Origin of the sequence: Pseudoalteromonas fuliginea (assembly GCF_000690055.1) — a bacterium.
GTDB classification, from domain to species: Bacteria; Pseudomonadota; Gammaproteobacteria; order Enterobacterales; family Alteromonadaceae; genus Pseudoalteromonas; species Pseudoalteromonas fuliginea.
Genome location: NZ_JJNZ01000066.1, coordinates 1 through 50,400, shown reverse-complemented (window position 1 = coordinate 50,400; position 50,400 = coordinate 1). Strand labels below are relative to the sequence as shown.

Sequence of the window (50,400 nt, the reverse complement as noted above, 5' to 3'; positions counted from 1 at the left end):
TTTATGCAGGTTGGTATTATAGGGTTATTAGATAATTTATATTGTTCAAATACTTATACCAACTCTTTTAATTAAGTGATCTATTTTTAGATAACAGAATCGTGTCGATAACAAGACAAAAAATCGTTATTTAATTGTCCTATATCAGAAATTTTTAACGCCGTTAGCGTCAGATTTAATCCCTCAAACTGATTAAGCATGATTGCGGATTGGTTGGTTAGTATTATTCAGATTGATATTAAAACCCACATAACAAAAATGGACCACTTGGGTCCATCTCTACTTTACGAGTACTTAAAATTTAAGAGTTACTCGTCGTCATCTAAATCAGCTTGTTGACGCTGTGCTGGCTTTGCTAAAATCTCTACGTAGAAAGACTTTAAATCTTGCTTTTCGATGTCGCTGATATGATTGCTAATCTCTGCAACGTGCACTACTTGAGCATCTTCAGCTGTATTGCCAAACTTACAGTCAAATGCCCAGTAATCAGCATCTTCAGGTAGCGTTTTATTACGTTCTCTTTTCAAATATTTTTTCACTTCGTGCTTTGCAGCATCGACCATACGAGGGTATTTGATTTTCTCGTGATTCAGCGTGAATGTTTTCTTCATTACGTTCCTAATTACCTTGGTTTAATGATAACGGCATTTCATGTCATACCATTTGACATCATTATAGCAATTGCATTAAATTTTTGGATGGTTTTTTTAAACTAAATCAATTTTTAGGCAATTAACATTATAAATAGCTACAAAGCCTCTCTTTTTAGCCATCATTATTATAAAAATGACCATTTAAAGCTTGTTTTACTGGGCCTGACATAACCTGATTTGAAATCGTAGATAGATAAATTATTTTGTAGGTCAATATTATGCTGTAGCTAAGTGAAGCGGTTGATGTAATGATTCATCATTAAGACCATCATAGAATGAAGCTACGTCCATTTGCGGATGCGATAGCTGAGTCTCTTTGTTCTTAATACGTCTGCGCACAGCTAGCTCACAATTATCAAGCACATTGAGTGGAATATGAGCTAAATCATTTCTTATTGAAAGTGGTTCAGGGTTTAAGCAGTGTCGTAACTTAATATCGCTCATACCTGCATGCTCTCCCACATTTGATAATAAAGCGGCGTTGTGTTGCCCAATCAACATATTAAACTCATCCGGTGCTAAAGGCTGCTTCGGACCCGAACCAAATTGCTTACGAAGTGTCTCTTCTTCAACAATAGGGTTTTCAATATCTGTTTTTGGAAAATGGAACTGACTAAAATCAAGCGCATCGTGGGATAACATTGCCAATAAAAGAGAAAACTCTCCTCGACGTTGTTCGTGTACACTTTTATTCAACCGTGTACTTAGTTGACTCTCTGTGATTAACAAATCGTCGATTTGCATAGACTTTAGCCGATTATTGTAGGTAATAGATATTTATCGGCTTTATTTCATTTTTCTTTAGCTTTTTTCTTTACTTAAATATAAGTTTTGCTATTATCAGCGCCGTTGCATTGGAGGGGTTCCCGAGCGGCCAAAGGGATCAGACTGTAAATCTGACGGCTCAGCCTTCGCTGGTTCGAATCCAGCTCCCTCCACCACTTTTCTTCTAAAATACCTTATATTTTAAACTTCAATATTTTTTAAAATTCCCACTGTAAACTTTGTCCATTATTCTTTAACCAATCTGATGCTATCTTATGATCCGGATAAAACTTAGCTACACGTTGCCAAAATACACGACTGTGGTCTAAGTGACGTAAATGCGCCAACTCGTGGACTATGACGTAGTCTATAATTGATTTTTTGGCTCCAATCAAGAGTAAGTTAAACGTAAGCTCACGTTTACTATTACAACTCCCCCATTTACATTTATAGATACGTATTCGTAAATCATTCGGTAAAGGTTCCTCCATTAGTTTACAAAAGTGAGCAAGACGCATATCAATATATAATCCTAATTTTTCAGTTAAATACGCCTCAAGTAATGTTTTATACTTCAATTTTTTATGGCTCACTCGAGAAGAACACAATACGCTTAATGTATTCTCATGCTCTATAACTTGAGAATGCAAAGCGTGTTCAAACGTTATGTCTATAAGATTTGAGAAAATTAGAATTTTATGTGTTTCGAGTGGATATTGCTTTGAGTCTGCAATATTAATCTGTTTATCAAGTTGGCTATTTACCCAATCTCGTTTCTCAACCAACCATAAATCCAACTGTTTTTTAGGAACATAATGAGGCGCATAAACGGTTATTGACCGTTGGTGCACTTTAATAGCAACAGTCTTACGTCGGGCACTTCGCTTTAATTGATACTCAAACAACAGTTCTACCACATTTAACCAACACGAAATTTCTAATATTTTATACCAATAGGCTTAAGTATGGGATCTAATTAATAATAAAAAACTGGTCTATAACTAAGTGAAAACTTTATATCTAACTGCTTCAAACGATAATAGAAGACCAAGCCCTGCTGACCTTACAATATTAAAGTTCATTTTATCTAAGAGCGATTTAATCGCTGCGTGAGGTGTGTCACCTAGTGGGGTCGGTAACTTTTCATGCGTTACCTTACTGACTTACATCCATGTGAAAACAAGTAAAAACCTAGCAAAGCTTCTGCGTCCTGATCACGATTTTCACCTATATTTGTGCAGCGACAAAACGTAAATTACCTTTAGGTTGAATCCTAAAAACAGCGCATGTCTGGCACTTATGTTAACTGTACAAGCACAAATAATTGCTAAAAAATACAGTTTCACTTGAAACAAAAAAGCAGCGAATAAACCCCAATTAAATATTATTCAAAGTGATAGCAGTATGATAAAAACTTACACATAAATTCATATAATGGGAATTATAGGATTAACTACATTAGCTTTTTTTAGATGAATGCGAACCTAAGTTAACCGATGGATAGTAAAGTTTTATATACGAGTAATCATGAGATGTGATCTCATGGCTATTACCACTGTCATCTTTAAAATACATTGAAAACGTTACACCATGATCAGCAAGAACCGCTTTTATATTTAAACTTTCAAGATGACTAAGCCACTGTATAAATTGCTCCCCTGTTGCCAAAAATGCAATTCCTTTACTGCGCCCCTCACCTTCAAAAAGTGCTAAACGAGTCTTTGAACTAGCATCCTCGAGCGTTAAAGGTCCTCGTCCATCCTCATTCCAAAAAGCAAGTTCGGGTACTATACTAAAACCTAAAACGCGCTCATACCATTTAACTGCATTCGATAAATTTTCAACATTCAAATGGCAATGATCAATACCTGACAATTTAGGCATATTTTTATTATCCACGTTACTCACCAATTTCTGACTTTAATTGCTCTAAAAACTCATGCATGTAAACTGTACGCCTATTCGCTTCTGCTTTAGCTGATGGAGTATTCATGCTTTGAGCAATATGTAATAGTTTTATAAAAAAATGATCAAGTGTATATTTTTTATCATCAGCTTCTCGTTCAATACAAAAAGGGTCTTCTGGGTTATACAATAACCGAGAAATTGAGCCGCCAACTTTCATACATCGACTCACTCCAATCGCACCTAGTGCATCCATTCTGTCAGCATCTTGTACTATTTGCGCCTCAACTGTTTTAATTTCTATATTTGCGCTAAAGCTATGAGCCGCAATAGCATGATGAATATCATCAAAAAGTGACTCGTCATAATCAATCGATTTTAAAAATTCCAGTGCCTTATCTGCTGCCATAGTAGAGGCTTTTGCACGATCAGGGTGGTTTTTAGCCACCGCCACACAGTCATGCATCCACGCTGCAGGTAATACAACTGACATATTAGCCTGCTCTGCATTACATAGTTTTATTGCAACGCGCACCACTCGCTCTATATGCGTAATATCGTGAGCCACATCGGCATGCACTAAAGAGGTTATAAATTCTCTGCATTGTGAATTAAGTATTTGTAAATCGGGGCTTAAAACGGCGTCAGGCACTTTCAGGTTCCAAAAGCTAATTAATAAGTGAATTATTAGTACTTTACCGTGCTTTATAGCACTCTTGCAAAACATTCATTGTATGTTGCCCGCTGCTTGACTAAAATATAGCGCTTATTTATTACTACTGAGAAGCCTTATGTCATCTGCCGTTTACCTACAAGCTGGTCGCGATAAATCATTAAAAAGAAAACACCCTTGGTTATTTTCAAAAGCCATCAAAAAAATTAAAGGTAAACCTGGATTAGGCGACACAGTAACGATTCACGATAGCGAAGGTAAGTTTTTAGCAACTGCTGCTTATAGCCCTCATTCACAAATTCGTGCACGTGTTTGGAGCTTTGACGAAAAAGAAATCATCGATCAAAACTTTTTTGAACGCCGTTTACGTCGCTCATTAGAAGCACGGAGCCAAGTAATAGAAGAAGGCGGATTAACAGGCTTTAGATTATGTGCAGCTGAGTCTGATTACTTACCAGGCGTTACAATCGATAAATTTGATAATGTACTAGTTTGTCAGTTACTAAGTGCGGGTGCCGAGCGTCATAAAGGCGAGATTGTTGGCGCGTTAATGGCTATTTTTCCAGGTTCTAGCATATACGAGCGCTCAGACGTAGAAGTTCGTACAAAAGAAGGTTTGGAGCCAATTAAAGGTGTTCTTTGGGGTAATGAGCCAACACAACCTGTACTTATTGAAGAAAACGGCTTAAAAATTGAAGTCGATATAATTGAAGGTCATAAAACCGGATTTTACTTAGATCAACGCGATAGCCGTGCTGCACTTGAGCGTTTTTCAAAAGACAAAACGGTACTTAACTGTTTTAGTTACACAGGTACATTTTCGTTGTACGCTTTGCGTGGCGGGTGTGAGCATGTCACTAACGTTGATGTATCGCAACCAGCGTTAGATACTGCTAAACGTAATGTTGAGCATAATAACTTAGACTTAAATAAAGTTGATTTTGTGAAGCAAGATGTCTTTAAGTTACTGCGTCAATACCGCGACGAAGGCAGACAGTTTGATACCATCGTAATGGATCCACCAAAGTTTGCTGATAATAAAGCGCAGCTAACGGGCGCGTGTCGTGGTTATAAAGACATCAACATGATTGCCATGCAAATACTAAAACCAGGTGGAACATTACTGACATTCTCTTGCTCTGGCTTAATGGAGCAAAACCTATTTCAAAAAGTTGTTGCTGATGCGGCTCTTGATGCGGGCAAAGATCTACTTATAATGGAACGATTAAATCAAGCAGCCGATCACCCAATTGCGGGTAGCTACCCTGAAGGCTTTTACTTAAAAGGCTTAATTTGTAAGGTTTTTTAATATCTAATCATTCATTTAATTAGTTAAACTGAATGATTTCAAGGCCTGCTGTTATTGTGCCATCATCTTCTTTGCTGGCACGTATTACCTTAGCCGTTGCTTTTAACGGTGCAATGCTAGGGTGAGTAGACGCTATATCAACTGTTAAAATAGTATCTGGCTCAAGTAAATCATCCAAATGCAATGATAACCCTGTCGCGCTCAAATCAACACACTCTGCCGTATAATTCAAGCCAGCTACTGGCTCCACTGTTGTTAAATTTGCAGTCGCATTTACCTGCATACGTCTAAAGTTTCGTTTGTCATCTGTGAACATAAATCCCTCTACACTATTGTATTAATTTGCTCTAACAATACACTCATTGAAAATGGTTTTACTACATAAGCGTCGCATCCTGCGTCAAATCCGGCTTTTTTCTCCAACTCCGACTCAAGGCCAGATACCATAACAATAGGTATATTTTTTGTCTCCGGGGTATGTTTTAGCATACGACATGTATCGTAACCATCAAGTCCTGGCATGCACACATCAAGTAAAATTATATCAGGTGGATTAGCAACCGCTGATGCTAAACAACTTTTACCTGAATCAGCATAGCTCACATCAAATTTAGCAGTGAGTGCTGCTTTAAGAATTTCATAATTAAAATACTCGTCGTCGACGACTAGCAGCCGTCGTGTTTTAGGTTCGATCAATGAGGACATGGGTATGCCGTTTCCTTCTCAAAGCAAAAATAAGTCCTCCCATTAAGGTACTAAGCTTAATGGAAAATGCAAGTTTTATTCTATTTCTTTTATTGCATTTAAAATGCGTTTTGATGAAATAGGATAAGGAGTTCCTAATGTTTGGGCAAACAAAGAGACTCTTAGTTCTTGCTGCATCCAAAAAATAGCGGTTACTTCTTGGGGAATTGGCAACCCTTTAGGTGTTTTATTAGTTAATTTCTTATATTCAATTGCCACTTTATCAAGTTCAAGTACGCATAACCTATCTCTGTTTGGATCAACTGGTAATTTTTCTAAGCGTTTTTGAATAGCTTTTAGGTAACGGATTAAATCCGTTATTTTATCTGCGCCATGCGCGCTCACAAAACCCTTAAATATAAGTGACTCAAGCTGTGATTTTATATCGCCGTGCGCCGTTATCATGGTTAAATCAACGCGCCCTTTCATTTTTTTATGCAGCGCGTGAGCAATACTTAATACTTGCTCAACCTGCGTTGCAATCGACACAACAGCATCACCGAGCTCACCGCGTATTTGCTCTTTTACTGTTTCAAATGCTTTTTCGTCACGTATATCACCGTGTTTAACTAATAAGCTATCGACACCTGCGGCTATACAGTCATCAATTAAATCAGCTATTTTACCAAATGGATTAAAGTACAAACCCAGCTTTGCTTTATTCGGTAAGTTTTGTTGTAAATACTTAATTGGCGATGGCACATTTAATAACACTAAACGGCGCAAACCTTGTTGATGTGCTTGCTGCGCTTTTGCTTCGTTATCAAACAGCTCCACTGCAGCGGCTGATTTTTTATCCACCAGCGCAGGGTATGCTTTTATCTCATATTGGCCTTGTTTTTTAACATATGAAGATGGCAGCTCACCAAAATCCCATTGTGTTAGGTCTGATTTTTCAATGCCTTTATCGGCTACTTTAGAGAGTGTTTCGGTTACTTCACCTTGCAGCTCTGCTTTAAGTTTGGCTAAATCAAGTCCACGAGCAAGTAACTTATCGTGTTCATCACGTACTTCAAACTGCAATCTTAAATGCGGTGCAAGCGCGGTTAAATCCCATGCCTCTGGATCAACTTTTACTCCTGTCATTCTCAATAAACGCGTCGTTAATGCATCAATTAAGCTCCCTTGCATTGGCTCAATAGCTGCCAGCACTGCATCAGCATAGTTTGGTGCTGGCACAAAATTACGACGAAGCGATTTAGGCAATGACTTTATAAGCCCACTTATTAGCTCATGCCTAAATGCTGGTATGTGCCAGTCAAAACCACTTTCTTGCACTTGATTCAACAGCGCGACCGGTATTTGTACCGCAACGCCATCAACGGCTTGGCCTGGATCAAAATGATAAGCAAGCGGCAATATAATATTGTCTTGCTGCCATGTATCAGGGTAGTCAAACTCGGTTATATTACTTGCACCATGCTGCATTAACTCTTCACGAGTCATGTGTAGGTAATGCTTATTTTGTTGTTTTTGTGTTTTATACCATTTTAAAAATGCAGCGCGGTTATTAATTTCTTTGGGTATTTTTTTATCGTAAAATTCAAATAACGTTTGCTCATCAACTAAAATATCACGACGACGTGACTTATTTTCCAGAACTTGAATATCTTCTATTAGCTCACTGTTAAATGCTAAAAAGCGCTCGTTTAAGCCCAGTTCTTGCTCAACTAATGCAGTGCGTACAAAAAGCTCTCGACTCACTTTAGGATCAATGTTGCTATAAACACAGCGGCGTTTGTTTACAACGAGTAGGCCGTACAAAGTTTGCTGCTCAAACGCAATTACCGCACCTGGCTTTTTCTCCCAATGAGGTTCTGTGTAACTACGTTTTACTAGGTGTTGTGCTAATGGCTCTACCCAGTTAATGTCTATTTTTGCATTTGTGCGGGCATATAATTTACTGGTTTCTACCAGCTCTGCTGACATGATCCATTTAGGGCTCTTTTTAAATAAACCTGAACCCGGAAAAATATGAAACTGACTATTACGTGCGCCTTTGTATATTTGTTTTTCATCTTTAAAGCCAATGTGGCTTAGCATCCCGCTTAATAACGCCTTGTGCACAAGTTCGCCATCAGCCGCTTGGCTGGTTGCTTTCATGCCCATTTCGTTACACACAGTACTTATTTGATAAACAATATCTTGCCATTCACGCAGACGCATATAGGCCAAAAAGTCTTTTTGACACAGCTTTCTAAATTGGCCGTTAGTCAGCTCGCTTTGCTGCTCTTCTAGGTAATTCCATAAGTTTAAAAAAGCAATAAAATCTGAATCTGGGTCGTCAAAACGACCGTGCTTTTCATTGGCAGCAGCACGTTTTTCTTGTGGGCGTTCACGTGGGTCTTGAATGGACAATGCTGCCACAATAATAATCACTTCACGCAATGCGCCAAGTTTATGGGCCGTAAGTACCATTTTAGCTAAACGAGGGTCAACCGGTAATCGGCTAAGCTCTCTACCTGAAGCGGTTAAACTCGTTTTGTTATCACGTTTGTCTGGTTTTACTGCTTGTAGTTCTTCTAATAACGATAGACCATCACTTATATTACGGCTATCTGGCGCTTGCACGAACGGAAATTGCGCCATATCACCAAGCCCGAGTGCCAACATTTGCAAAATAACTGAAGCAAGATTAGTACGCAGTATTTCAGGGTCGGTAAACTCTGGGCGCGATAAAAAATCATCCTCAGAGTACAAGCGAATACAAATACCCGCTTCAACACGTCCACAACGACCCATACGCTGATTAGCACTTGCTTGTGATATAGGCTCTATTGGCAAGCGCTGTACTTTTGTACGATAGCTGTAGCGACTTATACGCGCAGTACCTGGGTCTATGACATAACGAATACCCGGCACGGTGAGTGACGTTTCGGCTACGTTAGTCGATAAAATAATATGGCGACGAGAATGTGGCGCAAATATACGGTTTTGCTCTGCGTTAGATAAGCGCGAATAAAGTGGCAATACATCGGTGTGTTTTAAATTACGCTTGCTAAGTGCATCAGCGGTATCGCGTATTTCACGCTCACCATTTAAAAATATGAGAATATCGCCAGGGCCTTCAGCGCACAGCTCATCAACGGCATCAAAAATACCTTGTAGCTGATCGCCCTCCGCTTCCATATCATCTTTATTAATATCAGTAATAGGGTTGTAGCGCACATCAACAGGGAAAGTACGACCCGATACTTCTATAATGGGCGCATCATCAAAGTGCTTTGAAAAGCGCTCAGGATCAATAGTCGCTGAGGTAATTATTATTTTTAAATCAGGGCGTTTTGGAAGTAGGTTTTTTAAGTAACCTAGAATAAAGTCGATGTTTAAACTACGCTCATGCGCTTCATCGATAATAATCGTGTCGTATTGATTTAAAAAGCGGTCTTGCTGAATTTCTGCCAGTAAAATACCGTCAGTCATCAGTTTTACATACGTATTATTAGAAACCTGATCGCTAAAACGTATTTTAAAGCCAACTTGCTGACCAAGCTCACACTTCATTTCTTCAGCAATACGATTAGCCACGGTACGCGCTGCTAATCGACGTGGTTGCGTATGCCCTATTAAACCATCAACACCACGACCAAGCTCTAAACACATTTTAGGTATTTGAGTTGTTTTGCCTGAGCCCGTCTCACCGGCAATAATAACCACTTGGTTATTTGCAATGGCGTCTTTAATTAATTCCTTTTTTTGACTTACTGGCAATTGCTCAGGGTAAGTCACTTTAGGGAGGCCAGCTAAGCGCTTATCGCGTAATTCTTGGCTACGGGTTATATCAGCCGCTATTTTTTCAAGCGCGTTGGCATGCTTGTTTTCATCGGTTATTTTTTTTACGCCATGTAAGCGTTTTTTGAAAATGAATTGATCTTTTTTTAAGCACGTTTTTAGCTCGCCAAACAACTGACCTAGGTTTACCACCCGCATACCTTATAAAATTAGTTAAAGAGCCGTAATTGTATCAAATTAAACGGCTGGGGTTAATCCTACAAAATGCATAACGCGAGGTTGTTTGTTATATAAACGCTGTTATTGAACTAAACGGTGAATAATAAATTTATTTTAAGCAGTTATTTTCAGCGTTAACTACATTGAATAAATTAAATGACGTTGGCTTATTCGTCGTTAAAAATGCCCACGTAGGTCGCTTGCGTATTCGATTTACTAGCTCGATACATGCCAGAGGTATTAAACGGCAAGCTAATATTACCCTTAGTATCAATAATAATGACGCCGCCAGTGCCACCAATGGGCTTAAGCACACCGTTTATAACTTCATCCCCTGCTTCGGCTATGGTTTTACCTTGGTACTTAACGCGCGCACATATATCGCTTGCTACGTTATAGCGAATAAAATATTCACCATGCCCTGTTGCTGATACCGCGCACGATTCATTTTCAGCAAATGTTCCGGCCCCAATTACCGGCGCATCCCCCACGCGGCCATAACGTTTTGCCGTCATACCACCGGTTGATGTACCTGCTGCTAAATTACCATTTTTATCAAGCGCCACTGCGCCAACCGTGCCCATTTTGTAAGAGTTAGGTAATGCTTTGTGCGCGGCTTGGTACTCTTTAGTGGTTGCTTTGGCTTTATCTAATTTTTGTTTTGCTTTTAAAAGTGCTTTGTAGCGAGGCTCGGTATCAAACAAGTTATTTTCGATAAGTTCAACACCTTGCTCTTTAGCAAACTCTTCAGCGCCTTGCCCACTGAGCATTACGTGTACAGAGTTATCCATTACCAAACGCGCTAAATTAATTGGGCTCTCAATATGCTTTACACCCGCAACTGCACCTGCTTCACGGTTTCGACCATCCATTATTGATGCATCAAGCTCATGTCCGCCATCGTAAGTGTATACCGCTCCACGCCCTGCATTAAAATAAGGGGATTGCTCTAATACTGCAATTGCTGCAGTCACCGCATCTAAGCTTTCGCCGCCTTGATGTAATACTTTATAACCTGTCTCTACTGCTTGCGTTAATTTTGCCCGATACTCTTTTTCTTGAGCGGGTGTAAATCGTGCTTTTTCTATTGTCCCTGCCCCACCATGAATCGCAATGGCAAAAGGAGTCTCTGCAGCTAATGCACTATTGCTTAAAGCAACAAGGCTGCTCGCAAAAATGGCTAATAATGGTATTTTCATAATGAGTTCTTTTATGGGGAAGTTATAAACCAATGTGAATGGTTGCGGGCTTAATTTCAACCAAAGTGAGTTTAATGACATAAAAAAAGCGCCTTAAGGCGCTTTTTCAAAATTTAACGTGTTTGTAATACCAATTTTATTAAAAACATGATTATTCTAGCGTATTAAATAGCTCACTAACTACGTTGAAAATTATTTATATAGAACAACTATGTATCATAATTTTAGCCTTGTTATTGAGCTATTTTCTTATCGCTATAATAGAACACTAATTTAATGCAATTGGTATAATTAAGCTTGTTGAGCTTTTAAACGCGCTAAACGTGCTACTTGATGAGTAGACGTTAAGAAAGAATAAATTGGTGCTAAGTAACCACGTTTACGAAGCTCTAGGAAATCAGCATCGCTTAGCTCGTTTAGCTTTTTCTCATCGATAAGGTAAATACCGTTTATGTCTTTTTTCTCGCCTTTAATGTCTACTGTAAGCGTTTGCGCAATTAGTAGCTCTTTATCAGCAAGGAATTTAGTGAACGCTTCAGTTACTTGAGAAAACTCAATAAAAGATACAAGCGCTTCTTTACGACGTTTTAGGTAATCAGTCTCTTCGCCATTTTCGAATAATGCGTTGCCTTCATCTTCACCAACAAGCGCACTTGCTTCATCAATTACAATGCCGAATTGATCTTGCTCTGGGTGCTTAACTAGACCCAGTGGGTAACGAGTAGATGCCATTGGTGCAAATGCTGCTGTCCATTTACCATCTTCTACAAAAAGGTTTTCGCCTGGCTCAAGACCAAACATAGCGACAGCTTGGTAAGTGTCATTTTCGTTATTTTTAACGAATGACATTGGAAACTCGTTTGCTACACGTGCAAACTCATGTGCAACTACTGGCACTAAATGTTGAGTTTTCATGAATTCTACATTGATGCCATTTTTAATTTTAATGTTGGCATGTTTTTCGTTGTGTAAAGGCTGTACTTGTTGCTCCGCCATGTTACTGCTCCGTTTATTTTTAGTTTATGTGTTTCATTTTTAATACCTTAAGGCTAATGCTTTTGAAACCAAAAAGGAAGGGAAACTTTTATGACAGTCGTCATCAAAAAATAAAATTTAACTAAATCCAAGCGTTGCTAAAAAACACACAACCAAAACACATAAAATCAGATTAAAAACAATACACTTAATGACTATTTTTAATACAAGCTACGGATACTCATTCACATTGATTAACAGTCAGAGTGCGTTTATTTATAGTGTTTAGACTTAAATTTGAGCAAATAAAAAAGGCAGCTTATATAAGCTGCCTTTAAAAATCACATTGGTACTTTAATTTAAGGCGCCCAATACACTTCAATATTTATGCTTGGGTGGTTAAGTACAGCGCGAAGTGGCATATCATTAACATCGCCCCCCGCTTTTGCTTGCTTATAAACAGCGAGTTTTTCTTCACCGCTAATTAAAAGCTTAACGACTTTAGATTGCGCAATGGCATTTAAAGTTAGTGTCATTCTCTCAGTAATACTACCGGTTACTTCACTTTGTATCGCGTTAATAGCACACACTGATTGTGTGGTTGTTAAACCATGCTCTAAACCGTTTGCATTTGGGAATAACGACGCTGTATGGCCATCTGGGCCCATACCTAAAATAGTCACATCATATGGTATTTTTAGTTCGCTATAAGCCGTTTCACACTCTTGTGTGCCCTGTTGGGCCGTTGCAGCAGTGTTCTTCATAGTAATAAAGTTAGCAGCACTACCATGATTTTGTAATAATGTACTTTTAATAAATGCTTCATTACTTTTTTCATGGCTTGAGTCTACCCAACGCTCATCAACCATAGCAACATCAACATGTTGCCAATCTAAATCAAGGGTTGATAAATGCTTATAAGCAGGTGCTGGTGATGAACCGCCTGATACCATCAATACAGCACGTCCATCATTTTTAATACCATCACGCAGTGATTGCTCAAGCGTTGCTGAAAGCTCTTTCGTCAACGCATCTTTATTATCAAAAAATTTCTCAACTAATGTTGCCATATTTATGCCTTATCGCCCGCGTTAAACCATACATGGCTCTTCTCTGCCAATAACTCATCGGCATCATCAGGACCCCAGCTACCTGCACGATAAAGTGCCGGTTTGCCTTTTTCTTGCCATCTGTCAATAATTGGATCAATCCATTTCCACGCTTGACGTACTTCATCACGATGAATAAATAACGACGGGTTATCAGCAGCGGCATCAAGCATTAAACGCTTGTATGCATCTGAGTGAAAACCGTTACTGTAAGCTTGTGAAAGCTCAATATTCATTGTTACTGGTTCAAGTTGCATTTCCAAATTATCGAGGCGCTTAGACATAAGCGTTAGTTGAATTGTTTCCTCTGGTTGCAAGCGAATAACAAGGCGATTTGGCTCAATATTACCTACGTTATCTTCGTAAATATTATGAGATACTTTTTTGTATTCAACCACAATTTCTGCACATCGCTTAGCCATACGCTTACCTGTACGAAGATAAAATGGAACACCAGCCCAACGCCAGTTATCAATGTGTGCACGAATCGCAACAAAGGTTTCTGTTTTGCTAGAGCCTTCTTTTAGTTCTTCAAGATAACCGGGTACAATTTTACCATTTAAGTCACCAGGCACATATTGACCGCGCACAATATTTTCATCAACATCGCTACCATTCAGTGGGCGAAGTGCTTCTAATACCTTTAGCTTTTCATTTCGGATACTGCTGGCGTTAAGTTTATTGGGCGCTTCCATTGCAACTAAACACAGTAGCTGTAACAAGTGGTTTTGAACCATGTCACGAAGTGCACCGGCTTTATCATAAAAACCAGCGCGGCTTTCAAGGCCAACCGTTTCTGACAAGCTAATTTGGATGTTATCAATAGATTTAGCATCCCACATATTTTCAAACAATGAGTTTGAAAAACGCAGCGCCATTAAGTTTTGTACTGTTTCTTTACCTAAGTAATGATCAATTCGGAAAATTTGCTCTTCATTAAAAAACTCTGCAATTTTTCCGTTAATTGCTTCAGCAGAATCACCGCAATAGCCAATTGGTTTTTCAACAACAACACGTGATGTAGGGGTAATTAAACCTTTCGTAGAAAGTATTTCACAGCAAGTGCCGTATACAGCTGGCGGAAGAGATAAATAAAACACACGCGATTTAGTGCTTTCGTGCTCATCTAAAATGCCTTTTAGCACATCCCAATTATCATCCGCTTCTGTAACATTACTTACTACTGGCACTAAAAAAGTAGAAAACGCTTTCCAATCTTTAGCGTTAAACTCACCTTTGCTTAAAAATTCTTGTAATGCTTTATGCGCTGTTTCTACGTATTCAGCACGTTTAGATTCTTCGCGCACTGTTGGTAGGATACGTGAGCCTTCAGGTAAATTACCTTCTTGATATGCTCTGTACATTGCAGGTAGTAATTTGCGTAACGCAAGATCACCACCGCCCCCAAAAATTATAATATCAAAAGGATTAAGCATAGTTACTCTCTACGTTGTGATACCCAGTACATTTTATAAATGCGCGGGTATGCCTATTTATTGCTAGATTAGATGGCTTTTATAACTGTATTTAAATAAAAGCCTGCTGAATTGTTCTGTATTGATGATTTATTATTATTGTTTATCATTTGCGCTTATTAAATGAGCCTTAGGGGCCCTGTATCTCCTCTCACAAAAATACAGACCCTAAGCACTCCAGCGCTACCCGTTCAAAGGTACTCGGTTTACTTACTTACGTAAGCGAATTTTTTACTGCGTACGGTTTTGCTTGTAGTACGCCATTAAGCCGTTTGTCGAACTATCATGGGCGTGTTTTACGCTTTCATCAGTGAGTTCACTTTCAATTTTAGATGCTAACCCTTTACCTAGCTCTACACCCCATTGATCAAACGAACATATTTCTAAAATAATGCCTTGGCAAAATATCTTATGTTCATACAGTGCAATTAAACGCCCTACTGCTTTAGCATCTACTTTATCTAATAGCATAGACGTTGTAGGACGATTGCCTTGATGAATTTTATGATTTAATAACTCATCTATTTGCGCTTGCGATCTACCCTTAGCGGTTAAATCAGCGGTAACTTGCTGTGCATCTACACCACTCATCATTGCTTCTGTTTGTGCGAAGAAGTTTGATAATAAAATATCGTGATGCTTATCAACATTCACTTGTGGTTTAACTGATGCAATAAAATCTGCAGGTACAATTACATTACCTTGGTGTAAACACTGATAAAACGCGTGCTGACCATTAATACCCGTCATGCCCCAAATAATTGGAACTGTAGTATAAGGTACCGTTTCGCCTGCAAAGTTAACGTGTTTACCATTACTTTCCATCTCACCTTGCTGTAAATAAGCAGGCAACATATGCAGTGCTTGGTCGTACGGTAATATAGCTTGCGCTGTGTAGCCCAAAAAGCTCGTATTCCATACACTAAGCAACGCCATAATTAATGGTATATTTTGCTCAAATTCTGCTGTTTTAAAATGCTCGTCTATTTCAAACGCGCCTTCTAAAATTGCTTCAAAGGCGTCGTAGCCTAAATATAAAGCAATTGGTAAGCCTATCGCACTCCAAAGTGAAAAGCGACCGCCAACCCAATCCCACATAGTGAATACGTTTTCGTCGCTAATCCCAAAGGCTGCCGTTTTTTCTAAATTTGTACTTACTGCAACAAAATGCTTTGCAATTGTACTTTCATCTTTTGCTGTTTGTAAAAACCAATCAACGGCTGTTTTAGCGTTTGTCATGGTTTCTGACGTAGTAAATGTTTTTGACGAAATAACAAATAATGTTGTTTCAGGATCAATGGCTTTTAAAACAGACGAAATTTGTACACCGTCAGCATTAGATACGTAATGAACATTCAATGTATCATCTGCCAGTGCTTTTAATGCCTCGGTTGCCATTTGCGGACCAAGGTTAGAGCCACCAACACCAATACTTACAACATCTTTTACCGCTTTGCCGGTATAGCCTAGCCATTTTCCGCTACGAACTTTTTCAACAAACACTTTAATTTTAGCTAATTCGTTATCTACTGCTTGTGTCACGTTTTCACCATCAACAATGAGTGGTGTATGAGCACGATTGCGAAGTGCCGTATGCAGTACTGAGCGATTTTCAGTGATATTAATTTTTTCACCACTGAACATTTTATCGCGCCACGATGCAATATCGCAATCTTTAGCAAGCGACATTAAGTTAGCAAAAACATCGTTATCAATAAGTTGCTTAGAATAGTCGAATAATACGCCAGGTACTTGAGTAGAAAACTGAGAAAAACGCGTGTCATCTTGTGCAAATAACGTTTTCAGATGTGTTTGTTTCATCTTAGCTGCACTTTGTTCGAGTGCTTGCCAACTTGCTAGTTGCGTTCGGTTAGACATGAGAATACCCTCTAAATTTTTCAACCAATTGATTTAAAAATACTTTTTATAAAATAAAAACGATAAAAATTGCTTATTCACACTAAAATAAAACGCCGATAGTATAACTAAAAATGCAAAAAAGGTGCTGTTTTTATAATTTTAGATGCAGATGATAACGCAATTTTTAGCTTTTGACACCGGTATCATAAAGATTTTATAAATTAATTTACCTGTAATTTTAAAGGCACCTGCCATAGCTTAATTGATTAAAATGAAATATTGATGAATTTTCATAAGCACAATAATTACTTTATATAGTTATTCACTAATTACTGTACTTGTTTGCCTTGCGATCAAATCGACCTTAAAAACAAAAAATCGGCCCTAAAGCCGATTTTGTATAAATTACAATCTTTGTTTAATTGCTAAGCGCTAACCCACCATTTAAATTATAAACAGCTTTATAACCCAGCCGCATTAAATTACTCGCAGCAATTTTTGAGCGGTTACCACTGCGGCATAATAAAATGTATTTGTTATTTTTGTTCAACTGTCCTTCAAATACCGCATTCGCCATTCTGCTAAGCGGTATATTTAATGTTTTTTCATCGAGTATATTAAATAACTGGGCAACATTATTTGCGCCGTGTTCGTATGGCTCGCGTGTATCAATTAAATATACATCGCTGGTGTTTAACATTATTTTAGCGTCATCAAAATTTAATTGCAGTGTATCTACTTCAGGTAGCGCATTTACATAACCGCACAGTTGTGTGTTATTCACTTGTTTTGAAGCATCGTACTGCTGCTTTTCAATTACAAATTCATCAACTGAAATACTGCCGCTCACTAACGCATTGAGTAATGGCGTTTGGCTTTGCTGAACGGCCCAGTTCATAGCAAAACATTGTTGGTAGTCGTGCCCTGAGCAAATAATACTAATGTTATTTAGTTGCTCGCTTATTGCTAAAATAGAGCGAGCCATAGCTTTTGCATCCCCACCCATAAGGGAAGTATTGCCAAGTCCTGCAGGCAGAATTAAATCACCACAAAAACAATAACGCGTTTCGCCACTACTGTTTTTTAATAAATAACTTACGCTATCTTTGCTATGCCCAGGTGTAGCAACTTTTTCAAGTGCGTCATTTGCTAAGCTAATATTTGCTGCGCCTACGGGCCAACCTAGCGAATCAACCTCACCTTTTACAACTCTTGATGCAAGAACGCTGGTTAACAAATTAGTCGCTGACTCTCGCTCTTGATGAAGATGAGTATTAAGCACCGCTGAAATAGTTAGATCTTGTGTATTGGCTATTTTTTCAAAACGCGGAATAAGCTCAATAATCGGGTCTATTATAACTGCGTGTTTATCATCGCTCACATAAAGCCAACTACATGCACCTTGGTGCCTAAATTGAGTAAGGCCCAGTGCGCACACTTCTTGCTGTGGTGTCGTACTGTCAGACACGATTAAACAGTTTGCTTGTAATATTGTTCTTAGAGCGCGAATACGACCACAAGCATTATCAATATCTTGCTGTGTTGCCGCAGGTCCAAACGAAAGTCTAATTGCGTTTTCGCTTTGCCATTTGCTTGCGCCCATTGCATCTAAAACAAAACTTGTTGATGCCCCCGTACTACAAGCCGAGCCTCCACTTACGCGTATGCCCGCCGCATCAAATAAATCAATCACCTCTTTGCTTGTTAAATCGTTAACAGCAAAATTAAGTGTAGTGGGCACGCTATAAGCAAAGTCGTGATTAAATGTAATATTGCCAAAGGTATCTACAATTGCACTTTGTAATTGACTGCGATAGGAATTAAGTACATCAACTGATTTAAATGTGCTGTCTGATTTATAGAGCAACAGACTAAATAGCTTATTTAGCCCTGCAATACCGGGTAGATTTTCGGTGCCTGAACGCATTCCACTCTCTTGACCGCCACCCGCTATAAAAGGTGTATACGCACTGCCACTACGAATATATAAAAAGCCAATACCCTTGGGCGCATAAAGCTTATGCCCCGAAAAAGGGGCGTAATCTATTGTTGTGTCACTCAGCGCGAGTGCCTGTTTACCAAGCGCTTGCACGCAATCCACCATCCACGATACATTTTTATTGCGGCTACGAATTACCTGCTCAATAGCGGGTAAATCTTGATATACACCGGTCTCGTTATTAACGGCCATGGTGCAAATCATCAATGCATTATTAATATGCTCTGCAATAAAATCTAAGTCTAAGATACCGTTACTATCCACTGGAATAGCAAGCACTTCAGCGTTAATGTCAAGTACGCTATTCCAATGTTTAAGTGTATTTGGCACCGCTTTATGCTCAGTTGCGCCATATAATAATACTGGGTTTTTAACTGGGTATTTTTTAGCATTAATAAGCGTAGAAACTACTGCTGTTTGAATGCCTTCTGTCGCGCCAGACGTAAATAAAATATCGCCATTACTTGCGCCGATAACAGTGCGTGCTTTTTGACGTGTTTGTTCTAATAAATGCTTGGCTTGAATGCCTGTAATATGGGGACTTGAAGGATTACCAAAACAAATTTGCATAGTATGAGAAACAACATCAGCAATACAAGGCAACACAGGAGTGGTTGCGTTTGCATCAAGGTAAACTTGTTTTACTGGCTCATCGTGCAATAAAAAATCAGACATTAAAAAACGCACCTTATTACTAAAAAATATATCTTATTACCAATAGTACATAACTTTACAGGTAATGAGTAATAATCAATTAGCACTAGAGGTGCGTTTACTATTCTTTTTTAAACTAAAAGTCTGTTTACCTAACCTTAACCCTGGTTACTTAACTCTTCATGGGTTGACGACCAGGCTGTTATTAGCGCTTTTACTAATGAAGCCAACGGGATGGCAAAAAACACCCCCCAAAATCCCCATAAGCCACCAAAAAATAATACTGCGACAATTATAAACACCGGATTCAAATCAACCGCCTCAGAAAATAACAGTGGCACAAGTACGTTGCCATCAAGCGCCTGAATAATTCCGTAAATAATTAAAATAGTCCAAAACTGCGTTTCTAGGCCAAATTGAAATAGCGCCACGGCCGCTACGGGTATAGTCACAAGAGCAGCACCCACAAACGGAATTAACACAGAAAAACCAACTAACACACCTAGTAACGCCGCATAACGCAAATCTAAAACGGTAAATGCAATAAACGACACACCACCAACAATCAAAATTTCAAACACTTTACCGCGAATATAATTCATGATTTGCTGATTCATTTCGTTCCATACTTGCAAAATTAAGCGTCGTTGTTGAGGAATGAGTTTAGCTACGCTTCCTGTAAGCTCTAACTTATCTTTAAGCATAAAAAATACAAGTAACGGTACAAGTACCAAATAAATTAACCAAGCAACCACATCTTTTAAAGAAGTAAGCGAAAACGACAACACCACTTGGCCAAACTCAATAACTTTAGCCTCTACTGTTGCAACAATTGCTTGTACTTGCTCAGTATTAATCAAACTAGGGTATTGTTCGGGTAAAGCCAACAAGTAAGACTTCCCCTGCTCTACCATGTGTGGGGTTTCTTGTACTAAATTACTTGTTTGTTGCCAAAGTACCGGACCTATAACTAAAATAAGCGTCAGCATAATGCCGGTAAATACCAACATCACAATAACCGTTGCTGTAAAACGCTTTAAACCAAAGCGCTCTAAATGAAGTACAGGCCAGTCAAGTAAATAAGCGATTACAAGAGCAACCAGTACTGGCACTATTAAAGAGCCAAAAAAATAAAGTAAGGCAACCGATGCCAATAATAAAAATAATAAGGTAACCGAATGAGGATCCGAAAACTTTCTTTCGTACCATGTTTTTACATATTCAAACACGTAATGGCTCCACTAATAACAACCCTTGTTGTTTATTTAAATTGTAACTATAAGCATATTTTTTCAAAAATCGTTCTATATCATCAACGTTTTCATCGTTATTTAAACTAAAAGTGATACTTTGTTGTAATGATGATGCTTTACGCAAGCCCAATTTAAACTGAATAAACTGTTGAGGACACCTATAAATTCGCAAATCTTGTTGTAACATACTCGCTTTACCAATTTATTAAAATGAATAATAAGTCACATAATCACGGTCTTATTTTTCTAACACGTGAACAAATGTAACTTTTTCTTAAAACAACCCCTGCAATGGTTTATCCTGTATACCATAGTTAGTAGTAAGGATAAGTTAATGTCTGGCACGCATAATAAAGCGCAACTACCAAGTAATCCAACACTCAAAGAGATTAATTGGTTTAAAAAGCAAATAAATTGGGGGGAGTTACCTCCTTTTTATCATTTAGTTGCTTCCTCAGTCAGCGAATCTGAGGGGATATTAGAGCATGGTTTTGACAACGCTGTTAAACAGCTTATTAATAAACGCAACTGGAATTTAGACTTATTAGAAGGCTATGAAGATAACTTAGGTGAAATCCATACCAAGAATAAGCCTCGAATAGCACTTCATCAAGTGTTTACCGACCGCGGTTTTGAACTTTGGGCGCAACCTTATGCAAAAGACGTAGTCATAGATCAGTATATAAAAGGAAACCGCTTTGTTGAATTTAAAGTATGGGATCCTATTTCAATGAAAAGCCTGATCAGAATAAACCAATTACATAAATTTGTTGGCTTTTATTTTGAAAGTGGCGACAAAGCTGATAAAGCACTTATATTACATGCACACAAAGTAGTTCATAAAATTATTACTTTTTTGCAGCGCGAATTGAACGTTGTAAAGCTTGATGGAGTCACAATAAAAGAACTATACCAATTGTGCGAAAAAGACAGCCGTGCAAGTAGTGACGAAATAGACATTGCCAAAATTGCTATTGGTGAACCAATAAACAAGGAATAAAATGCAGCTAAAATCAGCCTTTATGACTTTATGCAGTGCCGCACTTACATTTGGCCTATTAGTAGGTGAGCCTTTAAAGGCGCAAACCAACTTTACACTTCCTGATTTAGGAACGTCAGCATTACAAGCACTTCCACTTGAAAAAGAACAAGCGATTGGCGAAGTAATGATGATGCAAATAAGAGGCTCATCGCCAGTAATTAACGATCCTGTACTTGATGAGTACCTAACTACGATTGGCCGCAAACTTGTAGCAAATGCTAATGACGTACGCTTTCCATTTTCATTTTTTTGGATAAACAACCCTGAAATTAATGCGTTTGCATTTTATGGCGGACACGTTGGCGTACACACAGGCTTAATTGCTCAAGCCGATAACGAGAGCCAGTTTGCCTCGGTACTCGGGCACGAAATTGCTCACGTAACACAGCGTCACTTAGCACGTAGAATACAGCAGCAACAAGATAACAGTGCCTTGACCATTGCTGGTATGATTGCCGGTATATTGGCAACGGTTGTTGCACCTGATGCAGGTATTGCTATTATTTCAGCGAGCCAAACACAATCAGCTTTTAGCCAGCTAACCCATAGCCGCTCAGCCGAGCAAGAAGCTGATCGTATAGGCATGCAAACACTAAACAATGCAGGCTTTGATGCCCGTGCATCAAGTGAATTTTTAACCAAGCTAGCCGCGCAAATTCGTTACAAATATAAGCCACCTGCATTTTTATTAACTCACCCATTACCTGAAAGTCGAGTATCTGATGTGCGCTTGCGTGCTGAGCAATTTCCGGTGCGTTACCTAACACCGAGTCTTAATTTTAACTTAGCAAAAAGCAGAGTACTAGCTCGCTACGACAATAAGCCTGAAAACGCTGAAGCACTGTTTAGAAAATTAATGCGTGAAAAAAATTACGATAATACAGCATTAAAATATGGCCTAGCTATAAGTTTGCTCGATCAGAAAAAACTTGACGAAGCACAACCTATATTAGATGAACTATTACAAAGTGATCCTAAAAACCTATTTTACATAGATACAAAGACCGACTTACTCATCGCGCAAGAAAAAGCCGATGAAGCGGTTAAATTTTTAGCCGAGTTAAACAATTACCGCCCTAATAACCAAGTAATTACCCTTAATTATGCTAATTCGGCACTGGAAGCTAAACAATATGAATTAGCAGAGAACATACTTAAAAGTTTTTTACTTGAAAAGCCAGATCATAGCCTAGGTAAACAATTACTTGCCGACACTTATAAAAAACAAGATAAACTAGCAGCCTACCACGAGGCTAATGCCGATGTATTATCGCAATATGGTGCTTATTTAAAAGCCGCTGACGAAATCCAAAAAGCACTTAACTTCGTAGAATCAACAGAACTTGTAAAGCAGCAACGATTAAAAGCCTTGCTTACCCAATATCGTCGTTTACAAAAAGAGCTTGCAAGGCTTTAAGTCTGCAAGCGCTTGCCCTAAAATAGGCGAAACTTAATATTTGGATACATTTTATGTCTGTTACTCTTTACCATAATTCGCGCTGTTCTAAATCACGCGAAACACTTGCCTTATTACAAAGTAAATCTGTAGAGCCAACTATTGTCGAATACCTAAAAACACCACTGACTCACGAGCAAATTTCAACCCTTGTAAGCCAACTTGGTTTTTCATCGGCACGTGAACTAATGCGTATCAAAGAAGATGACTACAAAGCGCTTAACTTAAAAGATGAAACGCGCGAAAATGCACTTATTGATGCCATGGTAAAAAAACCTAAACTGATTGAGCGCCCTATTGTTGTTAACAACGGTAAAGCTGCTATTGGTCGTCCACCCGAAAACGTATTAAGCGTTTTATAATGAGCACAACCATAGTGGTACTTTATCACTCTAGCCACGGTTCAGTTGAAGCTATGGCACATGAAATAGCGGAGTCAGTAGAGCAACAAGGCGCAACTGCACTGCTTCGCACGTTTGTAGCTAAAAACACACACGATATCGTAATAACCAAAGATGATTTAATTAATTGCGATGGCCTTGCATTTGGCACGCCAACCCGATTTGGCATGATGGCCTCTCAAGCAAAAAGCTTTTGGGAAACCACCAGCGACTTGTGGCTAAAAGGCCAACTAATCGATAAGCCAGCGTGTGTATTTTCGTCATCAAGTAGTATGCATGGTGGAAATGAAGCAACCTTACTTAACTTATCTCTGCCATTATTACACCACGGCATGATGCTACTGGGCGTGCCATACGATGTGCCCGAACTACTTGCAACACAAACCGGTGGAACACCATACGGTGCAACACACGTCGCTGGCAGCGCTAACAGTGCACAGCTAAGCAAAGACGAAATTAAAATATGCCAAAGCGTTGGTAAACGCCTTACTCACATTGCGAGAAAACTTAAATGAATACAGCTGACAATCCAGCTAAAAAGCCAATTACGATAAAATTTCAACGTGCCGCACTATTTGGCTATGTAGGTTTGCTTGTTCTAATTCCATTGTGGATGTATTTTGTACCCCCTCTAAACGGTAATGCGAGCTTAGTATCTTTATTTTTGCCCATCATTCCGTTACTGCTGCCACTAAGAGGCATTATTAAAGACAACACTTACACCTATGCGTGGGCTAACTTTATTGTAATGCTGTATTTTATTCACGGGCTTACCATGCTCTGGGCGGCGCCAGCTGAACTGATATGGGTATTATTGGAGCTTGTATTTGCATCCGCCATGTTTATTGGTTGTACATATTATGCACGGCATCGCGGTCAAGAACTTGGTTTAAAAATCCGTAAACTTAAAGAAGAACTTGCAGAAGAAAAAGCGGCAAACGAGCACAATAAATAGCGTAAACCATAAGCAAAAAAACCGTGTTTAAAGTTAATTAAACACGGTTTTTTTATAAATAATTTGACTGTTTTTACACTTACAAAAACCTGCTTATATAAGGTCAATTTATTCAAATATTTTATAGGTTGGCATTAGCTAAACTAAATCACTCAAAGCAGTGAGGGTCACAATACCAGCTAAACCCAGCTGAGCAACTAAACTAACCAAAGAAAATACCCTAAGTATAAACAAACCCCAAGGGTGTTTTATATGAGGATATAAAGCACAACGCTTTAGAGTGGTTGCAAAGAAAAAACACACCACTGCAATCATGGTTAACGTAAGCGTTAGTTCGCTTTTTATAGTAATTGTTTCATCAAAAAAGAAAAACAATTGTAACGGTAAAAACAACGTCACAATAGCATGTAAAGCATGCACCTTTTTAATACGATCAAATTGACCTTCAGGCGACAACTCTTTAATTCCAAAGTCACGTTCTAAGCATTTAACTAAGTTATTAGCCTTAATATTAACGGCCAAACGGTAGCAGCTTAACCCTTCGTTGTTACGCGCTCTAAAGTCGTAGCCACTTTTAAGTAACAACACCATTAATGATTCATTTTTAGCAAGTACAGCATAATGTAATGCTGTATTCCCTAAATTGTCAGCCGCTTTTTTATCTTGCTTTGAAAGTAATGTTTCCACAACATTTACAAAGCCTTTTTCAGCTGCCCACATAAATGCTGTTTTATTATTTTCATCGGCAAGAACACCGGTAGCACCTTGTTCAATAAAGCGCATAGCCATGGTTTGTTTGGCTGTTTTTTTACGCAAGTGAGTTAATAAAGCTTTCTCTAAAAGAACAACAGAATCAACGTCAGGAGATACCTGCGTAAGCAACGTAAAATAGTCTTTACCCGTTGCCACTTTTTCGCTAGCAAGTTCACAAAGCACATCTAAATCAGCAATAGACTCTGGAATAAATGCACTTAAGCGTTCTCTAAAATCAACTTCTTTCCAGAGTGATAGCGTGTCAACAGCAGAGAGTTTACTGCCATTATTTAAGGCATGTTCAATTAACGTAAAATAACGCTTACTAAAAAACAAACCGAGTAACGACAGAGGCGTACTAATATCATTTTGCGTGGCAATACTTGCGTACTGCTCTAATCGCTCGCAAAGCATTAGCACTAAACTTTCAGGGGTATATTCATTATCGTAGTAGTGGCTTTTAACTGCACTAATATACGCTTGCGCATCTTCGTCATATTCAGAAATATGTTGAAAAAAGCACTCTTCAAAAGGTTCAAGTGGAGTTAGCCACGCCAAATAATAAATAGGCGGCAAAACAGTGGTGCAAACACCATCATCTTCATTAGTAGAACGACAAGCAGGCCAAGCTTCTAACGCATCTAAAATAAAGGCACCGTTTTGTTCTACAAGTCCTTTAATCAGTAACGGGTATTCCTTTGGCCAAATCAGTACATTTTCCATTAAAACAACACAACTCCAGTGTAGCTCGGGTAAGTGGTCAGTTATAACAGTTTTTAGCTGACACCACGCTTAATCAAAGAACTGATATTCTACCACACCTTGATCGCCACGCTAGAGCAAAGTCGATGAATAAATGAAATTATAAAAACAACCAAGTACATAAGTACTTGGCTGTTTTTGAGGTTGGAGTTGGGCTTAATCAGAGCCAGACAAAATCGTTATTTATTTTTTAACTCTTTAGTAACTTGCTCTAAACCTACATCTGAAATACGTTGGATAATCTCTTTTTGCTTAGCGCTTAATAACGAAATACCCTCAGCAACAATATCGTATACTTTCCACTCATTGTTTTTACCTAATCGAAGCTTAAAGCTTAAATCTATTGTTGGTGCATTAGGCTCTATAATTTGTGTATTAACCGTTGCATACTCAGAATCGCTTATTGCATTATTACGTTCAAATACAACCTTTTGACCCGTGTATTTCATCAATGCACCAGCATAAGTACCCGTTAAATAATGCTCTACTGCATCTATAAATTGAACTGCTTGCTCGCGCTCAATCCCTTTAATATGCTTACCTAATAATTTAAACGAGACAAACTTAACATCAATATGTGGCATTAAACGTTTTTCAACAATCTCAGACATTGCTTCTTTACTTGCATTCCCTTTTGCATTTACTTTGCCTATATCGGCGAATAACGTATTAGCAACTGATTCTAAAAGTCGATCTGGGGATTGCTGTTCTTGTGCAAAAAGAGAACTGCTTAAAAATGCAGTGCCTAGCAGTAATAGTTTAATTAGTTTCATAATAAGTTTTGTCTGTGTGATTAATATGATTGTAATTTACGCGAACTATACGCAATAAAAAAGAAGCAAATAAGCAACTTATTAGTGCCTAAACAGCACCAATAAAATAACTAAATATAATTCAAGTAGTTACTATTTTATATTAACACCTCATAAACAACCGGCATTTTGTCCTCATTGAATTTGTTAACTGCTCGCCCTTATCATTTGGATATCACTTTGAATTAAACAGAATTGGTATCTATGAAAACGTCACTTAAAATATTTTTTATCTCTTTTTTATTAGTAATTTCGTCTTTTGGCAAACTTGCTTTTGCCCAATCGGATCACGGTTACGCTGTAGACTTTCTTAAAGGCGAAGGTAATGTCAATGGCGTAAAAATAGCCTACCAATACCATGCGCCTAGTATGCAAAGCTTCATTGGTGATGCGCGATTTTATTTTGAGACAAGTGTAAATATGTGGGAATATCGGCACGGCGATGAAACACAATCGAACATAGTTTTAGCCATGTCGCCTGTATTACAGTTTCCGGCGTTTAGTTTCAATAACACACCATTTTACGTTGAAGCTGGTATTGGTGTGTCATTGATTGATGAAACTCAATTTGCAGGTAAAAACATCAGCACCCACTACCAGTTTGAAGACCGTATTGGCCTTGTTGCCGACCTTGGAAAAACCAACGTGGCACTTAGAGTTATTCACTATTCAAACGCAGGATTTAAAGAGCCAAATCCAGGCCTTAATTTTTTAACGCTTTCGATCGCTAGGCGTTTTTAAAAGCAATTTATTGGTTGTATTTTTTAGTTGTTTTATTGATGTTATAGCGTGAAACGGTCACACTTAAACGTACTAAATATTAAGTGATACTGCGATGCAAACTTGGCATATTGTAATTATTGTCGCCGTTGTTTTTACCATTATCATTGGTAATATTGCGCTGATTAGACTCTCTGCAAAACAGGAGTTTAAAAAGCCCAACGCCAATATAAAAAATACAACAGATACAAAAAAGCCCTGATTAATCAGGGCTTTTTAATTCATTAAATCGTTCTATTTAACCAACTAACCAATGCGCCATAAAAGCAATAATTGGTAGAGTAATTAACGTTCTCAAAATAAATATCACAAACAATTCAAATATATTAACCGGTATTTTGCTGCCTAACAGCAACGCACCAACTTCAGACATATAAATAAGTTGAGTAACACTCATAGCTGCAATAATAAAACGCGTTACATCGCTCTCAATAGTACCGGCTGCTAATATTGACGGAATAAACATATCAGCAAAACCGACCATAATAGTTTGTGCAGCTGCTTCAGCCTCTGGTACTTGCAGTAATTCTAAAAACGGAATGAATGGCATCCCCAAATACTGAAAAATTGGCGTGTATTCAGCAATAATTAACGCAAAAGTACCCACAGCCATAACCACTGGCAACACAGCAAAAACCATATCCAGTGCATTATGTACGCCCTCTTTAACAGTACCGACAAAACCTGGGGCTTTATCTGCTTTAGCGAGCGCAACATCTAAAGAATGGCCAAGCAGTGTTTTACCCGTTGGAACTAACTCCGCGTTAGCATCAGGCTTTGAGCCATCAATTAATACATCCTTTTTAAAGCGTAATGGAGGTAAACGAGGCACAATAATAGCAGCCACAACACCCGCTAAACATACCGTTAAATAAAACGGTGCAAATAAGTACTCAAGTTTAACTTGGCCAATAACTACTAAACAAAAAGTAATAGATACAGCGGAAAAAGTAGTGCCGATAATAGCGGCTTCGCGTTGTGTGTAGTGCTTATCTTCGTATTGGCGAGCCGTCATTAAAATACCTACGCTACCATCACCTAACCACGATGCCACACAGTTAACAGCGCTGCGCCCTGGTACACCAAACAAAGGTCGCATAACTTTCGTTAATAAAGTCCCAACAAGCTCAAGCAAACCAAAATTAAGTAATAAAGGCAGTAACAGGCCAGCAAGTATAAATACCGAAAACAATACAGGCAGTAAATCATTTAACACCAATGCCCCTGTATTTTCAGAAATAACGGCATGTGGCCCTACTTTTAAATGCGTCATTAACACAAACACAGTGCCAAATAAACGCGTAACCAGCCAAATCCAACTAACGTTGAATAAGTGATTTAAAAGTGGAATTTTACAAATAACTTGCGGTTTAAATACACTTACAACGAATGAAAGTAAGCCCGTAGCGCAAATAATTAACGTAATAATAGCCTGTGCTGAATCTGCAAAAAAAACTTGCATTGCTTTAGCCATCATAGCGATAGGAATGGTCATTACTTCACCGGTAGAAACCGGTGTCATAAACAAAAAAACACCAATTAGTGAAGGTACTAAAAACGTAAACCAAGTACGCCAATCGTACTGCGTAGAAGTCGGTAATTGAGACATATTTTTAACCTATAAAAACCACAAAAAGAGCTTAGCGCTCTTTTTGTAGTAAAAATTTATTCTTATTTAAATTTTAATGCCGCGCTGAATGAGTGCCGCTTCTAATGCTTGTTGTAAACCGTTCATAGTACCTGGTTCAAGCGTTTCGCCTTTATCATCCATCCACGTTAAGCTTGTACCACCTTCTTTAGTTTTACTCACTAAAATTTGGTATTGCCCTTCATCAATAGGTAATTGAGTAACTTCGTCGCCCCAAATAGAATCCCAAACGCTGCTCTCTGGTGCTTTATAATCAGCTGTGATTAAACCTGTATCTTGGTTAATTTCAACAATAGTGAATGACAAACGCTCTAAAAAGCCAGAGAAACGGTCAAATACAGCATCGTAAGATTGCTCAGTAACCAGTGCCGCATTGCCTTTATTATCAAAGCCCATTTCAAGTGAAATAATACCTTGGCGTTTACGTAAATCGACTTCTAACTGACGGTAACGGTAATCAAATTCACTCACTACTTGGTTAAGCGCGCGCACTTCTAATTGCTGCTTAAGTAAATCGGTTAATGCGTTATCACCTTTAAAATCAATTAAATCAACACGCAAAGACGCAGTTCGCTGATGTGATTTTTCTTCAATAGTAAACTTGAATTTTTCTAAATCAGCATTCTCGTCACTGCCCCAAAGCCAGCTTTCTTCTGTTTTAATAATTGAATACCAATCAGTTTCAATAACACCTAACAGTTTATCTTCTTTGGTTGCACTTACGTTATTGTCAGCTAAAACGGCTTTAATTGAATCCCAAACAAATTCATCTAAATCGTCAATGCCATCATTTTTATCAAAATAAACACGAGCCAGTTTATCTGTTTCTTCAACCCAGCTGCCCTTAGCTACCGTAAGAACCTGAGCAGGTGGACGATAGTTTGTAGCCACAGGGTTATTATCGTATTGACCTATATCCATTTTATAAACGGGATCTTGGGCTGGTTGCGATAGAGACGCTGGCGCTTTAACTGGCTCATGCGTGCGGTAATTACGCTCATTATGTGCATCGTTAGTAAATACACTACACCCTGATAAACTTACCAATACACTTACAGCAAGTGCTTTTGGGATCCAATACTGCACAGATATTTCTCCTTAGCATACCCTTTAATTGTTTTAACAAGTATATGAGTGGGTTATGCCGATTTGGTTCAGTGTAAAATCAATATTAACTTTACATTTATTATTTGGCTGCCTAATTGCAATAAAGTTCAGCACTTCAACTTAGAAAAAATCTAAGTGCAAATAAGCAAATTTTAGCTATGGTACTTTCCTGTGCCAGTAAAAACAAGAAACACCGCACTTTAAAAGCGCTTAATTAGCCCGCATTGTAGTTTATAGAGTGTTTTGTGTTAAACTTCGCCGCCGTGCAACTTCTCAAGTGTATTTAGTTGCGTTGCCCATTGCGTTGTTATAATCCAAGTAACTTAGGTATTTTAACCCATGACTGCATTTTCAAATCATCAAATTGTGTTAACTGCTATTGGCGAAGATAGGCCGGGTATTGTGAGCGAACTTACACAATTAGTTAGCGACTGCCACTGTAATATTATAGATAGCCGTATCGCTATTTTAGGCTGCGAATTTACCTTTATAATGTTACTCAATGGCGACATGTCAGCTATTAGCCGTATTGAACACGTACTCCCTACTAAAGCCATGGAACTTGGCCTGCTTACCATGATGAAGCGCACCGCCAGTCATACACCCAGTGAATTTTGTGCCGGTTATACCCTCGAATACACAGGGATCGACACACCGGGGACACTAAGTAAAGTAACGCGCTTTTTTGCCGACAGCAACATTAGCATTTGCTCACTAAAATCAGATACCTACTCTCAAGAGGACGACATTAAAATGCGTTGTGAACTTGAATTCAACATACCGGTTGATGTAGATATAGATCAATTTAAAATTAGTTTTGAGAGCCTTTCTCACACGCTAAACGTAGATTATATTTTTAAACGAATTCGTTAAGGATGCTAAACATGAACACAATTAGTCCATTACAAGCTGGCGATACAGCACCCGCTTTTAGCCTACAAAACCAAAACGACGAAACAGTAACATTAAGCAAGCTGTTAAAAGAACAACAAGTACTTGTATACTTTTACCCTAAAGCCTCTACACCGGGTTGTACGGTTCAAGCCGAGAACTTACGTGACCAACAAGCAGAGCTTGCTAAATTTAATACCCGCGTTGTAGGTATTAGCCCAGATCCAATTAAGCGCCTTAAAAACTTTGAAACTAAAAAAGAGCTTAATTTTGACCTATTAGCCGATGAAGACCACGCCATTGCAGAAGCGTTTGGTGTATGGGGCTACAAAAAGTTTATGGGTAAAGAGTACGATGGTATTCACCGCCTAACGTTTTTAGTAGGCCAAGACGGTAAAATAAAACACCTATTTGATAAGTTTAAAACTAAAGATCACCATCAAGTAGTGTTGGACTATCTTGCAGCAGAGTAATCTCGCAACAGGATAAGCTAGCGGCTGAGTAAGTTAACTACCAGCTATTAGACAAATACAGAAAAGCGTTGCTCAAGGGCAACGCTTTTTTTATGCTAGTTATTAAATATTTAGTTAAGTGAAAGCATGATTGAGGGATAAGTTGGTAGTCAATAATTTTGATGTATGAAGTCAAGGTTTGGCCCCTTTGGTTTCTGTAATTAATTACGCCTGCCCTGCCTGTAAGAAAAACTAAGTAATGCGCTTACAATTTGAATCTAGGTAGTTATAAGCTCCCCACTAACGATTGTTATAATTGTGGGAAAGAGATTGATGAGAAAAGTCATTAAATAGACAGAGTTATTACTGGAGAGTCTGGTATTCAGGGTTATTCATAAAGCCACTTGATATATATTAAGTTGTTGTAGTGTATTATCAACCGATACAAAGTTTGGAATAGTACCAACTAAACTTGCACCTGATTTTAAAGCAATTTTAATGCTAGCTACATTTTGTTCTAAGCATCTAAACTCAATTACTTTAGAGCTTGTATTTTTGAGTATGCTTGGCACTCTTGCGATTACTTGACTGATAATACCATTTCCTTGTGCATCACTACTTAACCAGTAACCAAGCTCCGCTACATTCAACTCAGGACAAATAGACTTAACTGCAAAAATGCCACTCAGATTATCTTTATAATAAATTTTAAACCACCGCGAACTATTAAGCCCGCTGTTTACTCTGTCGAGTATGTACTTTTTAGCTGATTCAATATTGTTTACCCCTTCTACCCAAGGCAAAAATTCACCTAAACTTGCCCGACTTAAATTAACAGTCTTTAAAATGTCCGCAGCATCGCTTTCCACTAAAGGAGCTAATTTAATGTGTTCCGCAATTTGGATATGCAAGTGTTCTTCCTTGTGAATATTGATTTTATAGTTGTAAGTTTAAAACTAAAGATCACTATTAAGTAGCCCCAAACTTATTTAACGGCTGAATAGCCTTTGAGCTATTAAAAATATACAGAAAGGCATTACTCTAGAGCAACGCTTTTTTATGTTATTTACTCACACTTTGATTAAATAAAAGCATGATCGAGGGATAAATAAGCAAACAATAATTTTGATGTATAAGGTCAATATTTGACCACTTTGATTTCATATTCAATATAACAACATAATATTTATATAAGGAAGATAGATTATGGTGATTTTTATTTTAGTTCTACTAGGGGCTTTTCTATTGTTGTATTTCATAGCTTTAAAGCAAAAAAGAGATATTAATAAGCAGATAAGAAAACCTGATACAAAGATAGTTTCTCTTAGTGGACTAAGAGAATCTAAATATACAGGGGAATTGTTTAGTGGTAGCACTACTACTGAGGATCATTTAGGCAAAGCCGCAGAACTGAAAAAAAATGCAAAAGTTGCTATAAAAAACAAGTTATTTGATGAAGCATGGAAGTTACTTCAAAAACAAAAAATGTCATATATGAAACATGCAAATAATGCAGGTTTCACTGCCAAACAAGTACTTGCGCTAGATGCCACAGTGCATGTAGATTTAGCTAATATATTGCGTATGGAAAATAAACATACAGAAGCATTGATTCACATCGTATATTGGGTTGCAAACAACTACGATAATATGACTAAAACACAAGAACAAAAACTTACTGCGTATTTTAACAGAAGCAATTTAAAGCTAACTTCTATTGAAGAAGCTAAAATTGCTATTTCCTCTTTAGCTGAAAATCCAGAATACGTCAATGCTCAAGAGCTTGTTTCAATTTGGGTAGCTAAGGAAGATAGTATTTCTAAAGAGCCATAGAGCCATAGTAGAGCCATAGGGGTCAGAGCCAAATGGGTCAAATTTTGACTTCATACATTATAATTAATTAGCTGTTTATATTCGCCGAAACTCAAATAGGTGTCGGATGGCGCTTCGCTTATCCGACCTACGTTTTCAAATATATAATGCGGGGTTATTGGGCCGTGGGTATTGGAGGTTCGTTGGAGCTCGTTGGGTTTCGCTGCGCTCTACCCAAACTTGTATCTCTTCTTGATGAATGTTCGCCTTAAATTTTTACGCAGACGAAAATGGCGTTGCCTGAGCGCTGTGCCCATGGGGTTATTTTGTCGTAGTCATGTTCAAATATGTGGATTTCGAAGTACGGTTTTAGGGCTTCTTTAAGCTCGGTATAACTAAAAGCAACCATTGGGTGCTCGTCGTGCCATACAAGTGTTTTGTCTGCGGTGGTTTTTTCTATGCTGAGTTTTAATAACTGTTTACTGCCGCTGCCACTATAGTGCCAGCCAGAGCGAAATGTGAAGAAGCTATTTTCGCTTGTTGCGGTGTGCTCTACAAATGAATCGCTGTCGATTTTGTTTTTATCAACCGTGTTAAAGCAAAATATTCCACCTACGTTTAATGCGCTGTGTACGCTAGCAAGGCATTCTTTTAACTTATTAATGCCGTCGCAGTAATGGATTGAATACAAAAAGCAGGTAATTAAATCTAAGTGCTCGGTGACTTTAAATTCACTCATGTTTTGCAACGAAAATTGCGCTTCTGGGCAACGAAATTTTGCTTTATCGAGCATTGGCTGGTTTAAATCAAGCCCACTACTTTTATAGCCGTTATCAATAAAGTGGCGTACATGCGGGCCGGTGCCACATGCTAAATCTAGATGGGTGTTTGCGCCATTACCAAAAATTTGGTGCAGCCTGTGAATAGAATTGCTTTGGGCTTGATAATCTATATCTGCGCACATTAAGTCGTAGTAATCAGAAAGGTCGGTGTAAAGCGCGTTTGCGGACATATAAGCCTAATGGTAAGTAGTAGAATATTTTTAAGTCGCGCATAGTAAACTAGTTATGGCTATTAGCGAAGAAGATATGAGTTTTATGGTTGTCGGATGACGCTTCGCTTATCCGACCTACGTATTTAAATATTATAAAACGTTATTAGAAAATGGTGCGGAAGTGGAGATTTGTTGGGTTTAGCTTCGCTCTACCCAACCTACGTAATATAACTTTAAGCTGGCTTTAACTAATTCCTAAATACTTATGTACTTGTATTGATAAGCGCCAGTTTTTGGCAATACAGGTGTCGATTGCAAGTTTGGTTGCTGATACTTTTTGGCTAATTGGCTGCAAATAAACAAGCTTAGGATTAACGCCTGTTTTTGCAAATAATTCTTCTAACTCTTCTACGTGCTTTTGCATCGCAACGGGGTGTTTTATCTCATTTGCACGCTTCATGGTGCTGGTAAGTACTTCATAACCGCCGCGCATATTGATTTTTGGCGATACCGTTACCCATGTTTGCTCTGGGGCGAGTATTTCAAACGTGCCGCTGGTTTCTATTTGTGTGCTAAAGCCGTGTTCGTGTAATAAGTTACATACTGGATTTAAGTCGAACATACATGGCTCGCCGCCGGTAATTACTACATGCTTTGCGGTATACCCACGTGATTGAAACAGCGCTAAAATTTGCTCTGCACTGGCGTTAGCCCAATGATCTGAGTCGGCTTTTTTTTCTACGGTTTCATCCAGCGATACTTTATATACATTATCAACATCCCACGTTTGCTTGGTGTCGCACCAAGAGCAGCCTACAGGGCAACCTTGCAAACGTAAAAATATTGAGGGTGTGCCGGTAAAACTAGCTTCACCTTGAATGGTTTCAAACACTTCATTAATTTTGTACAAAAGAGATCTCACTTACTACCTAGCAGCCAAATTGCTACTATTAAAAAACCAAAAAGCGCTGTGCAAAAATTGTTATTTAAGCTGCGGCCGTGTAGTATATCGCGCCCTGATATAAACCTCTATTAAAACTAAGAGCAAAACAGATATGACGCAAAAAGTAGTTGTTATTTATTCCGGCGGTATGGACTCGTTTACCGTACTAAATAAAGCCCTGCAACAAGGCCATGATGTATATGCCCTTTCATTTGACTATGGTCAGCGTCATGTAAAAGAGCTTAAAGTAGCGGCAAGTGTGTGTGAAAAATTAAACGTTCCGCATAAAATTGTTGATATTTCGGCGATTAACCAACTTATTGGTGGCTCCTCACTTACTGATGATATTGATGTGCCTGAAGGCCATTACGAAGAAGAAAGCATGAAAAGTACGATTGTGCCTAATCGTAATATGATTTTGCTCTCGCTTGCTGTTGGTTACGCGGTGTCACTTAAAGCTGGCAAAGTTTATTACGGCGCTCATTCTGGGGATCATGCTATTTACCCTGACTGCCGTCCTGAATTTGTGCAAAAAATGGATGATGTGTGCCGTATTGCTAACTACGACGCGGTAGAAATTTTTAGCCCATACTTAAACAATACTAAAATTGGTATTTTAACCGACGGTATTGAAATGGGTTTAGATTACAGCCAAACGTGGACTTGTTATAACGGCCGTGAAAAGGCCTGTGGTAAATGTGGCGCGTGCCAAGAACGCCTTGAAGCATTTGCACTAAATAACATTACAGACCCGTTAGAATACGAATAAGCCGCAATTAATTAGTAATACAATTGCTGTAAACAAAAAAGGCCATCATTGATAGCCTTTTTTGTTTGTCAGGTTTTTAAGTCAATGGTATTAATTACAACCAGCGTTTTACGCGCGCTTTATAGGCGGTAAACTCTTCGCCAAATAATTTAGTGATCGCACGCTCCTCGGGTATTATTTGAAAAAGCGTTAAATAGGCAATAAACCCAACAACACACAATAGCGCCCACAAGGAACTTAACCAAATACCCCACCCTGCTAAAATAAATGCAAAACCTACATACATAGGGTTGCGTGAAATTTTATAAATGCCGCTCGTAATAAGTGTTGACGCTTGCTCTGGTTTATTAGGGTTTACTGTGGTGTTTGCTATTTTGAAGCTCGCTACCCCTGCAATACAAAAAATACACCCTATAATGACCAAGCTTGCTGCTAAGTAGGTAATAAATGCGGTGAAATCAATAACACTGTAATGCGCAATAAGCGCCATTATGCCTGCAAAAAACAGCACAACAATAACGGGAGGTATTTTATTATTTAACATGGCAACTCACTGTATTGACTAAAATATGTTTATTATATGGTGGCTATTAAACAATATCTAAAGTGTATAAATGATGAACACGCTAAGTAAACTATACAAATTAAGTTACAATTGTCAGCTTTATCAAAAGCGCTTAAAGGTTATACTTTAACCATAAACGAATAATAAAATGATAAGGAATGAGGTTATGTCTGGAACTACGATGATTGTACTTATTGTGCTAATTTCGGTTGGCTCAGGAGTAGTTTACGATATGTATAAAAAGCATCTTGAGTTTAAGCATAAAATGCAAAACAACAACAGCGATGCCCATAAACAATTAGCTGAAACAAACGCGCAAGTTCTTGCATTAAAAGAGCGTGTACAAACACTTGAGGCTATTGTTACTGATTCGAGCTTTAACGTTAAAGATGAAATTAATGAGCTTTAAATTGTTATAAGTAATTTGGATATAAATGTGCATTTTCTGGCTGCTCAATACCGTGAGCAGCTAAAAACCCACCAATAGCTTGCCCGCAGCCCTGTGGTGCTCGCCCACTGTCTATCTCAAAATTTAACTGATTAGCATGTTGCTTACCCATAGAGCAAAGCCCTACGGTACTTGGCGAGCGCATAGCGATACTTAGGTTACCTATTTGTTCAACCGCAACGTGCTTACTAAAGCGGGCAAAACCTTTGTATTTAAACTGCTCGTTTACGTAGTCGTTACTTGTGGCCACCAATGCCGCAATTAAGCCGTGTAAAAAGCTATTAACGGATGGATCTGCTGTTAAAAACGCAATTGTTTTTTTATTAAACTCGCTAAGCTGGCAATCCTCACACAACAGCTCAACAGTATATAAATGTTGCTCGGCTACTTGCTGCTGGCTTTTAAGCTCAATGCTTTTTCCTGCAAATACAATGCGTTTAAGCATTTCATCAACGTTACTTGTAACCGCTTCGCTTTTAACAAGTTCAGGGTTTTGCGCCATTACCGGTAAGTCGTGATGGTTATTAAATGGCGTGCTTGTTGCGCCGCTTTGCATTAACTGAAAAAGCTCTCTTACTTCATGTTCTCGCGCTACTTTTAACGCTAAAAATGCGGTTTGAATAAGCTCTGAGGTAGGTAAGTTTTCCTCTACTATCCAACGTCTGCCAAATAATAGTTTTTTAGCTTTGGCTTCATTAGTAGATGCGCTTTTTTGGTAGTTATCAGGGCTCAGCACTGCTACTTGCAGGTAAATTTCTTCACCTTTTTGTGCAGCAAGCACTCTAAAATGAGCCGAAAATTCAATACTCTCAAGTACTTCGTTTACGCTTTGAAGCGTGTGCTTGTAACGTAAAAAATGCTGTGGCACCACCCAGTTACTATTAGCTAATTGCACAAGGGGTGCATAAGAAATAGGTTGCTCGTAACTGTGTTGCCATTTTTGCTCATTGCTAAGCAAATGATTAATGTGACTCTTGTTATCTGACATAAATAAACCAAATAAACTCGCGTTGTGCGATATAAACTATGAACACATTACGTCGTCAATGTCGTAATTAGATCACATGTACGCCCTACTTTTGGGCTTTTTTAACTATCGGTGAGTTCTTGATAGTCTGTTATAACTTTTTGATAGTATGGCTTATCTTTATTGAGCATTTTATTATAATGATTTATGAGTTGCCGTTGGTACATAGCGTGCTCTGTACTAGCAAAGTCCCACATTTTGTTGCCGGTATGGCTAATCTCATTATTGGTACTAAAGCTCACTTCAATCACTTCATAAAAACGTTTGTTGTCGTAAACTATTTGTTCACTTATTAGCCCTAAACCGAGTTGTTTTAAACCCACTCGCAACTTATAAGTGTGATGCACGGGACATAAAATAAACCGAACATTATTTAAATGCTCAACTGCGTTATTAGCAATAATTTGTTGTACTAAACTTAACAACAGCTCACCGCCAACACCTGCTATTACAACTACTTGGCTTTTTCTTTGAGCAATTTCAATTTTGCCGACATCCTGACATAAGACCTGCCACTGCGGATTTTTATCACAGGTTTTTTGTAATTTATTAATAGATGATAATTGCGTTTCTAGGTCGTTCATTAAAGTGGCGACTATATCTACAAAAATAACCTGGCTTGCAGCTGCGCGCTTTAATAGCGCCATGCCTAAATAACCATGGTCGCAGCAACAATCCCAAATAATATCGTGATGCTGCGAAATTAATGTATCAATGGCAGTTAAGCGTTTACTGAGCTTCATTTAAGCAGGTATTTGTGACATTTTATAGACAAGCGCTTTTAAACTTTTATTGCTGTCTACTTCAATAAAACGCTCGGTGGGGGCTAGACGCTCAACAAATTCAATTGCGCCTTGGGTGTGCTCGTTTATTAACGCTTTAAACGCCTCTTCGCTAAGCTCTGGGCTATTAGCACACAATAACAATTGTGTGGTATCGCAAAGTAGCTCTGGCAATCTGCGCAGCACTTTTTGATAGTCTTTAGTTAATATAAAGCTGCCTTTTTGAAAGCTTGGCGGATCAACTATTATTAAATCAAACGGGGCTGCTTTTTTTAGTTTTCCAAACGATTTTAAAATATCGTGCGGTAAAAAACTTACGCCGCGCTCAAAACCGTTTAGTTGATGGTTTTGCTTGCCAACTTTAAGTACGCCTTTGCTCATATCCATGTTCATTACATGATCTGCCCCGCCTTGCATGGCTGCAAGCGAAAACCCACATGTATACGAAAACAAATTAAGCACTTTGCCATGCTTGCTGTTAGCCATTACAAACTCACGGCCGCTGCGCATATCGGGAAATATTCCGGTATTTTGACGGCTCTGTAAATCAACCAAAAAACGAATGCCGTTTTCGGTTACAACATGTGGGTTAGGTAATTGCCCATAAACCACGGTGTTTTGGCTTTGTACGCCAGCGCGTTGCTGATACACAAGTGAGCTAATAAGCTCTGGCTGGTTTTTTTGTGCCCACTGCCACACAACATCGGTAAGCTCGCTTAGTGTTTGCTCGTCAATTTCGTCGTACGAAACCAAAAATAAACTGGGCGGGTAAAAGTCTAAATTAATATGACTTAACGCTTCGACGCTGTGGCCTCGGCCATGAAAAACACGACACAGTTCATTTTTTAAAATTGGCGCGTCTTCAAGCGCAGTAATAAGAGGAGTAAAGTTTGCTGTCATTTTTAATTAATCAACTGTTGTTGTAGTTCATGTATTTCATCGCGAACAGAGCCCGCTTTTTCAAATTCTAGGTCGCTTGCGTATGCATGCATTTTGGTTTCTAACTGCTTAATTTGCAAAGCAATTTCTTTTGCACTAAGTACCTTTTTAGACTCTTTACGAATAAGTTTAAGGTTGTCTTTAGGGCCGGCTTCTTCGCCTACATCCATTACATCGAGTATTTTTTTAGCCAGAGCATGAGGCTCTATGCCGTGCTCAACGTTGTAAGCATGTTGAATTTCGCGTCTGCGCGCAGTTTCGTCCATGGCTTTTGCCATTGATTTTGTAATTCTGTCGCCATATAAAATAGCGCGGCCATCTAAATGACGTGCAGCACGGCCAATAGTTTGTATCAAAGAGCGAGCCGATCGTAAAAAGCCTTCTTTATCGGCATCAAGTATGGCAACAAGTGCCACCTCTGGCATATCAAGGCCCTCTCGAAGTAAGTTAATGCCTACTAACACATCAAACACGCCCGCACGTAAATCACGAATTATTTCAACTCGTTCTACCGTATCAATGTCTGAATGTAAGTAACGCACTTTTACGCCATGCTCACTTAAATAGTCGGTTAAATCCTCAGACATACGCTTTGTAAGTGTAGTTACAAGTACACGTTCGCCCTTCTCTACACTTTTATAAATCTCTGATAAAAGATCATCAACCTGATCCCCTACCGGGCGCACTTCTATAAGTGGGTCAAGCAACCCTGTTGGACGAATTACTTGCTCAGCAATTTCGCCTACGCAACGCTCTAGCTCAAAGTCGCCAGGCGTTGCCGATACATAAATAGTTTGTGGTGCTATGGCTTCAAACTCTTCAAAACGCAGCGGCCTGTTATCCATTGCTGAGGGCATTCTGAAGCCATACTCAACTAGGTTTTCTTTTCGGCTTCTGTCGCCTTTGTACATGGCGCCAATTTGCGATACGGTTACGTGCGATTCATCAATAATCATTAATGCGTCGTCTGGGAGGTAATCAAGCAACGTAGGCGGCGGATCGCCTGGCGTGCGACCCGATAAATAGCGACTGTAGTTTTCTATGCCTGAGCAATAACCTAGCTCCCGCATCATTTCTATATCGTATTGCGTACGCTGTGTTACGCGTTGCTCTTCTACTAATTTATTAGCACTGAGTAACTGCGCTCTTCGATCTTTTAGTTCTTCTTGTATTTTATCGATAGCCCCGAGTATTTTCTCACGCGGGGTAACATAGTGTGTTTTTGGGTAGATAGTGGTGCGTACTATGTGCTTTTCGATAGCACCAGTAAGCGGGTCGAAAATACTTAAGCGCTCTATTTCGTCATCAAACATTTCTACGCGTACGGCATAGGTATCTGACTCGGCAGGAAATATGTCGACCACTTCGCCACGCACGCGATATGTACCACGGCTAAAATCTACATCGTTACGGGTGTATTGTATTTCGGCGAGGCGGCGTAGCATATCGCGTTGATCGACTTTTTCCCCGACTTTTAAAAGCAGCATCATTTTCATGTATGATTTAGGGTCACCCAAACCATAAATAGCCGATACCGATGCCACAATAATGGTATCGCGGCGCTCAAGCAGTGCTTTGGTCGCACTTAAACGCATTTGTTCTATATGCTCATTTATCGAAGCATCTTTCTCGATAAATGTGTCGCTTGATACAACATAGGCTTCTGGCTGGTAGTAATCGTAATACGATACAAAGTATTCAACGGCATTTTTAGGGAAAAACTCTTTCATCTCACCATATAACTGAGCAGCAAGCGTTTTATTGTGCGCCATAATTATTGTTGGACGATTTAAATCGTTAATAATATTAGCCATGGTAAAGGTTTTACCTGTACCCGTAGCACCTAATAAGGTTTGGTGTGCAAGCCCCGCTTCTAACCCTTCGCACAGTTGTTTAATCGCGGTAGGCTGATCGCCTGCTGGCTTAAAATGTGATTTTAACTGAAAATGATCGCTCAACTATTGCACTCCCGTAATGATTGACTGCTCAACGCATCGAGCTCTTTCATAAACCATTTATATGCCACCATTGCAGTAAATAAATTACCCAGTGCCGCACCAATAAATAATCCAATTAAACCAGCTAGCTCATTACCTATATAAGCAAACGGTAGGTAAAAAACAAATAAACGAATAGTACTTAAAAACAGTGCATTCATTGGTTTATGTAAAGCATTAAACGAAGAATTAGATAATATGATCACCCCTTGCAAACCGTAGCTAAACGGAATGGTGTAAATAAAGAGTTTTATCACATCAATTACCATTTGTTCTTTACCAAACATTTGACTAATAAAGCCTGAAAAAACAATAAGCAAAATATAAATAGCAAATTGCCAAATCATCACAAATTTTAAGGTACCAATATAAGCATCTTTTACTCTGCATAATTTACCCGCTCCAAAGTTTTGGCTCACAAACGGGGGTAATGTCATCGACAAAGCAAGTACAAGAATACTGGCTATAGATTCTATCCGGCTGCCTACCCCAAATGCGGCGACGGCTTCAGGTCCGTGATGTGCAACCATAGCGGTCATCACAGCCATTGCAACCGGGGTCAACATGTTTGCGCCTGCGGCGGGTAAACCTATTTTTAATATTTTACGAATAGCGCCTACCACCGTTTGCGACCCGGCTTTTAAACTCAACAACCGTTTTTTTACTATTAGTAAATATAAAATAATAACAACAGCCACTCCCCATGCTATTACACTTGCAATAGCGGCACCTTGAATACCTAACGCAGGAATAGGGCCAAAACCAAATATAAGCATAGGATCGAGAACCGCATTTATAAGCCCCGCCCCGCCCATTACAATACTGGGCGTTTTAGTATCGCCACTGGCACGCAGTACCGAGTTACCAATCATTGGGGTTATTAAAAATACGCTACCGATAAACCATACATTCATGTATTCGTGTATTAAAGGAAGTACCTGCTCACCTGCGCCTAATAACGTAAATATGGGGTCGATTAGCAAATAGCCAATAAACGATAAAATAAGCACTAAAACAAAAGCAACCAATATTGAAACGCTTGCGTCAAAACGCGCTTCATCTATTTTGTTGCTACCTAAAGCTTTAGCTATAACTGCCGACGTACCAATACCTAACCCAATGGCTAAGCTAATAACTGTAAACGTAACAGGAAACGTAAAACTAACTGCAGCCAATGGCTCTGTGCCTAATAAGCTGATAAAAAATGTATCAACAATATTAAACATCATTAACGTGATCATGCCAAAAATCATCGGAATGGTCATGGTCTTTAATGTAGGCAAGATAGGATCGTTTAGTAAATCTGGGCGAGTCTGAGTTTTTGAAATTGCGCGCATGAAATAAATAAGCCTCTTTTACTGAGCAAATCATTTTAAAGCATCAAGACAATTCAAGCCACGGATTTATCAACAGATTTGAAGGAAACATAAAACTAACTATTCGACAAAACAGTAAAGATCTATTTTTAGATATTTTTGCTAAAATTGAGCACTAAGCCGCCAAAAAACAATTAAAACACATTTTAGTTACTTTTCTTTACAAACCCCCGTTCATTACTGATGCATTTTCACACAAAGACATGCTTTATTTTATCGTAACGAAAAAATTCTCTCATCGAGTTAGATGATTTAAATTGATAATAGTAACCTGTTGTTTTTTAATGAAATAAAAATAGTGATTTAAAAGCTTGAAATCGTTGTAGCACTCTAAAATGCTGGTGCCGCTGATGTTCTTAAAGTTTCATAAACAGAGTTATCCACAGAAACCGTGGATAACTCATTCAAGCCCGCATTTACAAAGGCTTTTAGAGTGATGCTTTTTTCACTCAGATCTGACTTATTACAAATATTCAATTTATCGCGTTTTTCTGGTTTTAGAGCAAAAACCATCTCGACATATAAATTGCCTTATTAACCTGATTATCTTCTTGTGAAAAAAATGAAAGTATAACGCAACGTATTGATTGTATTATTTTTGAGCTCTGACAATATAATCACCATCGTTCATATAAGTTGTAAAAAATAATTCACTTCTGTGATTATCGAAAATCAATTTAAAACTTTTACTTTTTTGACAAAGCAGACCAACAATAAAAAATACAAACGTTACTTTTTATATTTTGTGCGTATTTTTTACAGCTAAGCGGTTTAACATTGTATTTTATTTGCTCAAAGAACTAAGAAAGGCGATCTCAAAAATCGGCATATCGTCTAAAATCGTAACTCTATTTTTTAAAAGGTTCTTTAAATGAAGTCACAAAACACGCAGATCGAACATAAAAACAACGAATAACCACCTTTTTTAAATTTATAACTTTTATATGTTGACACTTTGCGGCGCGGTCATTAATATTTCGCCCCGTTGAAAGGCAAGACGCTTCCCCCTTAGCTCAGTTGGTTAGAGCGACGGACTGTTAATCCGCAGGTCCCCCGTTCGAGTCGGGGAGGGGGAGCCAAGTTTTTCAACCATAAACGATTCCCCCTTAGCTCAGTTGGTTAGAGCGACGGACTGTTAATCCGCAGGTCCCCCGTTCGAGTCGGGGAGGGGGAGCCAAGTTTATGTTTATGATGTAGTTCCCCCTTAGCTCAGTTGGTTAGAGCGACGGACTGTTAATCCGCAGGTCCCCCGTTCGAGTCGGGGAGGGGGAGCCAAATCATCATAATAAAATTTCTACTTTAGTTCCCCCTTAGCTCAGTTGGTTAGAGCGACGGACTGTTAATCCGCAGGTCCCCCGTTCGAGTCGGGGAGGGGGAGCCAATTCTAATAATTTCATAGACATTCATTCTAAATTCCACTACCCTCTGTTTTATAAATAAAAAAACAAATCGCGCTAATAATTTACTCTGATTTACTAATCAGGATTTCATTACTTCCCTTTTGAACTATTAAAAGACTGAAAAAATGGCTGGCTTTAAAAAACTTATCTTTATACAAATAATTTCTTGGTTATTATGTGTTGCAGCTGGAAGCTATTTCATTTCGGTAAGCTTTGATAATGCAGTAAGTGAAGCTCAAAAAAATGCGCAAGCTAGCGTTACCAACTATATAAACGACCTTTCTTTTGACGATAATTTAGTACAAAATTTAAAAAAATCATTGGCTGATGGTAAAACGTTCTCAAGCTTTACGTTACGAGATTACCAAGGCGCAGAAGTATTTAAAGTTAACTCCCCTATTGACCTGCCACTATTTGCAGATTTTATACAGTCTATTTTTAACTCTGCCCGACCGCAGTTTGCGGTAAATAAGGCTGCAGATATAAAAGTTGAATTTACAGTTAATATTCAACACTTAGCTGAACAACTTCAAATATCACTTTTTATTATTATCTTTATTTCCGCTGTTTTAGTAATTATTCCTATTATTTTGATGCAATCTATTTTTTATCAACTAAATAAAAGTATCAGCATGACCGTCTCTGACGTTATCGATGTTTATATTAACCAAAACCAAGCCGGTGAATTAGAAACAGTGCTAGATAGCTCTAAACTGAAAAGCTTAGGAAAAGATTTAGTACCAAGTTTTAACCGCTTATCGCACTTTCTTAAAACAAAAAATGAATATATACAAAGTGAAGCGCTTAGTATTAAACACGAAGCATATAAAGATGTAATTACCGCGCTAGGTAATCGTAATATGTTTGTTGAGTACTACGAAAAAAATATTGAAAATAGCGAACAAAGTACTTTTGGTTCATTAGCAATGATTCGCTGTAGTGAGCTGCAAGCAATAAATCAAAGCCGTGGCTATCAAAAAGGTGATGAGTACGTAAAGGGTGTGGCTGATATAATTAAACATATAAGTGGCACGTATGCTGGCAGTCAATTATTTAGATTAAATAGTTCTGATTTTGCTGTTGTACTTCCCCATATACCACTTAAAGAAGCAGAACGCTTTGGCGAGAACTTACAATCTCGTTTCACTCAATATCAGCAGAATCAAGAATTAAGCTCAGTGGCTAATACCGGTATTGTTGGTTATGAAAAGGGTAAGCCGTTAGGCGAACTTCTCTCAGTTGTTGATAATGCGATGAGTATGGCGCAGTCTAAGCAAATTAATGCATGGCATGTACAGCGTGAATCCGATCTTGTAAATAATGTAAGTGCTGGGTTTGGTAATCAAAACTGGCGTAAAGTGATTAACGAGGTTATTGAGTCCAAACGAGTTCATTTGGTTATGCAAAATATTATGCCGCTTGGTAAAAGTATTAAAGCATACGCTGAAATTCAAGTTCGCTTTAAAACAGAAGATAATCAAGTTCTGCCAACAGCTTCATTTTTAGCTATGGCTGAAAAGCTTGGTATGGCAGTTGATATAGATAAATTAATTATCGATTCATCACTTGAAAAAGTTAAAAGTCGTAACCTTTCTGAAAAATATTTTGGTTTAAATGTCACGGCTTCAAGCGCTCATAACGATCAGTTTGTAATTTGGTTAGAGCGTCGCTTATTAAAAGATACCCATATTGCATCAAAACTTATTTTTGAAGTGAGCGAGTTCGGCTTACAACAAAATATTAAAGCAAGTAAGCGCTTTATTGATATGGTTCATCGAGTGGGCGCACGCGTAACTGTTGAACGTTTTGGTGTTGGTTTAACCTCATTTAAGTTTTTCCGCGATTTAAAACCTGACTTTATTAAAATGGATGCCAGTTATACTCGCGGCCTAGAAGATGATAAAAACAATCAGTACTTTATGCGCTTAATGGTCGATTTAGCCCACCGCATTGGTGTTAATGTTTTTGCCGAAGGTGTTGAGAGCCAAGAAGAAAAACATATTATAGAAACCTTGTGCTTAGATGGCGTGCAAGGTTATTACATAGAAAAACCTAAAGATATCTAAACCAATTAAGCAACATTGACTAATTTAAAAAGAGCACTTGTTGCTCTTTTTTGCTTTGTAAATCGTAGTACAGTTATTTGGTGGCACCACTAACACTGCAAAGTAAAATGAATACTATACCAATCTGCTTATGTATGGGGTCTATTTAACGTTAAGAAAATTACGCTAGAACTAGGTTAAAGTTTTTGTATCTAGTTGTTCTAAATAAAAAATTTTAACGACGTTATAGTGCAATTTAATTCGTTAAATTGATCAAAGATTTATGCAGGTTGGTATTACATAACCTGAACACTGGTTAAGGGATTTACTAACGTATTGAGCCATGGTGATATTTAAATTTATTTTCTCTAGCCAGAGATTTCCAGTGAAAACAAGGCGAATTTACACGTTAATAGCCAGCCTATATGCAAGTAAACTCAACGCAGTTAGTGCTTAATTTACTTGCTCGGGATAGATTTATTATCCAGAACTCAGGTTACATACGAATCACAGTATTTTTACATCTTTGTTATTACCCCTTAAATTAATATTGTTTATTTAAATGATAATCACTGCATATGTTGTTAATCACACCAGAAAAAAGGATAATACACAGGATTTTTATAGCGTGAGGCTCGCATGACTGAATATGTCTTGTTATTGATTGGTACTGTTCTGGTTAATAACTTTGTATTAGTACAATTTTTAGGCTTATGTCCTTTTATGGGTGTATCAGGAAAACTTGATACGGCTATTGGTATGTCTTTGGCTACCACTTTCGTGCTTACGCTCGCCTCCGTCACGAGTTATTTAGTGAATCAGTATATTTTAATCCCACTCGACATAGAGTTTTTGCGCACAATGAGCTTTATTTTAGTAATTGCCGTTGTGGTGCAATTTACCGAAATGGTGGTACGTAAAACCAGCCCAACCCTATATCGATTATTAGGAATATTTTTACCACTTATAACCACTAACTGTGCTGTATTAGGTGTCGCTTTACTAAATATCAAAGAAGATCACTCATTTTTACAATCGGCAGTGTATGGTTTTGGCGCTGCGGTTGGTTTTTCGTTAGTGCTGGTATTATTTGCAGCATTACGTGAACGTTTAGCAGCAGCTGACGTACCCACTCCTTTTAAAGGCGCCTCTATTGCCATGATAACCGCAGGATTGATGTCGATGGCGTTTATGGGCTTTACCGGATTAGTGAAATTTTAATATGACCTTGTTTTATGCCTTAATTGCGCTTGGCTCGTTAGCGCTGGTTTTTGGGTTGATTTTAGGATTTGCCGCTATACGATTTCGCGTAGAGAGCAATCCCATTGTTGAGCAAATAGACACCATTTTACCGCAAACCCAGTGCGGACAATGTGGCTACCCAGGTTGTCGCCCCTATGCTGAAGCAATTGCAAATGGCGATGAAATAAACAAATGCCCACCGGGTGGCGAAGCTACCATGAAAAAGCTTGCCGGCTTAATGGGAGTTGATGAAAAACCACTTGCCGGCGGCGAACAAGCCGAGCCAATAAAAACGGTAGCCTACATTCGCGAAGACGAATGTATTGGCTGCACTAAATGCATCCAGGCTTGCCCTGTTGACGCTATTTTAGGCGCGACTCGCCAAATGCACACGGTGTTAATTGATGAATGTACTGGCTGCGATTTATGTGTTGAGCCCTGCCCTGTAGATTGCATTGATATGCTGCCTGTAGCCGAAACTAAACAAAACTGGAAATGGCAACTAGATGCTATTCCTGTTACACAAATAGATTAGAGGTTTGAGTGGATAAGTTACTTGAACAAATAAAAAAAGGGGTTGTTTGGCCATTTCCTGGCGGCATACACCCACCACAACAAAAATCACTCTCTAATAGTGCTAGCATTACGCGCCTACCATTGCCCGATAAGCTCGTAGTGGCGCTAAAGCAACACATAGGCGCAAACGGTAAGCTGCTTGTAGAAAAAGGACAACGTGTACTTAAAGGCCAAGCTCTAACCTCCCCTGCTGCAAACTGGTCAGTGCCTGTACATGCCCCAAGCTCGGGGATTGTTACTGATATAGCACCAATGCCTTCTGCGCATCCTTCTGCATTACCAGAGCTGAGTGTTGTTATTGAACCAGATGGTAAAGATGAATGGGTGGCACTTAACCCAATTAATAATCCAACAACGCTTACCCACGACGAACTAGTAAATATAATTCATCAAGCCGGTATTAGCGGTATGGGCGGCGCAGGTTTTCCTACTTATGTAAAAGCTGACACAAAGCAACCGATTGAGTTTTTGATAGTCAATGCGGTTGAGTGTGAACCCTATATTACAGCCGACGATACCTTAATGCGTGAGCATGCAATTGAGGTCATTCAAGGCCTTGAACTCATGCAACAGCTGCTAAATCCAGCGTTGTGTATTGTGGGCATTGAAGATAACAAGCCTGAAGCGATAGTTGCTATGACTAAGGCGGCTGAGCATAACGAAAAAATAATTGTGCAAACGGTCCCGACTATTTACCCATCGGGTGGTGAAAAACAACTTATTAAGCTACTCACTAATCGTGAAGTGCCAAGCGCCGGCATACCGGCTGACATTGGCGTACTTGTACAAAACACAGGTACGTTGTTTGCCGTGCAGCAAGCTGTGTACGAAGGTAAGCCACTCATTGAACGGGTAGTCACTGTAACAGGTAATACTATTCATAAACCTGGTAATGTGTGGGCACTACTTGGCACTGAAATTAAACATTTACTTGATTGCCAAGGTTTTTCACCTGTACCACAGCAACGCGTTGTTATGGGCGGCCCGATGATGGGCTTTACTCTGCCAACAGTGCGGATTGGCATAGTTAAAACAACTAACTGTATTTTAGCGCCTGATCATAAAGAGCTAGCAGAACCCGGCCCTGAAAAAGCCTGTATACGCTGTAGTGCGTGTGCTGATGCCTGCCCTGCTTCTTTATTGCCACAGCAATTACAGTGGTTTGCTAAGTCAAAAGAATACGACAAACTACAAGAACACAATTTATTTGATTGTATCGAATGTGGCGCATGTGCCTATGTTTGCCCAAGTGAAATCCCACTTGTACAGTACTACCGTGTCGCCAAAGTGGAAATTAAAGAACAACAGGCTGATAAAATTAAAGCCGATCGCGCAAAAGAGCGTTTTGATGCACGTAAAGAGCGCCTAGATCGCGAGCAAGAAGAAAGACAAAACCGCCATAAACGTAAACCTGCTGCTAAATCGGCTGACGAAAAACAAAAAGTAGCTGATGCTTTAGCCCGCGTTAAAAACAAATCAGATAATGGCGATGAAAAATCAGCTGTTGCTGCCGCTATAGCCCGCGCCAAAGCTAAAAAGCTCGGTGATCAATCTGCGGAATTAGAACCTGATAATAGTGAAGTCGCAAAAGAACGCGCGCTACGTAAAGAACAAGCTAGAAAATATAAAGATCAAAAATCTCAAACAGATGAATCAGCCGATACTGCACCTGTTGATGATAAAAAATCAGCAGTGGCTGCAGCAATTGCTCGCGCTAAAGCTAAAAAAGCAGCGCAAGCAAATGAAGGTACTGAGCCAGTCGTTAATGAAGCGCCACAAAGCGATGCACCAGTTGATGACAAAAAAGCCGCCGTTGCCGCTGCTATTGCACGCGCTAAAGCTAAAAAAGCAGCACAAGCAAATGAAGGTATTGAGCCAGTCGTTAGTGAAGCGCCGCAAACC

General features: G+C 38.7%; 46 protein-coding genes and 5 tRNA genes. 22 read left to right on the top strand and 29 right to left on the bottom strand.

Annotation, left to right across the window (positions count from 1 at the left end):
• Nucleotides 1-308: 308 nt before the first annotated feature.
• Both DC53_RS04145 and DC53_RS04150 read right to left on the bottom strand, forming a co-directional pair.
• Nucleotides 309-611: a DUF6172 family protein gene (locus DC53_RS04145; protein WP_007375896.1), complete on the bottom strand. Its 303-nt coding sequence runs from the start codon at nt 609-611 to the stop codon at nt 309-311.
• Between the two features lie 258 nt (nt 612-869).
• Nucleotides 870-1,397: a VC2046/SO_2500 family protein gene (locus tag DC53_RS04150; protein WP_033023203.1), complete on the bottom strand. Its 528-nt coding sequence runs from the start codon at nt 1,395-1,397 to the stop codon at nt 870-872.
• 112 nt (nt 1,398-1,509) lie between these two features.
• Between DC53_RS04150 and DC53_RS04155 the strand changes: the two genes are divergently transcribed.
• Nucleotides 1,510-1,594, top strand: a tRNA-Tyr gene (locus DC53_RS04155).
• A gap of 42 nt (nt 1,595-1,636) precedes the next feature.
• On the opposite strand, the gene DC53_RS04160 is transcribed toward DC53_RS04155, so the two are convergent.
• From DC53_RS04160 to DC53_RS04170, 3 genes are all read right to left on the bottom strand, one after another.
• Nucleotides 1,637-2,335 (bottom strand): M48 family metallopeptidase, encoded by a 699-nt coding sequence (locus tag DC53_RS04160; protein ID WP_033031337.1) that lies wholly within the window; start codon nt 2,333-2,335, stop codon nt 1,637-1,639.
• A 541-nt stretch (nt 2,336-2,876) separates the two neighbouring features.
• Nucleotides 2,877-3,302 carry a VOC family protein gene (locus tag DC53_RS04165; RefSeq protein WP_033031343.1) on the bottom strand — a complete coding sequence of 142 codons (426 nt, stop codon included), beginning with the start codon at nt 3,300-3,302 and terminating at the stop codon, nt 2,877-2,879.
• Between the two features lie 16 nt (nt 3,303-3,318).
• The gene (locus DC53_RS04170; protein ID WP_420892178.1) at nt 3,319-4,050 is read right to left on the bottom strand and encodes an HD domain-containing protein; all 732 of its coding nucleotides are present in this window, start codon (nt 4,048-4,050) and stop codon (nt 3,319-3,321) included.
• Between the two features lie 64 nt (nt 4,051-4,114).
• On the opposite strand from DC53_RS04170, the gene DC53_RS04175 reads away from it, so the two are divergent.
• Nucleotides 4,115-5,305, top strand: a complete 1,191-nt coding sequence (locus tag DC53_RS04175; RefSeq protein WP_007375901.1) for a class I SAM-dependent methyltransferase — start codon at nt 4,115-4,117, stop codon at nt 5,303-5,305.
• Nucleotides 5,306-5,324: 19 nt separating this feature from the next.
• Here DC53_RS04175 and DC53_RS04180 read toward each other — a convergent pair whose 3' ends face one another.
• From DC53_RS04180 to DC53_RS04230, 11 genes are all read right to left on the bottom strand, one after another.
• Complete coding sequence (locus tag DC53_RS04180; RefSeq protein WP_008135574.1) at nt 5,325-5,621, bottom strand: PilZ domain-containing protein; 297 nt, start codon at nt 5,619-5,621, stop codon at nt 5,325-5,327.
• Between the two features lie 8 nt (nt 5,622-5,629).
• Nucleotides 5,630-6,010 (bottom strand): response regulator, encoded by a 381-nt coding sequence (locus DC53_RS04185; RefSeq protein WP_007375903.1) that lies wholly within the window; start codon nt 6,008-6,010, stop codon nt 5,630-5,632.
• A gap of 75 nt (nt 6,011-6,085) precedes the next feature.
• Nucleotides 6,086-9,973: an ATP-dependent RNA helicase HrpA gene (gene hrpA, locus DC53_RS04190; protein WP_008135573.1), complete on the bottom strand. Its 3,888-nt coding sequence runs from the start codon at nt 9,971-9,973 to the stop codon at nt 6,086-6,088.
• A gap of 194 nt (nt 9,974-10,167) precedes the next feature.
• Nucleotides 10,168-11,199 carry an isoaspartyl peptidase/L-asparaginase family protein gene (locus DC53_RS04195; protein ID WP_033031341.1) on the bottom strand — a complete coding sequence of 344 codons (1,032 nt, stop codon included), beginning with the start codon at nt 11,197-11,199 and terminating at the stop codon, nt 10,168-10,170.
• A 291-nt stretch (nt 11,200-11,490) separates the two neighbouring features.
• Nucleotides 11,491-12,195: a SapC family protein gene (locus DC53_RS04200; protein WP_007375906.1), complete on the bottom strand. Its 705-nt coding sequence runs from the start codon at nt 12,193-12,195 to the stop codon at nt 11,491-11,493.
• A 338-nt stretch (nt 12,196-12,533) separates the two neighbouring features.
• On the bottom strand, nt 12,534-13,244 hold the full coding sequence (pgl, locus tag DC53_RS04205) for a 6-phosphogluconolactonase (RefSeq protein WP_033031335.1): 711 nt from the start codon (nt 13,242-13,244) through the stop codon (nt 12,534-12,536).
• Nucleotides 13,245-13,246: 2 nt separating this feature from the next.
• A complete protein-coding gene (gene zwf / locus DC53_RS04210; protein WP_007375908.1) occupies nt 13,247-14,719 on the bottom strand; it encodes a glucose-6-phosphate dehydrogenase in 1,473 nt (490 codons plus the stop codon).
• Nucleotides 14,720-14,989: 270 nt separating this feature from the next.
• The gene (pgi, locus tag DC53_RS04215; protein ID WP_033031333.1) at nt 14,990-16,636 is read right to left on the bottom strand and encodes a glucose-6-phosphate isomerase; all 1,647 of its coding nucleotides are present in this window, start codon (nt 16,634-16,636) and stop codon (nt 14,990-14,992) included.
• Nucleotides 16,637-17,036: 400 nt separating this feature from the next.
• Entirely contained in the window at nt 17,037-19,292 is a 2,256-nt protein-coding gene (locus DC53_RS04220; RefSeq protein ID WP_033031330.1) for an aminotransferase class V-fold PLP-dependent enzyme, read from the bottom strand.
• 137 nt (nt 19,293-19,429) lie between these two features.
• A complete protein-coding gene (locus tag DC53_RS04225) occupies nt 19,430-20,500 on the bottom strand; it encodes an AI-2E family transporter (protein ID WP_007375911.1) in 1,071 nt (356 codons plus the stop codon).
• Nucleotides 20,493-20,711, bottom strand: a complete 219-nt coding sequence (locus tag DC53_RS04230) for a hypothetical protein (protein ID WP_007375912.1) — start codon at nt 20,709-20,711, stop codon at nt 20,493-20,495. Before DC53_RS04230 ends, DC53_RS04225 begins: the two co-directional genes overlap by 8 nt.
• A 147-nt stretch (nt 20,712-20,858) precedes the next feature.
• Between DC53_RS04230 and DC53_RS04235 the strand changes: the two genes are divergently transcribed.
• Genes DC53_RS04235 through DC53_RS04255 form a run of 5 tightly spaced genes read left to right on the top strand, consistent with a single transcriptional unit; the run spans nt 20,859 to nt 24,378 of the window.
• Complete coding sequence (locus DC53_RS04235) at nt 20,859-21,524, top strand: hypothetical protein (protein WP_033031327.1); 666 nt, start codon at nt 20,859-20,861, stop codon at nt 21,522-21,524.
• 1 nt (nt 21,525) lies between these two features.
• Nucleotides 21,526-22,983 (top strand): beta-barrel assembly-enhancing protease, encoded by a 1,458-nt coding sequence (gene bepA, locus DC53_RS04240; RefSeq protein WP_033031325.1) that lies wholly within the window; start codon nt 21,526-21,528, stop codon nt 22,981-22,983.
• A 53-nt stretch (nt 22,984-23,036) separates the two neighbouring features.
• On the top strand, nt 23,037-23,384 hold the full coding sequence (gene arsC / locus DC53_RS04245; RefSeq protein WP_033031322.1) for an arsenate reductase (glutaredoxin): 348 nt from the start codon (nt 23,037-23,039) through the stop codon (nt 23,382-23,384).
• Nucleotides 23,384-23,938 carry an NAD(P)H:quinone oxidoreductase gene (wrbA, locus tag DC53_RS04250; protein WP_033031320.1) on the top strand — a complete coding sequence of 185 codons (555 nt, stop codon included), beginning with the start codon at nt 23,384-23,386 and terminating at the stop codon, nt 23,936-23,938. Before arsC ends, wrbA begins: the two co-directional genes overlap by 1 nt.
• Nucleotides 23,935-24,378, top strand: a complete 444-nt coding sequence (locus DC53_RS04255) for a DUF2069 domain-containing protein (RefSeq protein WP_007375917.1) — start codon at nt 23,935-23,937, stop codon at nt 24,376-24,378. The genes wrbA and DC53_RS04255 overlap by 4 nt, the downstream gene beginning before the upstream one ends.
• Nucleotides 24,379-24,516: 138 nt before the next feature.
• Here the strand turns inward: DC53_RS04255 and DC53_RS04260 are convergent, their stop codons facing one another.
• Both DC53_RS04260 and DC53_RS04265 read right to left on the bottom strand, forming a co-directional pair.
• Entirely contained in the window at nt 24,517-25,854 is a 1,338-nt protein-coding gene (locus tag DC53_RS04260; protein ID WP_007375918.1) for an ankyrin repeat domain-containing protein, read from the bottom strand.
• Between the two features lie 218 nt (nt 25,855-26,072).
• Entirely contained in the window at nt 26,073-26,666 is a 594-nt protein-coding gene (locus DC53_RS04265) for an MlaC/ttg2D family ABC transporter substrate-binding protein (protein WP_007375919.1), read from the bottom strand.
• Nucleotides 26,667-26,909: 243 nt separating this feature from the next.
• Between DC53_RS04265 and DC53_RS04270 the strand changes: the two genes are divergently transcribed.
• Both DC53_RS04270 and DC53_RS21765 read left to right on the top strand, forming a co-directional pair.
• Nucleotides 26,910-27,446, top strand: coding sequence for an acyloxyacyl hydrolase (locus DC53_RS04270; RefSeq protein WP_033031319.1), 537 nt, complete (start codon nt 26,910-26,912; stop codon nt 27,444-27,446).
• Nucleotides 27,447-27,540: 94 nt separating this feature from the next.
• On the top strand, nt 27,541-27,687 hold the full coding sequence (locus DC53_RS21765; RefSeq protein WP_081824590.1) for a DUF2897 family protein: 147 nt from the start codon (nt 27,541-27,543) through the stop codon (nt 27,685-27,687).
• A 36-nt stretch (nt 27,688-27,723) separates the two neighbouring features.
• Here DC53_RS21765 and DC53_RS04275 read toward each other — a convergent pair whose 3' ends face one another.
• Nucleotides 27,724-29,094, bottom strand: coding sequence for a YjiH family protein (locus DC53_RS04275; RefSeq protein WP_033031317.1), 1,371 nt, complete (start codon nt 29,092-29,094; stop codon nt 27,724-27,726).
• A gap of 66 nt (nt 29,095-29,160) precedes the next feature.
• Complete coding sequence (gene bamC, locus DC53_RS04280) at nt 29,161-30,219, bottom strand: NlpB/DapX family lipoprotein (protein ID WP_008136468.1); 1,059 nt, start codon at nt 30,217-30,219, stop codon at nt 29,161-29,163.
• 360 nt (nt 30,220-30,579) lie between these two features.
• Here bamC and DC53_RS04285 point away from each other — a divergent pair, with 360 nt between their 5' ends.
• Complete coding sequence (locus tag DC53_RS04285) at nt 30,580-31,113, top strand: glycine cleavage system transcriptional repressor (protein WP_007375924.1); 534 nt, start codon at nt 30,580-30,582, stop codon at nt 31,111-31,113.
• A gap of 11 nt (nt 31,114-31,124) precedes the next feature.
• Complete coding sequence (gene bcp / locus DC53_RS04290; protein WP_033031315.1) at nt 31,125-31,604, top strand: thioredoxin-dependent thiol peroxidase; 480 nt, start codon at nt 31,125-31,127, stop codon at nt 31,602-31,604.
• Between the two features lie 371 nt (nt 31,605-31,975).
• Here the strand turns inward: bcp and DC53_RS04295 are convergent, their stop codons facing one another.
• A complete protein-coding gene (locus DC53_RS04295) occupies nt 31,976-32,494 on the bottom strand; it encodes a GNAT family N-acetyltransferase (RefSeq protein WP_033031313.1) in 519 nt (172 codons plus the stop codon).
• A 295-nt stretch (nt 32,495-32,789) separates the two neighbouring features.
• Between DC53_RS04295 and DC53_RS21415 the strand changes: the two genes are divergently transcribed.
• Nucleotides 32,790-33,416, top strand: coding sequence for a hypothetical protein (locus DC53_RS21415; RefSeq protein ID WP_050484162.1), 627 nt, complete (start codon nt 32,790-32,792; stop codon nt 33,414-33,416).
• A gap of 247 nt (nt 33,417-33,663) precedes the next feature.
• On the opposite strand, the gene DC53_RS04300 is transcribed toward DC53_RS21415, so the two are convergent.
• Nucleotides 33,664-34,407: a class I SAM-dependent DNA methyltransferase gene (locus DC53_RS04300; RefSeq protein WP_033031311.1), complete on the bottom strand. Its 744-nt coding sequence runs from the start codon at nt 34,405-34,407 to the stop codon at nt 33,664-33,666.
• 226 nt (nt 34,408-34,633) lie between these two features.
• Nucleotides 34,634-35,299 carry a 7-carboxy-7-deazaguanine synthase QueE gene (queE, locus tag DC53_RS04305; protein ID WP_002960417.1) on the bottom strand — a complete coding sequence of 222 codons (666 nt, stop codon included), beginning with the start codon at nt 35,297-35,299 and terminating at the stop codon, nt 34,634-34,636.
• Nucleotides 35,300-35,444: 145 nt separating this feature from the next.
• Here queE and queC point away from each other — a divergent pair, with 145 nt between their 5' ends.
• Complete coding sequence (queC, locus tag DC53_RS04310; protein WP_008136967.1) at nt 35,445-36,101, top strand: 7-cyano-7-deazaguanine synthase QueC; 657 nt, start codon at nt 35,445-35,447, stop codon at nt 36,099-36,101.
• A 94-nt stretch (nt 36,102-36,195) separates the two neighbouring features.
• On the opposite strand, the gene DC53_RS04315 is transcribed toward queC, so the two are convergent.
• On the bottom strand, nt 36,196-36,645 hold the full coding sequence (locus DC53_RS04315) for a methyltransferase family protein (protein ID WP_033031309.1): 450 nt from the start codon (nt 36,643-36,645) through the stop codon (nt 36,196-36,198).
• Nucleotides 36,646-36,832: 187 nt separating this feature from the next.
• Here DC53_RS04315 and DC53_RS04320 point away from each other — a divergent pair, with 187 nt between their 5' ends.
• The gene (locus DC53_RS04320) at nt 36,833-37,075 is read left to right on the top strand and encodes a hypothetical protein (RefSeq protein WP_033031307.1); all 243 of its coding nucleotides are present in this window, start codon (nt 36,833-36,835) and stop codon (nt 37,073-37,075) included.
• A gap of 4 nt (nt 37,076-37,079) precedes the next feature.
• On the opposite strand, the gene DC53_RS04325 is transcribed toward DC53_RS04320, so the two are convergent.
• The 5 genes from DC53_RS04325 to DC53_RS04345 form a co-directional block, all read right to left on the bottom strand.
• Nucleotides 37,080-38,102: a hypothetical protein gene (locus DC53_RS04325; protein WP_033031305.1), complete on the bottom strand. Its 1,023-nt coding sequence runs from the start codon at nt 38,100-38,102 to the stop codon at nt 37,080-37,082.
• Nucleotides 38,103-38,203: 101 nt separating this feature from the next.
• Nucleotides 38,204-38,884 (bottom strand): tRNA (adenine(22)-N(1))-methyltransferase TrmK, encoded by a 681-nt coding sequence (locus tag DC53_RS04330; RefSeq protein ID WP_033031304.1) that lies wholly within the window; start codon nt 38,882-38,884, stop codon nt 38,204-38,206.
• A complete protein-coding gene (locus tag DC53_RS04335) occupies nt 38,885-39,823 on the bottom strand; it encodes a class I SAM-dependent methyltransferase (RefSeq protein ID WP_007378931.1) in 939 nt (312 codons plus the stop codon).
• A gap of 2 nt (nt 39,824-39,825) precedes the next feature.
• Nucleotides 39,826-41,820 carry an excinuclease ABC subunit UvrB gene (gene uvrB / locus DC53_RS04340; RefSeq protein WP_033031302.1) on the bottom strand — a complete coding sequence of 665 codons (1,995 nt, stop codon included), beginning with the start codon at nt 41,818-41,820 and terminating at the stop codon, nt 39,826-39,828.
• Nucleotides 41,817-43,196 carry an MATE family efflux transporter gene (locus DC53_RS04345; protein ID WP_007378929.1) on the bottom strand — a complete coding sequence of 460 codons (1,380 nt, stop codon included), beginning with the start codon at nt 43,194-43,196 and terminating at the stop codon, nt 41,817-41,819. Before DC53_RS04345 ends, uvrB begins: the two co-directional genes overlap by 4 nt.
• A gap of 1,041 nt (nt 43,197-44,237) precedes the next feature.
• Here DC53_RS04345 and DC53_RS04355 point away from each other — a divergent pair.
• The 8 genes from DC53_RS04355 to rsxC all read left to right on the top strand — a co-directional run.
• Nucleotides 44,238-44,314, top strand: a tRNA-Asn gene (locus tag DC53_RS04355).
• A gap of 21 nt (nt 44,315-44,335) precedes the next feature.
• Nucleotides 44,336-44,412 (top strand) — tRNA-Asn (locus DC53_RS04360).
• A 21-nt stretch (nt 44,413-44,433) separates the two neighbouring features.
• Nucleotides 44,434-44,510 (top strand) — tRNA-Asn (locus tag DC53_RS04365).
• A gap of 29 nt (nt 44,511-44,539) precedes the next feature.
• Nucleotides 44,540-44,616: transfer RNA gene (locus tag DC53_RS04370), tRNA-Asn, on the top strand.
• 144 nt (nt 44,617-44,760) lie between these two features.
• The gene (locus DC53_RS04375) at nt 44,761-46,701 is read left to right on the top strand and encodes an EAL domain-containing protein (protein WP_008134174.1); all 1,941 of its coding nucleotides are present in this window, start codon (nt 44,761-44,763) and stop codon (nt 46,699-46,701) included.
• A 618-nt stretch (nt 46,702-47,319) separates the two neighbouring features.
• Nucleotides 47,320-47,901 carry an electron transport complex subunit RsxA gene (rsxA, locus tag DC53_RS04380; RefSeq protein WP_008134172.1) on the top strand — a complete coding sequence of 194 codons (582 nt, stop codon included), beginning with the start codon at nt 47,320-47,322 and terminating at the stop codon, nt 47,899-47,901.
• Between the two features lies 1 nt (nt 47,902).
• On the top strand, nt 47,903-48,457 hold the full coding sequence (gene rsxB, locus DC53_RS04385; RefSeq protein ID WP_007379057.1) for an electron transport complex subunit RsxB: 555 nt from the start codon (nt 47,903-47,905) through the stop codon (nt 48,455-48,457).
• A gap of 8 nt (nt 48,458-48,465) precedes the next feature.
• A partial coding sequence (gene rsxC / locus DC53_RS04390; RefSeq protein ID WP_033031300.1) for an electron transport complex subunit RsxC occupies nt 48,466-50,400 on the top strand: 1,935 nt, incomplete at its 3' end.

Coding starts and splice junctions, on each gene's coding strand:
- DC53_RS04170 (WP_420892178.1), bottom strand. CDS start 4,050: ATGTTTTGCAAGAGTGCTATAAAGCACGGTAAAGTACTAATAATTCAC.
- DC53_RS04180 (WP_008135574.1), bottom strand. CDS start 5,621: ATGTTCACAGATGACAAACGAAACTTTAGACGTATGCAGGTAAATGCG.
- DC53_RS04330 (WP_033031304.1), bottom strand. CDS start 38,884: ATGAAGCTCAGTAAACGCTTAACTGCCATTGATACATTAATTTCGCAG.
- DC53_RS04375 (WP_008134174.1), top strand. CDS start 44,761: ATGGCTGGCTTTAAAAAACTTATCTTTATACAAATAATTTCTTGGTTA.
- DC53_RS04320 (WP_033031307.1), top strand. CDS start 36,833: ATGTCTGGAACTACGATGATTGTACTTATTGTGCTAATTTCGGTTGGC.
- pgl (WP_033031335.1), bottom strand. CDS start 13,244: ATGGCAACATTAGTTGAGAAATTTTTTGATAATAAAGATGCGTTGACG.
- rsxA (WP_008134172.1), top strand. CDS start 47,320: ATGACTGAATATGTCTTGTTATTGATTGGTACTGTTCTGGTTAATAAC.
- DC53_RS04325 (WP_033031305.1), bottom strand. CDS start 38,102: ATGTCAGATAACAAGAGTCACATTAATCATTTGCTTAGCAATGAGCAA.
- DC53_RS04185 (WP_007375903.1), bottom strand. CDS start 6,010: ATGTCCTCATTGATCGAACCTAAAACACGACGGCTGCTAGTCGTCGAC.
- DC53_RS04335 (WP_007378931.1), bottom strand. CDS start 39,823: ATGACAGCAAACTTTACTCCTCTTATTACTGCGCTTGAAGACGCGCCA.
- DC53_RS04150 (WP_033023203.1), bottom strand. CDS start 1,397: ATGCAAATCGACGATTTGTTAATCACAGAGAGTCAACTAAGTACACGG.
- bepA (WP_033031325.1), top strand. CDS start 21,526: ATGCAGCTAAAATCAGCCTTTATGACTTTATGCAGTGCCGCACTTACA.
- wrbA (WP_033031320.1), top strand. CDS start 23,384: ATGAGCACAACCATAGTGGTACTTTATCACTCTAGCCACGGTTCAGTT.
- DC53_RS04195 (WP_033031341.1), bottom strand. CDS start 11,199: ATGAAAATACCATTATTAGCCATTTTTGCGAGCAGCCTTGTTGCTTTA.
- DC53_RS04275 (WP_033031317.1), bottom strand. CDS start 29,094: ATGTCTCAATTACCGACTTCTACGCAGTACGATTGGCGTACTTGGTTT.
- bcp (WP_033031315.1), top strand. CDS start 31,125: ATGAACACAATTAGTCCATTACAAGCTGGCGATACAGCACCCGCTTTT.
- DC53_RS04260 (WP_007375918.1), bottom strand. CDS start 25,854: ATGGAAAATGTACTGATTTGGCCAAAGGAATACCCGTTACTGATTAAA.
- DC53_RS04255 (WP_007375917.1), top strand. CDS start 23,935: ATGAATACAGCTGACAATCCAGCTAAAAAGCCAATTACGATAAAATTT.
- DC53_RS21765 (WP_081824590.1), top strand. CDS start 27,541: ATGCAAACTTGGCATATTGTAATTATTGTCGCCGTTGTTTTTACCATT.
- DC53_RS04165 (WP_033031343.1), bottom strand. CDS start 3,302: ATGCCTAAATTGTCAGGTATTGATCATTGCCATTTGAATGTTGAAAAT.
- DC53_RS04175 (WP_007375901.1), top strand. CDS start 4,115: ATGTCATCTGCCGTTTACCTACAAGCTGGTCGCGATAAATCATTAAAA.
- DC53_RS04345 (WP_007378929.1), bottom strand. CDS start 43,196: ATGCGCGCAATTTCAAAAACTCAGACTCGCCCAGATTTACTAAACGAT.
- DC53_RS04285 (WP_007375924.1), top strand. CDS start 30,580: ATGACTGCATTTTCAAATCATCAAATTGTGTTAACTGCTATTGGCGAA.
- DC53_RS04220 (WP_033031330.1), bottom strand. CDS start 19,292: ATGTCTGATTTTTTATTGCACGATGAGCCAGTAAAACAAGTTTACCTT.
- DC53_RS04270 (WP_033031319.1), top strand. CDS start 26,910: ATGAAAACGTCACTTAAAATATTTTTTATCTCTTTTTTATTAGTAATT.
- queC (WP_008136967.1), top strand. CDS start 35,445: ATGACGCAAAAAGTAGTTGTTATTTATTCCGGCGGTATGGACTCGTTT.
- DC53_RS04265 (WP_007375919.1), bottom strand. CDS start 26,666: ATGAAACTAATTAAACTATTACTGCTAGGCACTGCATTTTTAAGCAGT.
- DC53_RS04230 (WP_007375912.1), bottom strand. CDS start 20,711: ATGTTACAACAAGATTTGCGAATTTATAGGTGTCCTCAACAGTTTATT.
- DC53_RS04200 (WP_007375906.1), bottom strand. CDS start 12,195: ATGGCGGAGCAACAAGTACAGCCTTTACACAACGAAAAACATGCCAAC.
- rsxB (WP_007379057.1), top strand. CDS start 47,903: ATGACCTTGTTTTATGCCTTAATTGCGCTTGGCTCGTTAGCGCTGGTT.
- pgi (WP_033031333.1), bottom strand. CDS start 16,636: ATGTCTAACCGAACGCAACTAGCAAGTTGGCAAGCACTCGAACAAAGT.
- DC53_RS04315 (WP_033031309.1), bottom strand. CDS start 36,645: ATGTTAAATAATAAAATACCTCCCGTTATTGTTGTGCTGTTTTTTGCA.
- arsC (WP_033031322.1), top strand. CDS start 23,037: ATGTCTGTTACTCTTTACCATAATTCGCGCTGTTCTAAATCACGCGAA.
- DC53_RS21415 (WP_050484162.1), top strand. CDS start 32,790: ATGGTGATTTTTATTTTAGTTCTACTAGGGGCTTTTCTATTGTTGTAT.
- DC53_RS04235 (WP_033031327.1), top strand. CDS start 20,859: ATGTCTGGCACGCATAATAAAGCGCAACTACCAAGTAATCCAACACTC.
- DC53_RS04300 (WP_033031311.1), bottom strand. CDS start 34,407: ATGTCCGCAAACGCGCTTTACACCGACCTTTCTGATTACTACGACTTA.
- DC53_RS04145 (WP_007375896.1), bottom strand. CDS start 611: ATGAAGAAAACATTCACGCTGAATCACGAGAAAATCAAATACCCTCGT.
- zwf (WP_007375908.1), bottom strand. CDS start 14,719: ATGCTTAATCCTTTTGATATTATAATTTTTGGGGGCGGTGGTGATCTT.